The sequence below is a fragment of the Pseudomonas sp. B21-040 genome (assembly GCF_024748695.1).
Taxonomy (GTDB): Bacteria; Pseudomonadota; Gammaproteobacteria; order Pseudomonadales; family Pseudomonadaceae; genus Aquipseudomonas.
The window spans coordinates 2,474,215-2,531,885 of record NZ_CP087176.1 but is presented as its reverse complement, the minus strand read 5'-3'; the positions used below and the strand labels follow the sequence as shown (position 1 = coordinate 2,531,885).

Annotated in this window: 50 protein-coding genes (2 of these 50 only partly in view); 14 read left to right on the top strand and 36 right to left on the bottom strand. The window is 60.1% G+C overall.

Features of this window, described 5'->3' with window-relative positions; translation table 11 throughout:
- From LOY55_RS11655 to LOY55_RS11645, 3 genes are all read right to left on the bottom strand, one after another.
- A protein-coding gene (locus LOY55_RS11655) for an efflux RND transporter permease subunit (RefSeq protein ID WP_223523680.1) crosses the window boundary here: on the bottom strand, nucleotides 1-1,798 show its 5' portion. It extends 1,394 nt beyond the left edge of the window; 1,798 of the gene's 3,192 nt are visible here — the first part of the coding sequence; the start codon lies at nucleotides 1,796-1,798; its stop codon lies beyond the left edge, outside the window.
- A gap of 12 nt (nucleotides 1,799-1,810) precedes the next feature.
- Nucleotides 1,811-3,070: a multidrug efflux RND transporter periplasmic adaptor subunit MexE gene (gene mexE, locus LOY55_RS11650; RefSeq protein ID WP_223523678.1), complete on the bottom strand. Its 1,260-nt coding sequence runs from the start codon at nucleotides 3,068-3,070 to the stop codon at nucleotides 1,811-1,813.
- Nucleotides 3,071-3,212: 142 nt separating this feature from the next.
- Nucleotides 3,213-3,491 (bottom strand): LysR family transcriptional regulator, encoded by a 279-nt coding sequence (locus tag LOY55_RS11645; RefSeq protein WP_046028022.1) that lies wholly within the window; start codon nucleotides 3,489-3,491, stop codon nucleotides 3,213-3,215.
- A 170-nt stretch (nucleotides 3,492-3,661) separates the two neighbouring features.
- Between LOY55_RS11645 and LOY55_RS11640 the strand changes: the two genes are divergently transcribed.
- Nucleotides 3,662-4,255 (top strand): TetR/AcrR family transcriptional regulator, encoded by a 594-nt coding sequence (locus tag LOY55_RS11640; protein ID WP_258667993.1) that lies wholly within the window; start codon nucleotides 3,662-3,664, stop codon nucleotides 4,253-4,255.
- Between the two features lie 122 nt (nucleotides 4,256-4,377).
- On the opposite strand, the gene LOY55_RS11635 is transcribed toward LOY55_RS11640, so the two are convergent.
- The 10 genes from LOY55_RS11635 to LOY55_RS11590 all read right to left on the bottom strand — a co-directional run bounded on the left by LOY55_RS11635 (nucleotide 4,378) and on the right by LOY55_RS11590 (nucleotide 21,766).
- Nucleotides 4,378-4,704 carry a hypothetical protein gene (locus LOY55_RS11635; RefSeq protein ID WP_258667992.1) on the bottom strand — a complete coding sequence of 109 codons (327 nt, stop codon included), beginning with the start codon at nucleotides 4,702-4,704 and terminating at the stop codon, nucleotides 4,378-4,380.
- 333 nt (nucleotides 4,705-5,037) lie between these two features.
- Nucleotides 5,038-5,415, bottom strand: a complete 378-nt coding sequence (locus LOY55_RS11630; RefSeq protein ID WP_223523675.1) for a hypothetical protein — start codon at nucleotides 5,413-5,415, stop codon at nucleotides 5,038-5,040.
- Entirely contained in the window at nucleotides 5,408-10,075 is a 4,668-nt protein-coding gene (locus LOY55_RS11625) for an RHS repeat protein (RefSeq protein ID WP_258667991.1), read from the bottom strand. The genes LOY55_RS11630 and LOY55_RS11625 overlap by 8 nt, the downstream gene beginning before the upstream one ends.
- A 262-nt stretch (nucleotides 10,076-10,337) precedes the next feature.
- On the bottom strand, nucleotides 10,338-11,987 hold the full coding sequence (locus LOY55_RS11620; RefSeq protein WP_109788132.1) for a fatty acid--CoA ligase: 1,650 nt from the start codon (nucleotides 11,985-11,987) through the stop codon (nucleotides 10,338-10,340).
- A gap of 104 nt (nucleotides 11,988-12,091) precedes the next feature.
- A complete protein-coding gene (locus tag LOY55_RS11615; protein WP_046028025.1) occupies nucleotides 12,092-13,870 on the bottom strand; it encodes an acyl-CoA dehydrogenase C-terminal domain-containing protein in 1,779 nt (592 codons plus the stop codon).
- Between the two features lie 7 nt (nucleotides 13,871-13,877).
- Nucleotides 13,878-16,412: an RND family transporter gene (locus tag LOY55_RS11610; RefSeq protein ID WP_046028026.1), complete on the bottom strand. Its 2,535-nt coding sequence runs from the start codon at nucleotides 16,410-16,412 to the stop codon at nucleotides 13,878-13,880.
- Between the two features lie 31 nt (nucleotides 16,413-16,443).
- The gene (locus LOY55_RS11605) at nucleotides 16,444-17,514 is read right to left on the bottom strand and encodes a YCF48-related protein (protein ID WP_077430414.1); all 1,071 of its coding nucleotides are present in this window, start codon (nucleotides 17,512-17,514) and stop codon (nucleotides 16,444-16,446) included.
- Nucleotides 17,515-17,665: 151 nt separating this feature from the next.
- Nucleotides 17,666-19,024 (bottom strand): DUF1329 domain-containing protein, encoded by a 1,359-nt coding sequence (locus LOY55_RS11600; RefSeq protein ID WP_046028028.1) that lies wholly within the window; start codon nucleotides 19,022-19,024, stop codon nucleotides 17,666-17,668.
- Nucleotides 19,025-19,065: 41 nt separating this feature from the next.
- Complete coding sequence (locus LOY55_RS11595) at nucleotides 19,066-21,069, bottom strand: DUF1302 domain-containing protein (RefSeq protein WP_077430415.1); 2,004 nt, start codon at nucleotides 21,067-21,069, stop codon at nucleotides 19,066-19,068.
- 130 nt (nucleotides 21,070-21,199) lie between these two features.
- Complete coding sequence (locus tag LOY55_RS11590) at nucleotides 21,200-21,766, bottom strand: alpha/beta hydrolase (protein WP_046028034.1); 567 nt, start codon at nucleotides 21,764-21,766, stop codon at nucleotides 21,200-21,202.
- Between the two features lie 355 nt (nucleotides 21,767-22,121).
- On the opposite strand from LOY55_RS11590, the gene LOY55_RS11585 reads away from it, so the two are divergent.
- From LOY55_RS11585 to LOY55_RS11565, 5 genes are all read left to right on the top strand, one after another.
- Nucleotides 22,122-23,156: an AraC family transcriptional regulator gene (locus tag LOY55_RS11585; protein ID WP_077430416.1), complete on the top strand. Its 1,035-nt coding sequence runs from the start codon at nucleotides 22,122-22,124 to the stop codon at nucleotides 23,154-23,156.
- 389 nt (nucleotides 23,157-23,545) lie between these two features.
- Complete coding sequence (locus tag LOY55_RS11580) at nucleotides 23,546-23,905, top strand: DUF6124 family protein (RefSeq protein WP_109788128.1); 360 nt, start codon at nucleotides 23,546-23,548, stop codon at nucleotides 23,903-23,905.
- A 147-nt stretch (nucleotides 23,906-24,052) separates the two neighbouring features.
- Nucleotides 24,053-25,225, top strand: coding sequence for an S-type pyocin domain-containing protein (locus LOY55_RS11575; RefSeq protein ID WP_223523373.1), 1,173 nt, complete (start codon nucleotides 24,053-24,055; stop codon nucleotides 25,223-25,225).
- Between the two features lie 15 nt (nucleotides 25,226-25,240).
- Nucleotides 25,241-25,489 (top strand): pyocin S6 family toxin immunity protein, encoded by a 249-nt coding sequence (locus LOY55_RS11570; protein ID WP_109787004.1) that lies wholly within the window; start codon nucleotides 25,241-25,243, stop codon nucleotides 25,487-25,489.
- Nucleotides 25,490-25,740: 251 nt separating this feature from the next.
- Nucleotides 25,741-25,995 carry a colicin E3-like toxin immunity protein gene (locus LOY55_RS11565; protein WP_109787005.1) on the top strand — a complete coding sequence of 85 codons (255 nt, stop codon included), beginning with the start codon at nucleotides 25,741-25,743 and terminating at the stop codon, nucleotides 25,993-25,995.
- Nucleotides 25,996-26,148: 153 nt separating this feature from the next.
- Here LOY55_RS11565 and LOY55_RS11560 read toward each other — a convergent pair whose 3' ends face one another.
- The 8 genes from LOY55_RS11560 to LOY55_RS11525 form a co-directional block, all read right to left on the bottom strand.
- On the bottom strand, nucleotides 26,149-27,159 hold the full coding sequence (locus LOY55_RS11560) for a YeiH family protein (RefSeq protein WP_046028040.1): 1,011 nt from the start codon (nucleotides 27,157-27,159) through the stop codon (nucleotides 26,149-26,151).
- A complete protein-coding gene (locus LOY55_RS11555; RefSeq protein ID WP_046028042.1) occupies nucleotides 27,156-27,482 on the bottom strand; it encodes a Rieske 2Fe-2S domain-containing protein in 327 nt (108 codons plus the stop codon). The genes LOY55_RS11560 and LOY55_RS11555 overlap by 4 nt, the downstream gene beginning before the upstream one ends.
- Entirely contained in the window at nucleotides 27,479-28,144 is a 666-nt protein-coding gene (locus LOY55_RS11550) for a DsbA family oxidoreductase (protein ID WP_046028044.1), read from the bottom strand. The genes LOY55_RS11555 and LOY55_RS11550 overlap by 4 nt, the downstream gene beginning before the upstream one ends.
- Nucleotides 28,141-29,475: an MFS transporter gene (locus tag LOY55_RS11545; protein WP_077430418.1), complete on the bottom strand. Its 1,335-nt coding sequence runs from the start codon at nucleotides 29,473-29,475 to the stop codon at nucleotides 28,141-28,143. The genes LOY55_RS11550 and LOY55_RS11545 overlap by 4 nt, the downstream gene beginning before the upstream one ends.
- A gap of 91 nt (nucleotides 29,476-29,566) precedes the next feature.
- The gene (locus tag LOY55_RS11540) at nucleotides 29,567-30,619 is read right to left on the bottom strand and encodes a 3-keto-5-aminohexanoate cleavage protein (RefSeq protein ID WP_046028046.1); all 1,053 of its coding nucleotides are present in this window, start codon (nucleotides 30,617-30,619) and stop codon (nucleotides 29,567-29,569) included.
- 81 nt (nucleotides 30,620-30,700) lie between these two features.
- Complete coding sequence (locus tag LOY55_RS11535; RefSeq protein ID WP_077430419.1) at nucleotides 30,701-31,549, bottom strand: TauD/TfdA family dioxygenase; 849 nt, start codon at nucleotides 31,547-31,549, stop codon at nucleotides 30,701-30,703.
- A 13-nt stretch (nucleotides 31,550-31,562) separates the two neighbouring features.
- Nucleotides 31,563-32,543 (bottom strand): quinone oxidoreductase, encoded by a 981-nt coding sequence (locus LOY55_RS11530; RefSeq protein WP_109787006.1) that lies wholly within the window; start codon nucleotides 32,541-32,543, stop codon nucleotides 31,563-31,565.
- Nucleotides 32,544-32,685: 142 nt separating this feature from the next.
- Nucleotides 32,686-32,919 carry a DUF3079 domain-containing protein gene (locus LOY55_RS11525; protein WP_109787007.1) on the bottom strand — a complete coding sequence of 78 codons (234 nt, stop codon included), beginning with the start codon at nucleotides 32,917-32,919 and terminating at the stop codon, nucleotides 32,686-32,688.
- A 221-nt stretch (nucleotides 32,920-33,140) separates the two neighbouring features.
- Between LOY55_RS11525 and LOY55_RS11520 the strand changes: the two genes are divergently transcribed.
- The 4 genes from LOY55_RS11520 to LOY55_RS11505 are packed head-to-tail and all read left to right on the top strand — an operon-like array spanning nucleotide 33,141 to nucleotide 36,293.
- On the top strand, nucleotides 33,141-33,671 hold the full coding sequence (locus LOY55_RS11520; RefSeq protein ID WP_046028051.1) for an iron transporter: 531 nt from the start codon (nucleotides 33,141-33,143) through the stop codon (nucleotides 33,669-33,671).
- The gene (locus tag LOY55_RS11515; RefSeq protein ID WP_046028052.1) at nucleotides 33,672-34,049 is read left to right on the top strand and encodes a cupredoxin domain-containing protein; all 378 of its coding nucleotides are present in this window, start codon (nucleotides 33,672-33,674) and stop codon (nucleotides 34,047-34,049) included.
- A gap of 22 nt (nucleotides 34,050-34,071) precedes the next feature.
- The gene (locus LOY55_RS11510) at nucleotides 34,072-34,926 is read left to right on the top strand and encodes an FTR1 family protein (protein WP_223523375.1); all 855 of its coding nucleotides are present in this window, start codon (nucleotides 34,072-34,074) and stop codon (nucleotides 34,924-34,926) included.
- Nucleotides 34,914-36,293, top strand: a complete 1,380-nt coding sequence (locus tag LOY55_RS11505; RefSeq protein ID WP_223523377.1) for a 4Fe-4S binding protein — start codon at nucleotides 34,914-34,916, stop codon at nucleotides 36,291-36,293. The genes LOY55_RS11510 and LOY55_RS11505 overlap by 13 nt, the downstream gene beginning before the upstream one ends.
- Before the next feature lie 113 nt (nucleotides 36,294-36,406).
- On the opposite strand, the gene LOY55_RS11500 is transcribed toward LOY55_RS11505, so the two are convergent.
- The 11 genes from LOY55_RS11500 to LOY55_RS11450 form a co-directional block, all read right to left on the bottom strand.
- Entirely contained in the window at nucleotides 36,407-37,102 is a 696-nt protein-coding gene (locus tag LOY55_RS11500) for an anaerobic ribonucleoside-triphosphate reductase activating protein (protein ID WP_223523378.1), read from the bottom strand.
- The gene (gene nrdD / locus LOY55_RS11495) at nucleotides 37,099-37,266 is read right to left on the bottom strand and encodes an anaerobic ribonucleoside-triphosphate reductase (protein WP_046028058.1); all 168 of its coding nucleotides are present in this window, start codon (nucleotides 37,264-37,266) and stop codon (nucleotides 37,099-37,101) included. The genes LOY55_RS11500 and nrdD overlap by 4 nt, the downstream gene beginning before the upstream one ends.
- Before the next feature lie 32 nt (nucleotides 37,267-37,298).
- Nucleotides 37,299-39,311, bottom strand: a complete 2,013-nt coding sequence (locus tag LOY55_RS11490; RefSeq protein ID WP_046028059.1) for a ribonucleoside triphosphate reductase — start codon at nucleotides 39,309-39,311, stop codon at nucleotides 37,299-37,301.
- 163 nt (nucleotides 39,312-39,474) lie between these two features.
- Nucleotides 39,475-40,467 (bottom strand): GTP 3',8-cyclase MoaA, encoded by a 993-nt coding sequence (moaA, locus tag LOY55_RS11485; protein ID WP_109787011.1) that lies wholly within the window; start codon nucleotides 40,465-40,467, stop codon nucleotides 39,475-39,477.
- A gap of 22 nt (nucleotides 40,468-40,489) precedes the next feature.
- Nucleotides 40,490-41,452, bottom strand: coding sequence for a peptidylprolyl isomerase (locus tag LOY55_RS11480; protein WP_223523380.1), 963 nt, complete (start codon nucleotides 41,450-41,452; stop codon nucleotides 40,490-40,492).
- 10 nt (nucleotides 41,453-41,462) lie between these two features.
- Nucleotides 41,463-42,143, bottom strand: a complete 681-nt coding sequence (narI, locus tag LOY55_RS11475; RefSeq protein WP_046028062.1) for a respiratory nitrate reductase subunit gamma — start codon at nucleotides 42,141-42,143, stop codon at nucleotides 41,463-41,465.
- Nucleotides 42,136-42,891 carry a nitrate reductase molybdenum cofactor assembly chaperone gene (gene narJ / locus LOY55_RS11470; RefSeq protein ID WP_109787012.1) on the bottom strand — a complete coding sequence of 252 codons (756 nt, stop codon included), beginning with the start codon at nucleotides 42,889-42,891 and terminating at the stop codon, nucleotides 42,136-42,138. The genes narI and narJ overlap by 8 nt, the downstream gene beginning before the upstream one ends.
- Before the next feature lie 2 nt (nucleotides 42,892-42,893).
- The gene (gene narH / locus LOY55_RS11465) at nucleotides 42,894-44,432 is read right to left on the bottom strand and encodes a nitrate reductase subunit beta (RefSeq protein ID WP_046028064.1); all 1,539 of its coding nucleotides are present in this window, start codon (nucleotides 44,430-44,432) and stop codon (nucleotides 42,894-42,896) included.
- Between the two features lie 9 nt (nucleotides 44,433-44,441).
- A complete protein-coding gene (locus tag LOY55_RS11460) occupies nucleotides 44,442-48,209 on the bottom strand; it encodes a nitrate reductase subunit alpha (RefSeq protein WP_046028065.1) in 3,768 nt (1,255 codons plus the stop codon).
- A 69-nt stretch (nucleotides 48,210-48,278) separates the two neighbouring features.
- Nucleotides 48,279-49,676 carry a NarK family nitrate/nitrite MFS transporter gene (locus LOY55_RS11455; RefSeq protein WP_046028069.1) on the bottom strand — a complete coding sequence of 466 codons (1,398 nt, stop codon included), beginning with the start codon at nucleotides 49,674-49,676 and terminating at the stop codon, nucleotides 48,279-48,281.
- Nucleotides 49,654-50,958 (bottom strand): nitrate/nitrite transporter, encoded by a 1,305-nt coding sequence (locus LOY55_RS11450; protein ID WP_046028070.1) that lies wholly within the window; start codon nucleotides 50,956-50,958, stop codon nucleotides 49,654-49,656. Before LOY55_RS11450 ends, LOY55_RS11455 begins: the two co-directional genes overlap by 23 nt.
- Before the next feature lie 313 nt (nucleotides 50,959-51,271).
- Here LOY55_RS11450 and LOY55_RS11445 point away from each other — a divergent pair, with 313 nt between their 5' ends.
- From LOY55_RS11445 to LOY55_RS11430, 4 genes are all read left to right on the top strand, one after another.
- On the top strand, nucleotides 51,272-53,074 hold the full coding sequence (locus tag LOY55_RS11445; RefSeq protein ID WP_109787014.1) for a HAMP domain-containing protein: 1,803 nt from the start codon (nucleotides 51,272-51,274) through the stop codon (nucleotides 53,072-53,074).
- Entirely contained in the window at nucleotides 53,071-53,718 is a 648-nt protein-coding gene (gene narL, locus LOY55_RS11440; RefSeq protein WP_223523382.1) for a two-component system response regulator NarL, read from the top strand. The genes LOY55_RS11445 and narL overlap by 4 nt, the downstream gene beginning before the upstream one ends.
- Nucleotides 53,719-53,804: 86 nt before the next feature.
- Nucleotides 53,805-54,482 carry a Crp/Fnr family transcriptional regulator gene (locus tag LOY55_RS11435; RefSeq protein WP_046028074.1) on the top strand — a complete coding sequence of 226 codons (678 nt, stop codon included), beginning with the start codon at nucleotides 53,805-53,807 and terminating at the stop codon, nucleotides 54,480-54,482.
- Between the two features lie 82 nt (nucleotides 54,483-54,564).
- Nucleotides 54,565-54,963: a putative zinc-binding protein gene (locus tag LOY55_RS11430; protein ID WP_046028075.1), complete on the top strand. Its 399-nt coding sequence runs from the start codon at nucleotides 54,565-54,567 to the stop codon at nucleotides 54,961-54,963.
- A gap of 67 nt (nucleotides 54,964-55,030) precedes the next feature.
- Here the strand turns inward: LOY55_RS11430 and LOY55_RS11425 are convergent, their stop codons facing one another.
- From LOY55_RS11425 to glp, 4 genes are all read right to left on the bottom strand, one after another.
- Nucleotides 55,031-55,501, bottom strand: a complete 471-nt coding sequence (locus LOY55_RS11425; RefSeq protein WP_109787016.1) for an SCP2 domain-containing protein — start codon at nucleotides 55,499-55,501, stop codon at nucleotides 55,031-55,033.
- Nucleotides 55,495-56,385 (bottom strand): U32 family peptidase, encoded by an 891-nt coding sequence (locus LOY55_RS11420; RefSeq protein ID WP_046028078.1) that lies wholly within the window; start codon nucleotides 56,383-56,385, stop codon nucleotides 55,495-55,497. The genes LOY55_RS11425 and LOY55_RS11420 overlap by 7 nt, the downstream gene beginning before the upstream one ends.
- A gap of 10 nt (nucleotides 56,386-56,395) precedes the next feature.
- Complete coding sequence (locus tag LOY55_RS11415; RefSeq protein ID WP_077430427.1) at nucleotides 56,396-57,391, bottom strand: peptidase U32 family protein; 996 nt, start codon at nucleotides 57,389-57,391, stop codon at nucleotides 56,396-56,398.
- Between the two features lie 124 nt (nucleotides 57,392-57,515).
- On the bottom strand, nucleotides 57,516-57,671 hold the end of the coding sequence (glp, locus tag LOY55_RS11410; RefSeq protein ID WP_109787017.1) for a gephyrin-like molybdotransferase Glp. It continues 1,080 nt past the right edge of the window; only the last 156 of its 1,236 coding nucleotides appear in the window; the start codon falls outside the window, past its right edge — the gene reads right to left on this strand; its stop codon occupies nucleotides 57,516-57,518.

Sequence of the window (57,671 nt, the reverse complement as noted above, 5' to 3'; positions counted from 1 at the left end):
TCACCGACTCGGTGCGATCAAGGCTGGCCGCGTCTGGCAATTGCGCAAAGGTCACCAGGTATTTTTTATCCTGGGTCGGCACGAAACCGGTCGGGGTCGTGCTGAAGCCCAAGTACGTCATCGCGATCAGTCCGGCGTAAACCAGCAAGGCCACACTGCTGCCGCGGATGATTTTGGCCACGGCAACCACATAGCCGTGACTGGCCTTGTCGAAGAACCGGTTGAACGGTTTGAACAACCAGCCACCGAGCACACGATCCAGCATCCGGGAGAAACGGTCTTTTGGCGCGCCGTGGGCCTTGAGCAGGACCGCAGCCAATGCGGGCGACAAGGTCAGGGAGTTGAACGCCGAGATCACCGTCGAAATGGCAATGGTCAACGCGAACTGTTTATAGAACTGTCCGGTCAAGCCGGAAATAAACGCTGCCGGTACGAACACCGCGCACAACACCAAGGCCGTGGCGATGATCGGCCCCGTCACCTCGCCCATGGCTTTTTTGGTCGCCTCGATCGGTTCAAGCCCCGACTCGATGTTGCGCTCGACGTTCTCCACCACCACGATCGCATCGTCGACGACGATCCCGATGGCCAGTACCAGACCGAACAGCGACAGGGCGTTGAGCGAGAATCCGAGCAAGTGCATCACGGCGAATGTGCCGATCAACGACACCGGTACCGCGACCAGTGGAATGATCGAGGCGCGCCAGGTTTGCAGGAACAGAACCACCACCAGCACCACGAGGATCAGTGCTTCAAACAGGGTATGAACCACGGCTTCAATCGAGCTGCGCACGAAGATGGTCGGGTCGTAGACGATCTCGTAGTCCATGCCTTCCGGGAAGTTTTTCTTCAACTCGGCCATCTTCGCCCGCACCTGGTCGGAGATGTCGATGGCATTGGAGCCCGGGCGCTGGAAGATCGGCATCGCCACCGCTTCCTGGTTGTTGAGGAAGGCGCGCAACGCGTATTGGTTGGAACCAAGCTCGACCCGGGCGATGTCTTTGAGGCGAGTAATTTCACCGTTACTGCCCGCGCGGACGATGACGTTTTCGAACTCTTCTTCGGTGACCAACCGACCCTGAGAGTTGATCGACATCTGGAAACTTGTGGCATTGGGCGCGGGCGGTGACCCCAGTTGCCCGGCCGCGACCTGACGGTTCTGCTCGCGTACCGCGTTGACCACATCGATAGCGGTGAGATTGCGCGACGAGGTTTTCTGAGGGTCAAGCCAGATTCGCAGCGAGTAGTCGCCGATACCGAACATCTTCACGTCACCAATACCCTCCAGGCGCGCCAGCTCATCCTTGACGTTGAGGATCGCGTAATTGGACAGGTAGAGCATGTCGTAGCGCTTGTCCGGCGAGACCAGATGCACCAGCAAAGTCAGCTCGGGAGAAGCCTTGTCGACCGTGATACCGATGCGTGTGACTTCCTCGGGCAGCTTGGGTTCGGTGCGGGTCACACGGTTTTGTACCTGGACCTGAGCATTGTCCAGGTCAGTGCCCAGTGCGAACGTCACAGTGAGCGTCAGTCTGCCGTCAGCGGTGGACTGCGAGGACATGTACAGCATGTTCTCGACGCCGGTGATGGCTTGTTCGAGCGGCGCCGCAACGGTTTCACCGATGACCTTGGGGTTGGCCCCCGGGTAGTTGGCATGCACGACCACCGTCGGCGGCACCACTTCGGGGTATTCGCTGATCGGTAGCTGGAACAGCGAGATCACCCCGGCGATCAGGATCAGCAGCGACAGCACCGCCGCGAAGATCGGCCGCGTGATAAAGAACTGAGAGAATTTCATGGCGGTGTTCTCTTATCCGCGAGGTGAAACGGACGCATCCGTTTTCACCAGCGCCGGTGATTTGTCTGAGATCGAGGACGGAGCGGCAGGTTGATTGCCCGCCTCGATGGCCTGACGTTGACGGTTCAGGGTCGCGACGGTTTCCGCATCGGCCATCGGCGCATCCTGCGGGGCGACCACAGCGCCAGGGCGAACCCGTTGCAGGCCGTTGATGACGATGCGGTCCTCTTTCTGCAAGCCGCTGCGCACGATGCGCAAACCTTCGAGCTTCGGCCCAAGATCGACGCTGCGGTACACGGCCTTGTTGTCCTGATCGATCACCAGCACGAACTTCTTGCCCAGGTCGGTGCCCACCGCTTCGTCCTTGATCAGCAGGCCGGCATAGGCAGCGCTACCCACCAGTTTCAACCGGGCATACAACCCGGGGGTGTATTGGCCGTCAGCATTGTCGAACACCGCGCGACCACGAATGGTGCCGGTCTTGGGATTGACCCGGTTGTCGACGAAGCTCATTTGTCCGAGGTGGCTGTTGCCCTCCTCGTTGGACAGGCCCATGTATACGGGGGTGGTTTGACTGCGTTGCCCTTGGCGCGAGAGCTGGCTGTATTTGAGGAACAGGCGTTCGTCTGCATCGAAATAGGCATAGACCTTGTCGGTGGAGACCACGCTGGTCAGGGGTGTGGTGTCGGCGGTCACGATGTTGCCAGCGGTGATTTCCGCACGGCTGACACGGCCGGAAATCGGGGCGGTGACGCGGGTGAAACTGAGGTTCAGGCGTGCAAGGTCCAACTGCGCCTGAATGGCATCGACACCGGCCTTGGCTTCTTGCGCGGTGGTGGTGCGGGTGTCAGCCAGCTCGGCGGAAATGGCGTTGCTGCTCAACAGACGCTGACCACGCTGCGCTTCATTACCGGTGCGAACCAGCGTGGCGCGAGCCTGTTGCAGCTGCGCTTCGATACGATGGACTTCGTGTTCGAACGGACGCGGGTCAATCTGGAACAGCAAATCGCCTTTCTTCACCAGCACACCGTCGGTAAAGGCAACACGTTCGATCTGACCGGAAACCCGTGGGCGGACCTCAACGGTTTCCGGTGCTTCCAGCCGGGCAGTCACTTCATCCCATTCAGTGATGGGTTGCTCAAGCACTTTGGCGACGGTGACGTGCGGCGCTCCCGGAGCCTGAGCGGCGTTGGGTGTTCGATCACACGCGGTGAGGACCGTCAGAGCCAACACAGCAAGGGGATAACGCAAAGGTTTCAGTGACTGTTCCATGGGGGGTGTCCGCCAGACGGTTTAGGAATTTCCGGATTCTCGACCTCGCGCGAGGTATCGACGAATTGAACGGAGTGAAGTTGGGTATCAACTTAAATGATGGTCGTCATGTTTAAAGGCAAAAAAAGAGACTTACCCCGGTTCAAGCCTTGTTATTCGCCAGCGCATGACACACAGAATCCAGCGCTGGCCCCAGCGTCTGCGCCGCACACAACGCCCGCGCGGTGGGCACCATGGTGCGTCCGTGGCGCTCAAACAATGGGTCGTTGAACAGCCTTCGCAATCGCACCAGGGATCCGCTGACCGCCGGTTGTCCGAGCGACAGTTTCTTCGCGGCACGGCTGACACTGCGCTCCTGCATGAGCGCTTCGAAAACCACCAGCAGATTCAAATCGATACTGCGAAGATCATTACGTTGCATAGATCAGCCCACGTAGAGTGTTGTGGCATGAGCCACCGGCTCGGGAGTCGCCAGACATTCGCCGACACCGACAAAGCCATTGCGGCGATCTTATATGACGAACATAATAAATAACAACATCTCAGCGACACGTGGCCTTGGCAAGGCCCGTTCGGCGACAGGAGCCGTTCATGAAAGTCACGAAAGACCAGGCAGCAGCCAACAAAGAGGCGATCCTCACTGCCGCGTCCCGCTTGTACCGGGAAAAAGGCATCGACGGGATCGGCATCGGCGAACTGTCGCGTTCAGTCGGCCTGACCCACTGCGGCTTCTACGGACAGTTTCCAGGGGGCAAGGAACAGCTGGCTTCAGAAGCCGTCAGCCGCACGTTCGAGTCCAACATCCAGGATTGGCAAAACGCTAAATCCATCCCGGCGCTGATTGAGGGCTACCTGACGCAAAGCCACATGGACAACTGGACCGAAGGCTGCCCCATCCCCGCACTGGCCGCTGACGTCGCCCGAACCGGCGGCACGGTCAGCAGCTCGTTCACCAAAGGTGTTGAGCGCTTGATCGAAACGCTGATGGTGCTTGTCGAAGGCGAAAACAATGAGGAGAAGTACAAGGAATCGCTGCGAATCCTGGCATCGATAGCCGGCGCAATGCTCATTGCCAGGGCCCTGGATAAACCTGAGTTGTCGCAGCAGTTTTTGCAGTCGGTTGTTAGTGCTTGGTCTGCCCCTGCGCCAGAAAAAGAGGATTCATTGCTTGCAGGGCATCGCTGAATTTTCCGACGCCATCGCGAGCAGGCTCGCTCCCACATTGGAATGCGATCAACTGTGGGAGCGAGCCTGCTCGCGAAGAGGCCAGATCAGGCAGCCCGATTGTTGAGCCTGATCCTCAATTTCTAAACCTCAGAGGTCCGTGCCCGCAATCGCCGCCCCACTACATCCAGCACATCACAGCCATCGCGCAATGGAATGGCGCAGAGCAACGCGAAGTCGCTGAGGATGAAGGATTCGCACTCAACCGAACCTCGCATCGAAATGTTCTCCAGCACCTGCGTGACGGCGCGAATTCGATAGTTGGCGGCTTCGTGTAAAACATCGAGCGGCGCGTGGGTATCGACGAACAGCGTGGGCATGTCGGTGCAGTTGCCGGTGAGGGCCATGAAGCGGTTGTCGGGGTGGGGGATTGGTTTTTCGTAGGGTGGGTCGGGTGTCAGAGTTTTCATCGATTTAAGTCCTAACGTATGGATAGAAGCCGCCAAAAATCACTTCCACGCAATAGGTGGCGGCTGTACGCAGGTGTGGAAGACCGGGACGTTAGGCACCCGGCGCACTCGAAAGCGCCCCGCGCACAGCCACCATAAAACACAGACGATAAAACACGCCGAACTGGTGGCGCGTGACGCGCCTAACGATAGAAGGGCTTCCACACCCTGTCACTGAATTTGCAGCGACAGGTGAAAGACTATCGATGAGGGCCGACCTGCACCAGTTCATGGAAATCGATACGAGTTGAAGGAAACTTCCGACGAGCTTGCCCAGAAATTTCGCAATTGCCATCAGAAAGACACGTCTATTCGATCCACCTGAATTTTTACAAATTGTCCGTTCAGATGAGGATGGTCGTAGTGAATGTCCTGATCCGAAAAATCAACGAAAGATCGAAACACGCTCCCATCCAAATACCCATAAAGCGCGCATGAAAATCCGTTACCTATCATTTCTATGAGTGTAGGGAGTGGCTCCTCTGCCGCAGCGACAACATCGTTGTCGGGAAGTACCAACTCGAACTCCACTTGATAGGTCTCACCCACTTCAATCTTTGATGGGCAATAGCTTGCGAAGCATTTAACTTCTAAACCTTTCACGAGTAATAAGACCTCCTCCTCAACCACTCGGCCTATTGCCAGCACCATCGCTTCATATTTCTTAGTCATTCGCCGGCCTCACTACTTTATCGCGAGCATCACCATTTATAGTTTTCCAGAATTCCTTTCCACTTTTTGTGTGTAACGTCGTAATTTCCTGCTTATCGTTTGTGCCGACAAAAGCGAATTTTGCCTCGCCTTTTCGATTATTACCTATCAACTGTAAATACCCCGCTCGAATTTCGCCTTTGTATACGTACTCCACACGGGTGCCATGATTCACAACGTCACGGGCTATAAGTAAATATTCTTCCTTGCTCATAGCCTTAAATTCTGCGCCATGCTTTTCATAGTGCCCAATCAGCTTTTCTTCATCAGCAAAGTTTTGAGGGCGTGTTTTTGGCTTAGGTAACTTGGACTCACCCTCATCAACCCTAGCGCCAGTCGTATCATCCGGCGCCTCACACCCAGATTTATTCGGTGGCGGGCAGTTCCCGCTCAACCCCAACGGATCAACCCATCCCGTCGGATTCGGCGTGTACTGGTACTGGTTCAGCCCACCCGCCAACTTGATCGGGTCCGGCGTCAGGTACCGTCCAACATCCGGATCATAGTACCGATGCCGGTTGTAGTGCAGGCCGCTCTCGGCGTCGAAGTATTGCCCCTGAAACCGTAGCGGCTGCTCAAGCTGCTCGCCTCCGCCGAACGCCAGGCGCGTGACTTTGCCGTAGGCGTTGTACTTCGCCGACCAGACGATTTCGCCGCCAAAATCGGTCAGTTCCTGCGGCGTGCCGAGGTGGTCGAGTTGGTAGTAGAACGGGCAGGCCTTGTGTGGGCCTTTGCCGTCGAGCATCGCCAGCGGGCGGAAGCTGCCGGGTTCGTAGACGTAGCTGCGGTAGTGTTCGCGGCTGCTTTCGGCGATGAGGTTATCGCCTTGCCAGAAGAATTCGGTGGTGTGGCCGTCGACGGTTTTGGCGATGCGGCGGCCGAAGGCGTCATAGCGGTAGCTGGCGGTGCGACGGTCCGGGGTGGTGACGCCGATCAAGCGGTGTTGGCAGTCGTAGCGGTATTCCGTGACGAGTTTTTGCCCGGTGCCGCGGCGTTCGCGGATCAGGTTGCCGAAGGCGTCGTAATCGTAGTGGCGGTCGCCTTGCAGGAGCAGGCGATTGCCCTGCACTTTGGCGGCGCCGGGTCGGTCCTGCATCAGCAGGTTGCCGGCCGGGTCGTGGGCGAAGCTTTCCGGTGGGTCGTCGCGAGTGTGGCGCACGCCCGTCAGGCGGTTGAGCGGGTCGTATTGGTAATTGCGCTGGCCGTGGCGGGTGTCGGCAATGCTGTCGAGATTGCCGTTGGCGCTGTAGGCAAAATCGCGTCGATACAGCGATTTCTGCCGTTGGCTGACAGCGTGAGCCTGCAAACGACCCTGATCGTCGTAGGCATATTCGCTGAGCAACTGGCCTTGCTGGCGACGCTGCTCGCGACCGAAGGCAAACTGATGGCTGGTGAGCCGCGTGTCGTTGAGGTCGACGGCGGTCAGCGTACCGCCCTTGGCGTGGTGGTAGTCGAGTTTGCTGTTGTCCGGCAGGCGCAGGCGCGTGAGCAGGCCGCAGGCGTCGTAGGCATAACGCAGCGTGCCCCAGCCCTGATGTTCGGTGATCAGCCGGTCCTGTCGGTCGTACTCGAATTCCAGCGGGTGGTCGTGGCCGTCGTCGACGCTAATCAGCCGGCCGAGGCTGTCATAGCGGTACTCGACCTTGAGGCCGTCGGGCAGTGTTTTCACCAGCAATCGGCCGGCCGAATCCCGCTCGTAAGCGGTGATTAGCTGCGAACCGTCAGCGCCGAACTCGCTTTTCTCCAGCAGGTGGCCATTGAGGTCGTAGGCGTACGCCGTGCGTTGGCCGTCGAAGCCGGTTTCCTGTCGGATCAGGCCGCTGGGCGTGTAGTCCAGCTGATATTTTTCACCGGATTCGTTCTCGATTTCCGTGAGTAACAGCTGCGCGTTGTCGTAGCGATATTTCAGCTGAGTGCCATCGGCGTTGAGACGGCGGCTGACCAGGTGCAGATCGTCGACGTACTCGTAACGCGTGACGCGCCCCAGTTCGTCGCGTTCGGCGGTGACTTTTCCGTAGGCGTTGTAGCTATAGGCGCGACTGGCGCCTGTCGGCAGGGTCGTCTGGATCAGTCGACCGACGGCGTCCCATTGGTACTTCGTGACGGCGCCATGTTCGTCCTGACGGGTAAGCTGCCGCCCCAAGGCATCGTAGGAAAAGCGCCGTTGACCACCGTCCGGCAAGGTCTCTTCGAGCAATTGCCCCAAGGCATTCCAGACGAATACATGGCGGCTGGTGTCCGGGTAGCGGATCGACAGCAAACGTCCTTGGGCATCGTAGTGGTAATGGGTGGTTTGGCCATCGGGGTCGGTCGCTTCAGTGACGTCGCCCTGAGCGTTACGGTGGTACTTCCAAATGGCTTGGCCGCGATAGCGCGCATGCAGGAAACCGTTGCGGTACTCGTAGGCCGTTGGCTCGTCTTCTGGCGGAATCAGCGCCACCAGGCGTCCGACTTCGTCATAGCGGTATTCGGTGACGGCGCCGAGCGCATCCTGCTCGGCGATCAGCCGCCCTTGCTCGTCGTAGGCCTTGAGCTGTTCGCCACCGTCCAGGTCGACCTTGCGCACCAGCCGCGCACGCTCGTCGTGGACGTAAACTTCTTCGCTGCCATCGATGTTGTGGACGGTGACGCTACCGGCGTCATCCCAGACATAGCGCGCGTCCATCTGCGCGAACGAGGCCCAGTGGCGGATGCAGCGTGCCGCCTTGCCGGAGCGCTCCCACTCCCAGAAAAAACTCGCCCCGCCGGCCAGTTGCCGCTGGAGGATGACGTGCTGGTCGTCGTAGTCGTAGCGCTCGCTTTCGTCGGCGGCGTTGGTCGCTTCGATAAGCTGTGCGCGTTCGTCGTAGGTGTAACTGACCAATGTTTGCTCGGTCTGCCAGGACGCTTCGAGGGTCTGCGTCGGGGCAAACACCTGATAGTCGACGGCGACCAGATGATTGCGTTCATAACGCAACAGCAAGGCGCGACCGGCGCCGTTGTCGAGGCGCTGAATGCGCGCCTGGCGGTCGCGGGTGATGCGCAAGCGGTTGGCGTAGGCGTCACTGATCGCCGTGAGTTGGCCGTGGTGAAAATGGTAAAAGCGCGTGTCGTCGCCGGCCTGGGCGAGGATCAGTTCTTGCGGTTCAGTACCGAGGTAAATCGCCGCACGCGACAGGCTGTTGTGGATGGCCGGACGCTCGCTGCTCGGCAGTGGGAAAGCGCTGCGACGGTTTTCGTGGTCAATCCAGATGACGCTGTCGCCATCGATTTCCAGTCGATGGGATAAGGAATGACTCCAGCCGAAACCGAGGCCGCAATCGAGCTCGGCGGCGCTGGTGCGATAGAGCCGGGTGAAGTCGAACGGCAGGAGGCCGTCCAGCGAACCGTCGGTGAGGGTCAGCAGTTCTTCGCCAGTGACCATCGACACCGGGCATTTGTTGGTGGCGGTTTTGTTGGCAGAATCGGCTGAGTCGCCGTTGGGGTTTTTCGCCTGATCCGGGGCGTTGTCGTGATGTTCGTTTTGCTTGAGGGTGGTGTTGCGTTTGGCATCCCAGCGCAACAACACTCCACCTTTTTTCAGCCCCCCAGCAACACCGCGTGCGGCGACGGCTTTGTACTGGTCGACGTACTTCATGAAGCGGTTGAGGATGTTGAAGGTGGCCTCGATGAAACGGATCGCGAAACCGGCCAACACCATCCCGTACTTGAGCCCGCGAGATGCTAAATAGGCTTTGGCGATGGGTATACCTATCACCGTACAGGCCAACGCCAAAGCAATCAGAATATCGATCAACACCGAGACGATGACGTGGCTGGCCAGCTCTGCCGCCTTACCTGCCACTTCACTGGGTGGTAACGCCGACAACCACAGACTGGCAGCGCGAAACAGCAGACAAAGCGCCGCTTCATCACTGGCCAGCAGCATGGCTTTTTCCATCGCTGCAGGAGATTGCTTCGCCAGATCGATGAGGTGCTGCGCACCGCTGCCAAGCTTTTCAAGGTGAGCGCCTGGATTTTTGAGGATGTCAAAGACAAGGCTCAGGCCATCCCAAACCCCCATGACCGCGGCCCATCCTCCCGCCAGCAATCCATTCCCGGCAGCCGCAAAAGTCGACTGCGACCACTGCGGCTTAAACCCTTCCCATTCTTTGCGTAACCAGCCCCCCAGTTCTGCGGTCAGACCGTCGTAAGAAGAGAAAAGATCATCGACTTGCTGCGGTGTTACTTCGTCGTTGACGTGGATGCGATAGAACTTGCCCGCTTCCCCCGTGAAAGTCCCTTTGCCATTTTCATCGAGCTTGACCGGTGTGATCTTGCCGCCATCCATGGCAATTACATCGACCTGAATATTCCCCACGGGAACGTCATAAACCGATTCAAACTTGCTCTCGATTTCTAGCTTTCCGCCCTTCTGGCATTGCACGACGGTAGAGAAAAACTCGTCGTCGCCACTGCTCACCGTGGTGATGGTGGTGCCGAATCGGACGATCCGTTCCATACCCATCAGCGAAGGCAAATCAGCAATGTGACTGGCTTGGTCTGCCGCTTGACCATACCAGCGTTTCAGCTGTTCACGGTAGAGAGACAAGGTGTCCGGAAAACGGTCGAGCTCCTGCTCGATGCGGGCGATGTGCGCCATCAACGCACCGAACGGTATGAAGTGGAGTGGAAAATCGGGTCGAACATCAGCAATCCCTCGCGCAGAAAATGGGCGCGCGAGACTTTGCCGGGGATCAAACCGGAAAGAAGTCAGGGAAGTAGGCAATGGCCGTAGGGCAAATCTCTAATTCGCCCTCACAAAACGCCAGACAGGCACAAACAAAAACGTGGCGTGAGGTTGCCCTCACGCCACGTTCATTTACTACCCCGGGAAGTCCGCGTCCAGCCAACTCCCGGTGGCCTCAACCTTCAGCCAATGCGTGTTCGCGAATGAGCTTCTTGTTGATTTTCCCCACACTGGTCTTGGGGATTTCAGCCACGAACTTGAACTGCTTGGGGATCGCCCATTTGTTGATGCGGCCACTCTCGACAAAGCCTTGAAGATGCGCTTCAAGGATTTTACGATCCAGATACTGCCCCGGTTCGCACACCACCAGCGCCATGGGCCGTTCGCCCCACTGTTCATCGACAATGCCGACGACCGCGACGGACATCACCGCCTCGTGCTCGCTGATCAGGCTCTCCAGCTCCAGGGAGCTGATCCACTCGCCCCCGGTCTTGATCACATCCTTGATTCGGTCTTTGATTTCCACCCCGCCCAACGGGTCGATGGAAGCCATGTCGCCGGTGTGCAGCCAACCGCCCTGCCACAGCTCGGCGCCCTTTTCGGGCTCATGCAAATAGCCTTGGGTCAGCCAGGGCGCGCGGACCACGATTTCCCCAAGGGACTCGCCGTCATGGACAACGTCGTTGCCACTGGCATCGATGATTTTCAGGTCGACCATCGGCACCGGTGTCCCGGTCTTGATGCGGATGGCCAGTTGCTCCTCGGTGGATTGCGCAAGGTCGTCTTCACGCAGGTAAGTCAGGCACAGCAGTGGGCAGGTTTCCGACATGCCGTAACCGCAGTGCACCGCAATCCCTTTGGCGCTCGCCTCGCTGGCAATCCCCAGGGTCAACGCGCTGCCGCCCAGGAGCATTTTCCAACCGTCGAAACGGGTCTGTTTGGCCGCCTCGCAGTTCAGGATCATTTGCAAAATGGTCGGTACGCAGTGGGAGAACGTGACCTTTTCTTCGCGGAAGAGTTTGACCAGGCTGTTGGGTTCGTAGCGGCCGGGATAGACCTGCTTGATGCCCATCAGTGTCGCGACATACGGCACACCCCACGCATGCACGTGAAACATCGGTGTGATGGGCATGTACACGTCATCGGAACGCAGCAGCGGCTGGCCTTGATAAACGCCCAGCGTGGCGACGGCATTCAACGTGTGCAGGACCAATTGGCGGTGGGTGAAATACACCCCTTTCGGGTCGCCGGTGGTGCCGGTGGTGTAGAACAGCGTCGCCACCGAGTTCTCGTCAAAATCGGGGAAGTCGTACTGGTCTGAGGCCTGGGACAGCAGGTGCTCATACTCGCCCAACACCGGTAATGAGGTATCGGTCGCCGAATCGTCCGTCAATTGCACGTAGCGTTTGACGGTGGTGAGTTTGTCCTGGATCGGCTCCAGCAACGGCAGGAAATCATCATGCACCAGCACCACATCATCTTCGGCGTGGTTCATGGTGAAGAGCACCTGGTCCGGCGAAAGACGGATGTTCACCGTGTGCAGCACCGCGCCGATCATCGGCACGGCGAAGAAGCACTCCAGGTAGCGATGGCTGTCCCAGTCGAGCAATGCCACGGTGTCGCCAGCCTTGACGCCGGCCGCCGTCAGGGCATTGGCCAGCCGGCGGATACGCTTGTTGAGCGTCTGGTAGCTGTAGCGCAGTTTGTCGGCATACACGATTTCCCGGCCCGGCTCGTAGCGCACACCGGACAGCAAGAGCTGTTTGATCAGCAAGGGATAGGCATAGGCGCCGTCGGCGGGCGGGATTATTTTTGTCGCCATCATGGTTGGGGGTTCCTGGTCCTTTTTAGCGTTGGCTCAATGCCCCGTGATGCACACGGTTGCATTCGACTTCCGGCGCTAGGCCGGAAGTCGCGGGGGCATGGCGATCAGAACTGCTCTGCATCCAGTTCGTAGAGGCATTCGCTGCCGGCCTGGGCCGACGCGCTCAACGAATGGATGCGCGGCAACAACCGGGCGAAGTAGAAACGCGCGGTGCCGAGCTTGCTCGCGTAGAAGTCGTCCTCGGAAGGCGCGCTCAGGGCGGCCTTGGCCATCAGCGCCCACATGTAGGCGTAGGCGGTGTAGCCGAACACATGCAGGTACTCGACCGAGGCTGCACCGATTTCGTTCGGGTTGTTTTTCGCCCGGTCCAGCAACCACTCGGTCAATTCGTCGAGGGTGTCCAGCGCGGCGTTCAACGGTTTGGTGAACTCGCCAAGGTCAGCACTGGCGTTGGCGGTGAAGTCGCGAATTTCAGAAGCGAACAGACGATAGAGCGCCCCGCCGCTGGCGACGATCTTGCGCCCGGCCAGGTCCAGCGACTGGATGCCGTTGGTGCCTTCGTAGATTTGCGTGATGCGCACGTCGCGCACCAGTTGCTCCTGGCCCCACTCGCGAATGTAGCCGTGGCCGCCGAAGACTTGCTGACCGTGAATCGTGGTCTCCAGGCCCATGTCGGTGAGAAACGCCTTGGCCACCGGCGTCAGCAACGCCACCAATTCTTCAGCACGCTTGCGGGTCGTTTCGTCTTCGCTGTACTTGGCGGTGTCCAGTTGCATGGCCACGTACGTCGAGAATGCACGACCGCCTTCGTTCAAGGCTTTCATGGTCAGCAGCATGCGGCGCACGTCCGGGTGGACGATGATCGGGTCGGCGGATTTGTCTTTGCATTGCGCGCCGGTCGGCGCACGACTTTGCAGGCGGTCACGGGCATAGGCGACGGCGTTCTGATACGAGCGCTCACCCTGTGCCAGGCCCTGGATACCCACACCCAGGCGTTCGTAATTCATCATGGTGAACATCGCAGCCAGGCCTTTGTTCGGCGCGTCGACGATCCAGCCTTTCGCGCCGTCAAAGTTCATGACGCAGGTAGCGGAGGCCTTGATGCCCATCTTGTGCTCGATGGAGCCGCAGGACAGGGCGTTTTTTTCGCCCAGTGAACCGTCGGCATTGACCAATACTTTCGGCACCAGGAACAGGGAAATGCCTTTAGGCCCCGCCGGTGCATCCGGCAGGCGGGCCAGGACCAGATGGATGATGTTTTCCGTCAGGTCGTGGTCGCCACCGGTGATGAAAATCTTGCTGCCGCTGATCGCATAGCTGCCGTCGGCCTGAGGTTCGGCCTTGGTGCGGATCAAGCCCAGATCGGTGCCGGCATGGGCCTCGGTCAGGCACATCGAACCGGTCCAGGTGCCGGCGTACATGTTCGGCAGGTACGTCGCTTTCAGTTCTTCACTGGCGTGGGCCTTGATCGACAGGCACGCGCCGGCGGTCAACATCGGGTACAGGCCGAACGACAGGCTGGCCGCGTTGACCATCTCTTCGACCTGCGCGGAAATGGCCTTGGGCATGCCCATGCCACCGTAGTGCGGATCACCGCCGACACCGACCCAACCGCCCTCGGCGAATGCCTGGTACGCCTGCGCAAAACCGTCCGGTGCGCTGACCGAGCCGTTGTTCCAGGTGCAACCCTGTTCGTCGCTGGCACGGTTCAAGGGTGCAATGACTTCGCCGCTGATTTTGCCGGCCTCTTCGAGGATCGCGGCAGCGGTTTCTTCATCGATCACTTCAGCCAGGCCAGGCAAACTGGCCCACAGCCGGGACACCTGAAAAACCTCGTTGAGTACGAAGCGCATGTCGCGCAGAGGAGCGTTGTAGTCAGACATCTTTAACTTACTCGGAAGTGGTCACGGCATGGGGCATGCCAGGACGTTGAGCGGTATCGCAGGTATCGGTTTGTGCTGGGGTTTCGTCGGTAACGTCACCCCGTTCCAGCGCCCGATTGCGCAACAGGAAGTACGACAGGGCCGGAATCAGGATCAGCGCGCCGAGCATGTTCCACAGAAACATGAAGGTCAGCAGGATGCCCATGTCAGCCTGGAACTTGATCGGCGACCAGACCCAGCACACCACGCCTGCCGCCAGGGTGATGCCGACCAGGCCGACCACCCGGCCCGTGAACGACACGGCGTTGCGGTAGGACTGGGACAGCGACAGACCCTGGCGCTGGAAATGCAACTGCACACTGAGCAGATACAACGCGTAGTCCACGCCGATCCCCACCCCCAACGCGATCACGGGCAAAGTCGCCACTTTCACGCCGATGCCCATGGCCACCATCAAGGCTTCACAAAGAATCGAAGTCAGGACCAGAGGCAACAGCGCCACCAGCGTCGCGCGCCAGCTGCGGAAGGTGATCAGGCAGAACAACGTCACCGCTGCGTAGACGTAAAGCAGCATGGTGTGGTTGGCCTCGCGCACCACGATGTTGGTCGCCGCTTCGATACCGGCGCTGCCGGCAGCCAGCAGGAACTGACGATCATCGGTGCTGTTTTCCTTGGCAAACTTGTCCGCAATGGCGACCACGGCATCCAGGGTTTCGGCCTTGTGGTCCTTGAGGTAAGCAATCACCGGCATCAGCGAGCAATCGGTGTTGAACAACTCAGGAGAGTTGACCGAGGCTTGTTGCGCGGCGTAGTTCAGAACGTCCTGGTTACGCTGGATGTTGTTGAGCTTGGGGTTGCCCTCGTAGGTCCCGGCCGTGATTTGACGCACGGCGTTGACCAGCGACGTGGTCGCCTGCACGCCCGGATTCTGTTGCAGTTCCCAGGCCAGGCGATCGGCAAGCACCAGCGTCTTGTAGTTCAGGCAGCCTTCCGGTGCAGTCTTGATCATCACCGCAAACAGGTCGCTGGACAGAGCGTAGTGCTGGGTGATGTAAGCGTTGTCACGGTTATAACGCGAGTCGGCACGCAACTCCGGCGCACCACTTTCCAGGTCGCCGATCTTCAGGTGCTGGCTGACCATGAAACCGCCGACGCCCATCAGCAACGCGACCAGCACAGCACCTGTCGCCCACTTGGCGGTGGTGAAGCGGTCGAGCATATCCCACAAGCGACCGAAGCCTTTGTGGCGGTCGGCGCGGGTGTCGATTTTCAGGGCACGTTCGGCGGCCTTGGCGCCGACGCCGACATAGGACAATGCAACCGGCATCAGCAGCAGCGAGGTAAAGATCAACACCGCGACACCAATACTCGCGGTAATGGCCAGGTCCTGGATCACCGGAATGTCGATCAGCATCAACACGGCAAAGCCCACGGCGTCGGCCAGCAGCGCAGTAACGCCGGCGATGAACAGACGGCGAAAGGTGTAGCGCGCGGCGATCAGTTTATGGGTGCCGCGAGCGATGTCCTGCATGATGCCGTTCATCTTCTGCGCCGCGTGGGACACACCGATGGCGAAGATCAGGAACGGCACCAGCACCGAGTACGGGTCGATGGCGTAGCCCAGCCAGGCGACGATGCCCAGTTGCCAGACCACCGCGATCAACGAGCAGCCGACCACCAGCAGGGTGCTGCGTACGCAACGGGTGTAGGCGTAGATGATGATCAGCGAGGTCACGACAGCCAGGCCGAAGAACATCATCACCTGAATCAGGCCATCGATCAGGTCGCCCATCAACTTGGCGAAACCGATCACCCGAACCTTGTAGTGACCCTTGCCTTCAACGCCGGACTTGCGCGCTGCGCTGTCACCGGCGTACTCGATCTTGTCGCGCAACTGCTCTTCGAGCATCTGCGAAAACGCGTGATAGTTGATGCGCTGGCCACCAGCCGCTGCCTTGTCCATCAGCGGCACAATCAGCATGCTCGATTTGAAGTCGCTGGCCACCAGGCTGCCGACGATACCGGCACGGGAAATGTTCTGGCGCAGTTGCTCGATTTCTTCAGGTTTGCCCTGGTAGGTATCGGGCATCACCGGGCCACCCTGGAAACCTTCCTCGGTGACTTCGGTCCAGCGTACCGCCGGGCTCCACAACGACTTCATCCAGGCCCGCTCGACGCCCTCGGTGAGGAACAATTGATCATTGACCTGCTTGAGCACGTCCAGGTAACCGGGATCGAAAATATCGCCTTGGGTGTTTTCCACCACCACGCGCACCGAGTTACCCAGGCCACGCAGCGACTGGCGGTTTTCCAGGAAGTTCTGGATGTACGGCTGGCTTTGCGGAATCATTTTTTCGAAGCTGGGACGCAGCTCCAGGCGTGTCGCGGCCATGTAGCCCAGCACCACGGTGGCCAGCGCCATCATCAGCATGAACAGCGGGCGGTAGTTGAACACCAGCCGTTCGAGCAGATTGCCGGATTTACGGTCGAAATCGCGCACGTCGCGGATCACCGGCATGGCGTCTTGTTTGATATTGCCCATGTCTGGGTTCTCGCTTTAAAGGTTCAAGGTCTTATTCGACGAACAGTGCCCGGGCACCACGGCTACCCGCGACCACCAGTGAGCCGTCGTTGGCCTGGGTGGCGCCGGCTATCGGCGTCGGTACGGGGCGCTGAACCAGATGCAATTGCGCGCCAGTGCCCTGGCTGACCAGCATCTGCCCGCCCAAGGTGAACAGGCGGTAATCGCCATGGAGATCGATGAGGCCGGCGGTGACGCTGATGTGCAGGCCGCTGTCCAGCGCGGTCCAACTCTGGCCGCCATCGGTGCTGCGCAACACGTTGCCGCGCAATCCGTAGACGACCACTTCCCCCGGCTTGCCAATCACGCCGAAGAAACTGCCTTGATAAGGGGTTTGTACGGCGGCGAAACGCTGGCCGACGTCATCCCATTTGAGCAACAGACCTTGCTCGCCGGCGATATACAAAGCGTCGCCAGTCGAAGCGATGGCATTGAGGTGAAAGCCTTGCGGGTTGTCGGTGCGATCCTGGAACGGGGTCCAGGTCTGGCCACCGTCTTCGGTACGCAGAATCAGGTTGAACACGCCGACCACATAGCCGACCTGTTCGTTGGCAAACCAGACGTCGAGCAAAGGTTTGTCGGCGCCCTGCTCTGCCAGTCGCTGGCCTTCGGCAGCCAGCCGCGACCATTCTTCGTTACCCGGTTCGGCGCTGGCCAATGCATCGTAATGCTTGACCAGCAACTCACCGATCTGGCGTCCATCCAGTTGTTTGGTCCAGGTCACGCCAGCATCACTGCTGTGCAACACCACGCCGTCATTTCCGACCGCCCAGCCTTCCCTGGCAGATGGAAAATTGACCGCACTGAGATCGGCACTCACTGGCACGGCTGCTTGCTGCCAGTGTTTACCGCTGTCATCGGAATAGAGAATGTGTCCACGCTGCCCGACGGCAACCAAACGGTCGCCCGCACGGGTCATGCCGGACAACGGACTGCTGACCGCCAAGGCACTGACTCTGGCAGGCAGGTCCAGCACATCGATATAGCCGGCCGCCTGGGTGGCGCCCTGTGACAAGACAAGCAGGGCGCCGAACGCCAGCTGCAGGTACTTTTTCGAACACATACCGCGTCCTCTTGGGAAAACCGCGTCAGGGCCTGCAACCATGCAGCCCGACGTTAAGAACTGGCGCCGCGCTGATCAGCGAGCACCAACCGTCGCGCGGTCACACGGCTTTGTGAGCCGTGGACCGCATGAACGTTTTGTCGCGGTTTGCTTAGCGAATGCCGGCGCCCGCCAGGGATTCCGACGACCACTGAGCCTTGGAGAGCGGTTCGATGTACTTGATGCCGCCGTAAGGGCCGACCACACCGTTGATGTTGTAGGAACCGCCCACCAGGTCATAGATCATGAACGGGGTGGAGTCTGGAACCTGCTTGTCATAGCTTTGGCTGAGGAAGGCAAACGAACCACGGTAGAGCTGACCACGGGCGTCATATTGGTCCGAGGCCAGAGCTGTCCAGCTGTCTTCGTCGAGGTAGAAGCGACGCTTCTGGTAGATGTGACGGGCACCGGCCTTGAGGTTGCCTTCCACGACCCATACGCGGTGTTTTTCCCAGCGCACAAAATCAGGTGCCAGGTGATTCGGGGTGGTCAGCGACTTCGGATCCTGGACGTAGGTCAGCTTGTAGGTGTTGTAAGGCACGATCATTTCCTGCTTGCCCACCAACTTCCAGTCGTAGCGGTCCAGCGCGCCGTTGAACACAAACACGTCGTCGTAGGTGCCTGCGCCTGCGGTGCCTGGGTTAGGCGTGTCGTAAGCCAGGTTCGGCGCGAGCTTGACCCGACGCTGGCCAGGCAAGTACTGCCAGGCGCGACGCGGTTGTTGCAACGGGTTGGCGGCGTCCTTGAGCATCACTGCTTCGCCGGCACGACGCGCCGGGCCGGTGTACTGCAGCTTCATCTGGTAGTACACGTCAGCGCTGCTGATCGGCTGCGAGAGGTTTTCATAGATCGGGTAGGAGATGTTCGCTTGCCCGGTGGTCGCCAGGCTCGCCACGCCAGCCGAGTCGACGTTCCAGGAGTCGTACTTGGAGCTGATGCTGACGCCTTGGTAGCGCAACAGGAAGTTCCACATCGCTTCGTTGCCCGACTGCGGAATCGGGAACGGAATGCCCGGCAACACGTTGTCGATGGCCAGGCCACCTTCAAGGGACTTGGCGCCAGTGGCGTTTTTCACGCCGTTGTCCAGGATGGCCTGAGGCAACGAGACGGTACGGTGAGTCGGGTACACGTCAACATGGAAGGTAGGGAAACGCTTGGCCAGTTCCGCCGTGGTTGCGGTGAGCATGCCCTTGTACTGATCGACGTTCTTGCCGTCGATGACCAGCAGCGGCTTTTCGCTGGCAAAAGGATCCGGACGCATGCTGTCACCGGATTTGAAGCTGGCCGGCGGCGTGGTCAGACCACCGTTGTAGGCGGGGATGGAACCATCGGCATTACCGGCTTTTTCAGCACCGACCAGGGTCAGGTTGCTGCCCAGTTTGGCGGCGTCCTGGGCCGATACGGCGGCGTGTGCCTGAGCAGCGATGACCATCGCCAGCGAGGCAGCCAATAGGGTTTGTACAAATTTCATATTGTTATTCTCCTGCTTGCATTGAGCAAATCAGTGGTGAATCAAAAGGTGGTTTTCATCGTCAGGTAAACAGCACCACGGTCTTCAGTCGTGGCACCGCCACCCGAGAAGGACGAATAGCCACCGGCGTAGCACGCATAGTTTTCGTTACCGCTAAAAGCGTTTGGAGTAGAGCCATCGCCACCCGTCGGGCCGGTGCTCACGCCACTTTTATTGCACTTCTCGGTCTGGCCGAAGGAGTCCACGTATTTCAGGTCGACAAAGTATTTGTTGTACACAACGGCACCCACGCCGACGGCATAGTTGCCGGTGTCCTTGGCACCGCCACCGGACACCGGTGACACGCCGTCAAGACCCACGTTGACGGACATCGGAGCGTTGAGGTCGACGCCTGGGAACACTTGGTACCAGGTCGGGGTGAAGTTGACGGCCAGGCCCCAGTTGTCACGGGTCGGCGCGTCGATGCCGCGATAGGTGCCCTTGCCCTTGTAGAGTGCTTCGTTCTTGTCATCGAGGCTCAACAGGTTGCTGTAATACAGTTCAGCAAGCACTGTTGCCTGATCGAACACCGGTGTTTTCGGCAGGGTCATCAGACCGTTGAGCGTCCAGTGCAAGGTGTCGCCGGTGGCGCTCATGCTGTCGCCGCGGCTCGGGGTGTCATAAACCACACCCGTGGCATCCGTACGCGCCGGCAACAGGCCCAGGCCTTTGCCCAGACCCAGCGGGCTGGCGGTGCTGACAATCGCCGGGATACTGGCCAACGGCATGTTGTGACGGATGTTCAGGTCCGAACCCACGCTCACCCCGCCCACGTCCTTGGACAGGCTCAGGCCGGCGATCTTGATGTTGTCGGCATAGGCCAGTTGATAGGTGGCAGTGTTCAGCGAGTTGAGGGTGTTGACCACCGCAGGCACTTGCCCGGTCGGGCGGGTGCCGTTGGGGTTGGCCGAGGTAATGCCTCTGGCATCCAGCCACGCTTGCGGCAGGATTTCCGACGTTTCGCGGTAGTAAACGCCGAGCGTGCCATCCAGCCAGGCTGGCGACCACTTGGCCATTACGCCCCAGTCGCCGCTGTCGTGCGGTGTCAGGTCATGACCGCGACGCACGTTGGTCAAGCCGTTGCACGGCGCCAGGCCGCAACCCAATGGGCTGCCAGGTACCACGGCGTTGGTGTTGCCGAGCAGGAACGACTGCGCACCGAAGCCGACCAAGTCGGAACCACCGTAATAGGTGCCCGCTTCCGGCAGACGCGCAGCATCCCAATTCAGGAAATACTGGGCGCCCACGGTCAACTCGGGATTGACGGTGAACGACATCGACAACTGGTTACGCGGCACGAACAGCTCTTTGGCTTCAGTACCCGGCGATGCGGCCAGCTTGGCCAGATCGAGGCCGGACTGGCCGTAGCTGACCGAATGCACCGGGTTGAGAATGGTCTCGCCCCAGAACACGTTGTGCTGGCCAGCCTTGGCGCTGAACATCGACTCCTCGCCCACTTCGGTGCTGTAGAACACGAAGGCATCGAGGATTTCGCCGGACGGACCGGTGTAGTAGCGCTGGGCGTAGTTGCTCAGGTGCGGGCTGCCATTACCGACGTTGTCGTTGGTGACACCGGCCAGGCGTGGATCGTTGGCGACCAGACCGGAGCGTGCATCATTGCCGTTGACGAACGGGTTGGAGTTGGAACCGGTGTTCTCATACGCCTTGTCGTACCAGCTGGCGGCGCTGACACGAAAGCCCATGGCGTTCTTGTACACCACGTCCATCTCGGTCAACAGATCGACACGGTTGGTGATGTTGGTACCCGCCTTGCGGAAATTGTAGTCACCGTCGTTGTTGTTCGGCGTCCCCAGCATGCGCTTGTCGGCGCTTTCGGTACGCACACCGTAGTTGTACTTCACGGTGTTATCCAAACGAGCGGCCCAGTCCGGATTACCTGTATCAAATTCAAACGCGTGGGCGGTCGGCATTGTCGCGGCCAGAATGGCCGAGGCCAGCAAGGTGTATCGCGAAACTGTGAACCCGTGACTCTTATTGTTGTGCATTGCGTTGTCTCCGCCATTTTTGTATTTGTTTTAAGCACACTCGCCCTCACGCACCCCCTTGTTCCAGGGAGTTGCGCTTTCCAGGAGTGAGGGCATTTGCCGGTTGGCTTAACGCCAGTCGGCTCCTGAACTAGCGATCCAGCTCGAGGACGAGTGCTTCGGCTTGTGGCCAGTGGCCAAATCCTGCGGCCGGATTAAGATGACCCACGGCACCGAGATTTCGCAGTTCGGCGCCCCAGCCCTGAGCCATATCACTAACGGCTTCCAGGCTGGCGAGGTAATCATTGGTGCTGCCGACCACCAGACTTGGGAACGGCAACGGACCTTTGGGCAGCGGATCCCAACCATGGGCCCGCAGTGATTCAGAGGAAGGATAGCCTTGCGGCCAGATTGCGTTGAGATCCGGAGGTGCAGCCAGCAGCGCACCTTTGATCGGGCGACTGTGCTTGGCGGCCCAGTGCGCGACCATCAGGACACCGGCACTGTGGGCGACCAGAATCACCGGCCCTTCGATTTGCTCCAGTTCGTGCTGGATTGCACGGACCCGTGCGGCACAGTCGAGCTTGTCGGTTTCAAGCGGCGGGACACTGCGTACTTTGCAGAGTTTGGCCTCAAGCAATGTTTGCCAATGCTCGGCCACATGCTCACGCAGGCCAGGCACGATCAAAACGGTTGCGACAGTTTGCAGTTTGTCCACATCAGCACCTACGCTTTCTCGATGACTCGACTGACTCAGTGGTCAGAAGCTTTTTGTAGTGCTGACATTAAAGAGCGCCCACCCCCGGCGCTTTTCATTGGACGTCAGTCGCTTTTCTTTTCATGACAGATTTTGGGGGGTCGACGTGAGGTGCCCGCTGGTCGAAAACTGCAACGAGATTGCCCAAGACCACTGTAATCAATACGTGAGAAGGGTTTACCTCGATGTGATGAGGGCGATTAGAGGTGTCACCGGCTGTACATCAGCGCCAACACCACAACTTTTCATTTGATGATGTGCTGGATATAGTCGCCTCGCTCATTCCAACGCTACCGGCCCAGGGAAGACTTTTCGCATGACAAAGCTTGTTCGCGCTGCCGTCTTGACCAACTACCTGGAGGTCACTCAATACCTGGGGTTCAACCCCCGTGACGTACTGGCTGCCAATGGTTTGAGCAGGGCCCAACTGCTGGCGCCGGAGCATCGCATCCCCATCGATTCCGCCGTGGGTCTGCTGGAGGATTCGGCCGTCGCCAGTGGCTGCCAGAGCTTCGGCCTGAGCATGGCCGAGTCGCGTCAACTCTCGGACTTCGGGGTGGTCAGCTTGCTGCTCACACACCAGCGCACGCTGCGTGAAGCCTTGCAGGTCGTGGTGCATTACCGTCACTTGATGAACGACTCGCTGGCCATCTTCATTGAAGAGGCCGGCAAGTTGGTGATCATTCGCGAAGAGGTGGTCACCGACACACTCCGACCGTCCCGGCAAGCCAACGAGCTGGCGATCGGCGTGATGTTCCGTTTGTGCTCGGCGCTGCTAGGCGCGCATTGGCACCCCTACAGTGTCAACTTCACGCACCAGCCTCCAGACAACCTGCAACTGCATCGCCGTCTGTTCGGCTGCACGCTGGAGTTCGGCAGTGAGTTCAACGGCATTGTCTGCCCCAATGCCAGCCTGGATGCGACCAACCCCCATGCCGACCCGGCCATGGCCCGTTACGCCCAGGGTTACCTCGACTCTTTGCTGAGCACTGAAGGGCAATCGTTGCTGTTCGAGGTGCGCAAGGCCATTTACCTGCTGCTGCCGATGGGGCGCGCCACCATCGAACAGATCGCCCAGACCCAGGGCATGAACGTACGCACGCTGCAACGTCGCCTCAAGGATGACGGCTGCGCCTTCAACGACCTGATCAACGACGTGCGCCGCGACCTGGTGCTGCGTTACCTGGAGAACCCGAACTATTCGCTGGGGCGCATCGCCGACATGCTCGGCTATTCCATGGCGAGTTCCTTCACACGCTGGTTCATCACCCAGTTCGGCATGCCCCCCGCCGCCTGGCGCGCACAAAAGCCAACCCCTTCAAAGCCTGTCTCGGGTCCCGACGAATCCTGAGCCAGCCGAACCTTCGATTTTTGAGGTATTAAACATCGCCCGAAAGGGCTTGTTTAAAACCCGTCCAGGTTACGTCCTGAAAGCCACAAGACCTTGCGCCGTTACCTACGGCTACGCCAGAATCCGCCGGCTTGTGCGCCTTGAGGCCGCTCGGTAACTTGATTCATGTCACTGCCCATCAGTGATCGGGTTTAGTCGCCCGTTGATGTCAAGAACGCACAATGCCTCTATCAGCCAGGTCTCCCATGCCTGCACTCGATGGCGGCTGTGCGCAGGGCGCTTCGGCGCGCCGATTTCTTGGCTCATCGGTCGACTAACCTGTGCACAGCTGCCTCCCTTTCGTTTAGTCGCGAGCTGGTTGCAGCCTCTCTCATATGAGGTTCGAGCCAATGTTCAAAGTAACGCCCAATCCGCCAGACACCGATCCGGCATCCCCGTACGAACCCGATTCAAAAAAACTCAACGACGCCGCCGAGCGCGCCCTCAACTTCCACTTCCCATCGAATGCCGACATCAAAGCCACTGCGCGTAAACCCAGCAAACTGTTTGCCGTGGACCCAGAGGCCACAGCCGAAACCCTGGCGGTTTTTTTGGTCGAGACGCTGGCCTCGGTGGATGTGATGGTCCATCACTTGGTGGATCATCTGGAGGGCGAGTCGCGCCACGCCCTGCTGGGTATTTCCAACAGCATCATGGTGGCGGAGATCACGGCGATCCGGGTGCTGGATCACATTGATCCGTCCCCTTAACGCCAAAGGCGCCGTGCTGAAATCCTGAGATAGCGAACAGTCCTGTCGACATTCAGGACTCGTCCTACAGCCACCATCAACCTCCTTCGTTAACGTCGCACAGCTCCTTTTTCGGGAGCTGTCGACGGACGAACGCAAGGAAGATCAGTGGCTGGCAACAAGGAAGTTCCCAGGGTTAAAAACCCACCCTCCGGTGACGGTCATCACGTCACCCACCGCTTCATGACCACCACCGAACTGGCCGAGCGCGAGGCGCGACAAAGCGCTTACGACGCCATGCTCGCTCGGCAGCAGGCTTTTGAAGATCGTTTTCAAGGCTCGACGAAAAAGGATGAAACCGTTCGTGCCGGATGCGTGTTCGCCAAGTCCTGCAACTTGCCGGACGCCATCATCGACTACTCGAATCCCTCAGGCGTCGTCCCCACCGACAGCCTCAAGGATTACGGTGAAATCGCCTGGCTTGGCGCTCGTGACGTAGACGACACAGGGCTACTGAATCTCGAAACCATCAGTGGCAGTACCCTCTCGCTCGGCATCGGCCGGCTCGCCCTTGGCGCCCCCACTCTTGCTACTCCGGTCCTGGGCCTTGGCGCTGCCGGGGCCGCGACATTGGCCGGTGTTGTTGCCTTGTTCTGGACACCTAGCCTGGGTGACAGCGCGCTGTATACCGAAGACCAACTGCGCGCCCTGAAACAGGCCAGAACCCGCGTTCGATTGCAGGTCGAGCAACAGGCTGATGGCAGTCTCAAGGGCTACGGGTTCTACACCGGGAAAAATCGCGATTGGGAAATGGTGGATGTCGTGCAGTTCACAGCGCGCGGCAGTCAGCAGGTGGCGGATCTCGGGGACGGTGTTGAGCTGATCTGGACACCGGCTGTGGATGGTTCAGACATCCTTGGCATTCCTGCGCTGGAGGCCGCACCGCAAGCGCCGCACATTTGGGTGTATCCGCCTACGCCGGCGGCGGACAGCATTATCGTCAACCCGGTGTATCCGCCTGAGTACAAGGACTTCATTCTTGTGTTTCCGGTGGGGTCGGGGGTGAAGCCGTTATACGTGGTGGTGGCAAGGCCTATCAGTGGTGACCACAGCTATCATCCTCCACCAAAAACTCTACCGGCATTCCCCGACGCGAATCCGGTTCGGACTAAAGGAAATCGAAAACGCTGGGAAAGTAAGAAGCGCATTTATGAGTGGGATTACCAACATGGCGCCGTCGAAGTGTACAACTGGGCAGGGGATCACTTAGGGGAATTTGATGCAAAAACTGGCAAACAGACCGGAAAAGCAAAACCTGAAAGACGGACATCAACGAAGTAATGACGAGGGACAAAAATGACATTTATCGCAATCAGCGGATTTTTCCCCGAGTCGAATCCCGACAATTCATTGCAATATGAAAAGGATGTGCCGCAAGCCTTAGAGGATGCCGTGTTGAACGTCATGGGCTGGTCAACCTTGTGGGATGTACCTATGGGTGAGTACACACTCTCTCCCGATCAAGCCAGTGTGATTATGGGCTTGGTGGGTGACCCCTTAAGAAAAGACCTGATGTATTACATGGGACTCTGTAGCAACGACTAACAATATCGAATTTGGGATATTTGACCACACCAGGCACTAAAAACCCCGACCAGTCACCTGTCGGGGTTCTTGATCGGTCCCACTCTCCGTGTGGAATGCCGCCGTGGACGCTTCGCTTTCCGTCCACGACTCCAAGCCTAAGTTCTACGCAACGGTGACGCGGAGCGTCACTGGATGCATTCCCACGCAGGAGCGTGGGAACGATCAGAAATCTGAACGAAATATTCCTAAAAAATACTTGTGAGACGACGATGGGATTAAAACTAAGGCTGGAATGGTTTGACAAGCAAACGGAAAGTTTTGAGGGCGAAGAGTTCTCTGATGATCTGGGCGATGATGAATCAGTACTTGATGCTCTCGGAATCCCCCTGGAGAACAACATTAACAACGGAGGTTTTAATGTTGATAGACAATGGGTCGCCATTATCCAACCTTACTTTCGCCACACCATTGAAATCACCGATTCTGACTACCAAATCTCTTTTGACTACCGAGAAAATTGGTAGTCGAACAAGTACGCTGGTCCGTTCAACGAAAAAAACGGCGACTGCTGTACAGTCGCCGCCAAAAGCCGATGTTTGTGACACCGACCGAGAACCGCAAAGCGCTGAGGAGTCAAACGCAATGCGGCCCTGCCATAAAACGGATTCAGACCGGGCTCAGAACCCCCAGCGCAGCAACAGCAGCACCAGGACAACGAGGAACACCGTCTCCCCTATCATCAGGAGGATGGGCTTGATGCCGACGGCGGCCAGTTCCTTGAGCTGAGTCTTCATGCCCAGGGCACTGATGGACACCACCAGGCACCAGCGCGACAGTTCATTGACCGTGCCTTGCACGGCTGGGACCACCCAGCCTGTGCTGTTGATGCAAGCCAGCAGCAGAAAACCGACGGCGAACCACGGCAGCAGAGGCGGTCGCTTGCCTCCGGTTTCGACGCCCTGCATGCGCGTTACCATGGCCGCACAGACGATCACCGGCAGGAGCATCGCAACCCGCATCAGCTTGACCACCGTGGCCGTATCGCCCGTTTCGGTCGACATGCTGTAACCGGCACCGACCACCTGGGCCACATCGTGGATGGTGGCGCCGAGGAAAATACCCGCCATTTGCGGTGACAATGAAAACCAGTTGGCAATCATTGGATAAACAATCATTGCCATGGTCGACAGGGCCGACACACCAATGACGGTAAACAGTGTGGCGCGTTCCTTCTGCGGATGATTGGGCAAAGCCGCCGCCAGCGCCAACGCAGCCGAAGCGCCGCAAATCGCCGTCGCGCCACCGGTGAGCATGCCGAACAAACGCTGGAATCCCAGCAGCTTGGCCGCGATCACCGAAACGCCAATGGTCACCACCACCAGAGTCACCACCAGCGCTACAGGCTTCCAGCCCAGCCCGGCAATCTGCTCAAGGGTAATGCGCATACCCAGCAGGGCCACGCCGATGCGCAACACGGTGCGCGCGGTAAATTCGATACCCGCTTTGCACACGCCTTCACCGGCGAGGAAATTCAGCGCCATGCCCAGCAGCAAGGCAAACAGCATCACCGGTGCACCGTAGTGCTCGGACAAAAACGAAGCGGCTGCCGCCACGATCAGACTAACGATAAACCCCGGGGCCAGTTCGCGTGTTCGGCTATGGATACGGGTGAGAGCGATGGCGCTCATGGCGCGGACTCCTCAGAAACGATGACGATAAAAGCCTGGCCGTCGATGACTTCGACCGGGTAGTTGTTGACCTTGAGCGCGGTGGAATTAAGCAGGTAGCCACTGCGCAGATCGAAGCGCAGGCCATGGGCACAGCATTGGATCACCCGGCCATCGAGACGCCCGCCACACAGCGAGGCGCCCTGATGCGGGCAACTGTCATCGATGGCAAACAACTCGCCCTCGACGTTGAATAACGCCAGGCTTTTGCTATCGAATTCGAACAGCGCACGACCACCCGCCTGCGGCAGTTTTCCCGCAGGTACGGGGACACGAATGGTCATGACGGTGACCGCTCGCGCTGGCTTTCGTGCAAGGCGTCGATCATGGCGCCAAGCAGCGCCTCGGGCGGCTGCGCGCCGACCATGGTTATCCGGCGGTCGAACTGAAAGCTCGGCACACCGCTGGAGCCCCCCACTTCATTACCGACAAAGGGACCGGATTCGTCTTGCAGGTAATTCTTTACCGCGTCAGCGTCGTAACCACACGACTGGGCGATAGCGATCAAGGTCTCGCGGCAACCCAGGTCTTCGCCGTTCTGGAAGTACGCGGCGAACAGACGTTCAAGCAACAGATCGCGCTGGGCCCTGCTCCCCCGTGTGTTGGCATGCGCCAGCAGACGATGGGCATCTGCCGTGTTGGGCATCGTGGCAATGCGACCCAAATCGATCGCCACCCCTACCGAGTTCGCGGCCTGTTTCACCTGGGCCTGACGCATTGCTACGGCTTCGGCACTGCCCAGACGGTTGAGGTAGAACTGTGCGAACGGCTCACCCTGTACCGGCAGATGAGGCAGCAACTGCACCCCATGCCACACGGTGGTAATCAGCACGTCGGGGTGCTGCAAGCGCAGCAACTCCTGTGCGCGTTCCAGTTGGCGCTTTCCGATCAAACACCATGGGCAGATGAAATCGAAAAACACATCTATACGTAAACGACCACTCACACCTTCACCTCTAACACCGCTTTGTTACTCACTGAATCGTTGACCTGCTCACCCGCCAACCGGGCAATGTCTTTTTGGTAATGGCACTTGGCAAAAAAGAACACGGCCGCTGCCGCGATGCTCACCAGCGGCACCAACTGGAACGCCCCCTGCAAGCCAATCATGTCGGACACCTTGCCGGTGATGAACGGCCCCGGCGCCAGGCCGAGCAAGTTGTTGGCCAGGGTGAGCGTGGCAAACGCTGTACCGTGGACCGAGTAATGGGTCAGGTTGGCAACCATTGCACCGGCAGGCCCGGTCGTACCGGCAGCAATCAACATGCCCAGGCAAATCAACAGCAATTGCGCAGGCCCCGGCGGCAAGGCGAATGCCGCGGACAACAGCAGGCAACTGCCCAGGCAATAGGCGATGGCCAGCGCGACCTTGCGCTCCGCCGACTGGCGGCACATGCGATCGCTGAGCATGCCGCACAGGATCATCCCGGCGCCGCTGCACAGGACAATAATTGCCGCCATGCCGCCAGCCTTGTCGGTCGGCATGTCGTAGTAACGGTTGAGGTAGCTGGGCATCCATACGATCACGGTGCCGCCGACGAACAGCTGCAAGCCACTGCCGATGTAAGCCGCAATCACCGAAGGGCTGGAACACAACGTGCGCAGAGGACGCTTGACCACCGCGCTGACTTTTTTGCCGGCTTGTACGGCACGCTGGGGGGCGATGCGCGCTTCCTTGACGATGATCGGGTAAAGCACCGCCAGCAGCAGACCAAACAAGGCCATGCCGGCAAACGACCAGCGCCAGCCCAGCTTGGCCGCAATAGCGCCGCCCAAAGCCATGCCCAACACCGAACCGAACATACCGCCCGCCATAAAGGCACTGGCCAGCGTTGCGCGCATGTGTTTCGGAAACACCGAAATCACCACGGCAATACCGACGCTGCCATAGGCGGCCTCACCTACACCCACCATGAAGCGGGCGATAAACATTTGCTGGTAGTCCTGCGCCAACGCGCAACCCAGCGTGGCGATACTCCACAACAGCGCCATCAGCGCCAGACTTTTAACGCGTCCGAAGCGGTCAGCCATCAACGACAAAGGAAAGGTCAGCAGGCCGACCATCAAGGCAACAATGCCGCTGAGCAAACCGAGCTGGCCGTCAGTCAAGGCCCACTCGCCCTTGAGCATCGGGAATACTGCGTTCAGCACTTGGCGTGACATGTAATCGGAAATCAACAAGCCGAACGTCAGTGCGAAGACGATCCAGGCATATTTGCGCGCAACGCCGACACCACTGGTGTCGTCATCGCCATCGGCGATTGGGTGAAAGGCCATGCAGCCTCCTCGAAACTTTCTATTATTTTTGTTATCGAGCGTATTTCACTGCAGCGAGCGGGAGGCCAAGGCCCCCCGCTCCCGCTGTCGGTCAGCCGCGTTGCGGCACACCTTTTTGCCCAGCCTTGCGGTTGGGGGCCATGCCGTTGGCCAACAGGGTTTCTTCGATAGTGTCGTACTTCACGCCGATGCGATAAATCTCACGGGCTTCTTTGCCGGTAGCGATTTCGCGACCCAGCTCATGAGCGATGCGCACGGTTTGCTTGATCTGTGCGACCGAACCAAAACGCTCGCCCTTGTGATCAATGATAGTGTCTTCGTTGCCAACGCGCGGATGCATGCCCATGGCCATCGCCATGGTATTGAACGGCAGCACGTTCTTGAGCAGCGACTCGGACGTCAGGGTGCAGCCGTCCGGTACGCGGTGGATGAAGTTGAAGAAGTTGAACGGATTAGGACCGTCGAAACCGCCGCCGATGCCGATCCAGGTCAGGTTCAATGGACCTTTGTAAAGGCCCTTGCGCACCAGACGCTGCAGAGTTTCCAGAGCGTGCATGCCGGTCAGCTGGAAGTGCGGCTGGATGTCATTGTCCATCAGACGCTTAAGGTGCTCGATAACCCAGGCTGGGCCGGCCGGCACGGTCATTTCGCTGTAGGCAGCCTGATAGGCAGGGTTGGCCAGGGAAGTACCTTCCAGGTATTCCGGGTACAGCAATTCCATGATGTTCATCTGGGTGGTGTTGATCGCCACCGTGACCTGATCCGGTTTTGGCGTCAGCTCGGCCAGCATGTGACGGGTATCGTCAGACAGCCATTTGGCGGCTTCGCCATCGCTTTCAGGGGCGAACGAAATCGAACCGCCGACCTGGATGATCATGTCCGGCACCGCTTCGCGTACGCCGGCAATCAATTCGTTGAACTTGGACAGACGCTTGGAGCCCTTGCCGTCCAGTTCACGCACGTGCAGGTGCAGAACCGTGGCACCGGCTTCATAGCACTCGACCGCTTTCTGGACTTGTTCGTCCATGGTCAGCGGGATGTCTTCCGGGAAGTCTTCCGGCATCCACTCAGGGCCGTACGGGGCCACGGTGATGACCACTTTTTCCATGTTTTCCGGGTGCAGCGAATCGTCGAGAAATTGCATGAGTAACTCCAGTTTTTATGATTGTCCGCCTGCCGGTCATGCCTGGCAGGCGTGTCTACAAATATGAATGTGGGTCTTCGATCAGAACGTCTTGTCACCGATAATCCCGGCGCGTTCCATCTTGCGATGGCACGGCGGGTAATCCATGACGGCGTAATGCTGGGTACTGCGGTTGTCCCAGATGGCGATGCTGTTCGGCTTCCAGCGCCAGCGCACTTGATACTCAGGGATGTACGCCTGGCTGATCAGGTAGCGCAGCAGCTCGCCGGCGCCAGGGTTGGCGTCCTGGCCAAAGCGCACCCTCTCAGGGGTGTGGTAGTTGCTGAAGTGAGTGGTGAAGGCGTTGACGAACAGCACCTTCTCCCCGGTTTCCGGGTGAGTGCGCACCACCGGGTGCTCGGCATCCGGGTACATCGCCTTGAGCGCCAGACGCTTTTCGATCGGCATGGCCGCACCAAAGCTCGCCTCGATGCTGTGCCGGGCACGCAGGTCGGCGATCTTCAGCTTCACGTCTTCCGGCAAGTTCTCATAGGCCACGACCATGTTGGCCCACATGGTGTCGCCGCCTACCGGCGGGCACTCCACGCAGCGCAGCACGCAACCCAGCGGCGGTGCCTCGCGCCAGGTGGCGTCGGTGTGCCAGGCGTTTTCGTAGCGGTCCATTGGCTGGTCCGGATTTTTGTAGATGCGCACCAGCCCCGGATGATCCGGGTCGCTGCCGGCCACCGGGTGATCTTCCAGCTCGCCGAAACGACGGGCGAAGGCCACGTGTTCGGCACGGCTGATGTCCTGATCGCGCAGGAACACCACCCGATGCTTCAGCAACTGGGCACGAATCTCGGCAAAAAGACCGTCGTCGTGCACCGCGTCAGCGAGGTTGACGCCGATCAGTTCGGCGCCGATGTTGCAGCTCAATTGTTCGACTTTCATGGCTGGCAACTCCTTAAATGACGAAAATCGAAGAGCCGGTGGTCTTGCGTGACTCCAGGTCGCGATGGGCCTGGACGGCATCTTGCAAGGCGTAGTGCTGGTTGATCTCGATCTTGATCCGACCGCTGCCAACGTGGTCGAACAATTCGCCGGCCAGCTCGGCTTTTTCCGCCGGGTCGGCGATGTAGTCGGCCAGGGCCGGGCGCGTCATGTACAGCGAGCCTTTCATCGCCAGCAGCGCTGGATTGAACGGCGGAATCGGACCGGATGCAGTACCGACACACACCATCAGGCCACGACGCTTGAGCGAGTCCAGCGAGCCCTCGAAGGTGTTCTTGCCAACGCTGTCGAACACCACGTTGACGCCCACGCCGTCGGTCAATTCACGAACGCGTGCAGCGACGTCTTCATGGCTGTAATTGATCACATGGTCGCAACCGTGGGCCTTGGCGATTTCGCCTTTGACGTCGGTGGACACAGTGCCAATGACATTCAGGCCGAGCAGCTTGGCCCACTGCGAAACGATCAGGCCGACACCGCCAGCGGCGGCGTGCAGCAAAATGCTGTCACCGGGTTTGAAGTCGTAGATGCGGCGCATCAGGTACGACGACGTCAGGCCGCGCATGGTCATGGCGGCGGCTGTTTCGAAGCTGATGGTTTCCGGCAACTTGATCAGCGGTGCAGCCGCGATCAGGCGCTCGGTGCTGTAAGCCCCCAAGGTGTTGAGAAAACCGGTGTACGTGACGCGATCCCCGACTTGAACGTTGGTCACGCCTTCCCCGACGGCCTGGACCACACCGGAAGCTTCAACACCCATGCCGTTGGGCATAGGAATCGGGTAGGTGCCGTTGCGGAAGTAGGTGTCGGCATAGTTCAGGCCAACGGCTACATGACGGAGACGAACCTGGCCTGGACCAGGATCGCCGACTTCGACCTCTTCATAACGAAGGACTTCGGGACCACCGGTTTCGTAAAAGCGAACGGCTTTGGCCATGATTTCTTATTCTCCAATCTGCAATGTTGGCTTGTGCGTCGAATTGCGCTGATTGGACTGTAGGATGACGCCTGATGAACCGCTTCTCATCAGACGACAATGGCTTTTCATTTCATGACAGAGGGGTCGGTGGGGGTTTCGACTATTGCGGGTTTTCAGGCGCGATGGGCTCTGGGTCCACCGCCTTGTCGGTGACGATGGGCAGCTCAATGCCCCAATCGCCATGCAGATACCAATCGTCACCGATCATCTCGGCCGGATGCATCGTGCGGTCAGCACCATTGCCGCAGGCCAGAGCGGTCGCCGCACAATAACGGTCGCACCCCCAGCAAATACGTTCGGGATGTTTTGGGCTGATGGGAAAGGGCTTGGCCATGGCGGTACCCGCATGATCGAAGGGTAGGTATGTAACCTACCGCGCCCGGCCTCAACCGCCCTTGATGCAGGTCAATTACGCTCAGTCACCCTGCCCTTTTTACTCGTGCGTGCGCTGGCATCGCCCGGACTATTGCTACGAAAATTGACCATAATCATTATTATTCTCACTCAGGTTTTTTAGACTCGGGCTCTCACTTCTCAGCCCTTCTGGAAACCCTCATGCGTACCTCCCTCGCGCTGTCCTTTTCCCTGCTGTTGCTCGCCCCCCAAGCCCACGCCAAGGAATACCCGATTGGCGAACCCCAGCTGTGCCCGGGGCTGGAAGTCGGCGCGGTGTACTTGCAACCGATCGAAATGGCGCCTGCCGGCATGATGCGCGCGACCGCTGATTCCGACATCCACCTGGAAGCCGATATCCGCGCCACGGCCGACAATCGCCAGGGCTTTCAGGAAGGCAGTTTCGTGCCCTACCTGAACGTGGCTTTCAGTCTGCAAAAACAGGGCAGCGAGCCACCGATCACTGGCGATTTTCACGCCATGGTCGCCAACGACGGCCCGCACTATGGTGACAATGTGAAGTTGCAAGGCCCTGGCAAATACCGGCTGACCTTTACCCTTCTGCCTCCCGGCGGCCATGGCTCCCTGGGTCGTCATACCGACAAGGAAACCGGCGTCGAACCCTGGTTCGAACAGTGTGCGCTGCACTACGAATTCATCTATGCCGGGATCGGAAAAAAAGGTGGTTATTGAATGAGCCGCCACACACACCAGAAGCCTGAACCGAGGCGCCCGGGCCCGGTTCATCGACGCCTGGCCGGGTTGATTCTGGCCTGCTCGGTCATGCCGCTCATGGCTCAGGCCCAACTACCCAGCATCGAGTTGAGCCTGCGTGACGGGCACTTCATCCCCGCCCTGCTGGAAGTGCCGGCCGGACAACGTTTCAAGATCATCCTGAAGAACATCGGCGAAGGTCCGGCGGAGTTCGAAAGCACGCCACTGCGGGTCGAGAAGGTGCTGTCACCGGGGGTGACGACGTTCGTTGTCATTCACCCCCTCAAGCCCGGCAGTTACCCGTTCTTCGACGACTTCAATCCGCAGTTGCCCGAAGGCGCCATCCTCGCGAAATAGTTGGCTCAACCACGGAGTGTCCATGAATCAATCAATGTTCATCGTCTGGCGTGAAAGTGTCGAAGCGCTACTGGTGATCGGCATCCTCCAGGCCTGGGCCAGCCAGCAAATACAAGCCCGTCGCCTGACCCGCTACGTGTGGGCGGGCGTCACCCTGGGGTTGATGCTCTCGGGCCTGCTGGCGTTGCTGATTCTGTTTGCCGGTGACGCCATGAGCGGTTCTGCCAACGAGTGGTTCCAGGCTTCGCTGGCGCTGGTGGCCAGTGCGCTGATGGTGCAAATGGTCGGCTGGATGCACCGCAACGCACGCACGCTCAAGGCAGACCTGCACCATCGGGCCGACAGCCAACTGGCCCGTCAGGGAGGCGTGGGGCTGATGCTCCTGGCCATGCTCGCCGTCAGCCGCGAAGGCAGCGAAACCGTGGTTTTTCTGTACGGTGCCGGTGCCCGCCTGCAAGGTCCGGCGCTGGGTCTGTTTGCCGTCGGCGCAGGCGCCGGGCTGGCGCTGTCGGGGCTCACCATCGGGTTGCTGCACAGCACGCGTCGACTCATTTCGTGGCGACGGTACTTTGCCGTCAGCGAAGTCGTTTTGCTGCTGCTCGGTGCAGCGTTACTGGTCAGCGGCACCGAGCGAATCGGCGGCCAGTTGCAGGCCATGGATTTGCCGGACTGGGCCTATGGGCTGATCGGCGAAGCGCTGTGGGACAGTCGCTCAGTGCTCAATGACAGCCGTGGCCTGGGCAGTTTCCTGGCCAGCCTGACCGGTTACCGCGCAGCCCCCAGCGGCCTGACGGTGCTGGTGTTGAGCGGTTATTGGCTGGCGGTCGGCAGCTGGTTGCATCAACGCACCGCGAAGGCCGTCCCATGCCCGGGCTGAGTCGGCACAGTCGCTGGTTGCAGCGCCTGGGCGATGGCATGCGGCGCCACGCCAAGGTGATTCGCGCGGTGCAGTGGCTGGTTGTTGTGTTCTATGCGGTACTGCTGGTGCTGCCGGCGCTATTGCCGACACCGGACAGCCACGCCCGGATCATCAACAACCTGACCCTGCTCGCACAGTTTTTGTTCTGGGGTCTCTGGTGGCCGTTCGTGCTGCTGTCGATGGTGCTGTTCGGCCGGGTTTGGTGCGGTGTGTTGTGCCCGGAAGGTTCATTGAGCGAGTGGGCCAGCCAGTACGGCAAAGGCTTGGGCGTGCCGCGCTGGGTGCGCTGGGGCGGCTGGCCAACCCTGGCGTTCTGCCTGACCACCCTCTACGGGCAACTGATCAGCGTGTATGACTACGCCCAGGCCGCCCTGCTGATTTTGGGTGGTTCAACGGTCGCCGCCGTCGGTGTCGGCCTGCTGTTTGCCAGGGGCAAACGAGTCTGGTGTCGTTACCTGTGCCCGGTCAGCGGCGTCTTTTCCCTGCTTGCGCGCCTGGCCCCGGTGCACTTTCAAGTCGATGAACAGCGCTGGAAAGACAACGCCGGCCCTCGCCTTCCCCCACCCAATTGCGCGCCCTTGCTGGACATCCGCCGCCTGCAAGGCGCCAGCGACTGTCATGCCTGCGGACGTTGCAGCGGGCAACGTGACGCAGTGCAATTGATCGCCCGTTCCAGCCATCATGAAATCCTCCACGCGACGGCACGCACCCTGTCGCCGTGGGATGCGCGTTTGTTGCTGTTCGGCGTGATCGGGCTGGCGATGGGGGCGTTTCAATGGACCGTCAGCCCCTGGTTCATCGCCCTCAAGCAGTCCCTCGCGCAATGGCTGATCGGGCACGACCTGCTCTGGCCCTTGCAGGACAACGCACCCTGGTGGCTGTTGACCCACTACCCCGCACTCAATGACAGTTTCAGCTGGCTCGACGGTTTCAGCATCGTTCTGTACCTGACGGCCAGCGCATTGGTGTTGGGGGGTGGTTTGCTGATCCTGCTGCGGGCGGCGGCCCGTCTGGCCGGTGACCCGGCGCTGTACTTGCCCTTGAGCCTGACACTCACCCCCTTGGGCGCGGCCGGACTGTTTCTCGGGCTGTCGGCGACCACCGTGAAGTTGTTGCGCTATGAAGGCTTGCTGCTGGAATGGGTACAACCGGCCAGGGCCTGTTTACTGCTGGGCGCCATCGGCTGGTGTCTGTTCCTGGGCTGGAAACGCATGGCCCGCCAGGGCATTACCCTGCCTCGACGCGGCGGCGCAGGTGTTTGCCTGCTGCTGGCAAACGCATGGGTGGGGTTTGGCTGGTGGTTGCAATTCTGGGGCTGGAACTGAGGCCCCTCCAGATCGTTCCCACGCTCTGCGTGGGAATGCAGCCCGTGACGCTCCGCGTCACTGGACGCAGAGCGTCCCTTGAGGCATTCCCACGCAGAGCGTGGGAACGATCACTAACCGCGCAACACGAATTCTGGAAACAGCTCACGCAGGGCCGCCCACAATTCAACCTGATCAAACTGCAATGAAACACTCGACAGGCGCGGATCGAGCATTCGTTCGGTCCGGACCAATTGCACGGCAAAACGCTTGACCCCGCGCTCGCTCAAACGTCGGGCGAGGGTCAACAGCCGGGTGGGAGAGAGCAAGTGCCAATGCACCGTGGTGCGACACTCATAGTCGACGCCACTGGCCAGCAGATGCTCCAGACTTTTCCAGTTGGCCACGCCACTGCCCCGGACACCGGTGACCGCCAGGCAATCCTCGGCCAGCGCCTTGACGTCAAAACCGACCCAATCGGCACAGGCCACGGCCCTGGCAAACGCGTCCGGCTTGATCCCGGCACTGTGCAGGCCGATACGAAAACCCATCGCGCGCACGGTATCCATGGCCGCCAGCAATCCATCCTGCAACGTGGGTTCGCCACCGCTGAACACCACGGCATCGAGCAGGTCCTCACGGCGCTGCAGAAACGCCAACACCCGGCTCCAATCCACCTCCTCGCTGCCGCGAGGCGGGATCAATTGCGGGTTATGGCAGTAACGACAACGCCAGGCACAACCCTGGCAGAACAATACGCAGGCCAGCATGCCCGGATAGTCGAGCGTGGTCAGGGGCACCATGCCCCCGACCCTGAGCGTTCGACTCATTGGCGATCGGCCGAGGCCGCGCATTCGGTGAAGTGGACTCGCTCGCGGTGCTCGGACTGTTTACCCGGATTGAACGCCGAGACCGGGCGGTGATAGCCCATCACACGGGTCCAGACTTCACAACGTTGACGTTGGGCTTGGGGCAATGTGTGCAGTGCATTCATGGTGTAGCTCCTTGCGGTTGAGTGAAACGAAATCAATGGGTCGTGCTCAAGTGTTGCTTGCGCAACAAGGCTTCGTCGCATTTGGGGCAGAACTCGTGTTCGCCATCGAGGTAGCCGTGGACCGGGCAAATGGAGAACGTCGGGGTCACCGTCAGGTACGGCAGGCGGAAGCGCCCGAGCGCTTTACGCACCAATTGCTTACAGGCCTTGGCCGAGGAAATCCGCTCGGCCATGTACAAGTGCAACACCGTGCCGCCGGTGTATTTGCATTGCAGTTCATCCTGCAACTCCAGGGCTTCGAAGGGGTCGTCGGTAAAGCCCGCCGGCAGTTGCGAGGAGTTGGTGTAATACGGCGCCTCGCGGCTGCCGGCCTGGAGAATGTCGGGGTAACGCTTGAGGTCTTCCTTGGCAAAACGGTAAGTGGTGCCTTCGGCCGGGGTCGCTTCGAGGTTGTAGAGATGGCCGGTTTCTTCCTGGAAACGCACCAGGGTCGCGCGCACATGGTCCAGCAGTTGCAAGGCAAACGTGCGCCCCTGTTCGGTGTGCATACCCTGCTCATCACCGCTGAAGTTGCGCAGCATTTCATGCAGGCCATTAAGGCCGATGGTGGAAAAGTGATTGCGCAGGGTTCCCAGGTAGCGCTTGGTGTAAGGGTACAAACCGGCGTCCATATGGTGCTGGATCACCTTGCGCTTGACCTCCAGGCTCTCCATCGCCAGCTCCATCAACCTGTCCAGCCGCTGCAGCAAAGCGCTGGCGTTGCCTTTGAACAGGTAACCCAGGCGTGCGCAATTGATGGTCACCACGCCCAGCGATCCGGTTTGCTCGGCCGAGCCGAACAAGCCACCGCCGCGCTTGAGCAACTCGCGGACATCCAGTTGCAAACGACAACACATCGATCGCACTTGATTGGGCTGCATGTCCGAATTGAGGAAGTTCTGGAAATACGGCAGCCCGTAACGGGCGGTCATCTCGAACAGTCGGTCAGCGTTTTCGCTGTCCCAGGGAAAATCATGGGTGATGTTGTAGGTCGGGATCGGAAAGGTGAACACCCTTCCCTTGGCGTCACCCGCCTGCATCACCTCGATGTAGGCGCGGTTGAGCAAGTCCATTTCCACCTGCAGGTCACCGTAGGCAAAGGGCATTTCTTCGCCGCCGATCACCGGGATCTGCTCGCGCAAATCTTCCGGGCACACCCAGTCAAACGTCAGGTTGGTAAAGGGCGTCTGGGTGCCCCAGCGCGAGGGCACGTTCAGGTTGTAGATGAACTCCTGAATCGCCTGTCGCACTTGTTGAAAGCTCAACCCGTCCTTGCGCACGTAGGGCGCCAGGTAGGTGTCGAACGAACTGAACGCCTGGGCGCCGGCCCATTCGTTTTGCAGGGTGCCCAGGAAATTCACCATCTGCCCCAAGGCACTGCTCAAGTGCTTCGGCGGACCGGCTTCGACCCGCCCGGGCACGCCATTAAGGCCTTCGTGCAACAGCGTGCGCAGCGACCAGCCCGCGCAGTAACCGGCCAGCATATCGAGGTCGTGCACATGCAGATCCGCCTCGCGGTGGGCCTGGCCGATGGCCTCGTTGTACACCTCGTCCAGCCAGTAATTGGCGGTGACCTTGCCCGACACATTGAGCACCAGCCCACCCAGTGAATACCCCTGGTTGGCGTTGGCTTGCACCCGCCAATCCTCACGGTCCAGGTACTCGTTCATCGAAGTCGCCACCTCGACCATCGTCTTGCGGTCGCGGCGCAGACGGCCGTGCTGCTCGCGATAGACGATGTAGGCGCGCATGGCGAAGAAAAAACCGGCGTCCATCAACACCCGTTCAACCCGATCCTGGATCTGCTCGACATGCAGTCGAGCCTGTCCTTCCAGCTGGGCCAGTACCGCCTTGAGCAGCCCCTCGGCTTCGACCTCGGTGTATTCGCCCGTGGCCTTGCCCGCGGCAATCAACGCCTGGCGGATCTTGTCCGCATCGAAGGCAACCAGACTGCCATCGCGTTTGTGCAGCCGGTTGCGTCCTACACTGATCAGCGTGCTATGCATTGGAACTCCAGACACTACATATAGGTTTTAATTGGCTTGAAAACACAATATGCAGTGCAGGCTACGGACAATGGACGTTCCTGCAATTGACCGACATCAAGAATCACCGGCAAAAAAAATCGCCCGAAGGCGATTGATTAAAACCGTTGCCTGGCGGTTCGTTTCACCCTCCGCTCATGTTCATGAATCGCACCAACTGCACCGTCCCTTCGGGGTTGAAATCGTGACGCAGCGGCTTGTGGCGCAAGGCCTGTTGCACCGCGTTGATCAAGGGCTGATCGTCCAGCGGATAGCGGCGCAACAAGCCGCGCAAATCCAGCGCATCGTCCTGTCCAAGGCACAGCAGCAGCCGCCCTTCAACGGTCATTCGCACCCGGTTGCAGGTGCCACAGAAGTTGTGGCTGTTGGGCGAGATAAAACCGATCCGGGTGTCGGGATGCTGTGCCAGGCGCACATACCGCGCCGGGCCACCGCTGTTTTCCGTGCTGTCGAGCAGCGGATGACGGCTGGCAATCAGCGCCCGGACCTCGTCGCTGGAACAGAACGACTCGCCCCGGGCACGGCCGACATCGCCCAACGGCATTTCCTCGATGAAACTGATATCGATGTGCTGATCAATGGCGTATTGCACCAGTGGCAGCACTTCATCGAAGTTGCGTCCTTTCATCACCACGCAGTTGAGCTTGACCCGCTCGAACCCCGCACCACAGGCCGCCTCAATGCCAGCAAGGACCTGATCGAGATCGCCGTTGCGGGTGATCGCGAGAAACTTTTGCGGGTCCAGGCTATCGAGGCTGATGTTCATCCGCTTGACGCCGGCCTCTACCAGCGGCCGGGCCAGACGTTGCAGTTGTGAACCATTGCTGGTCATCACCAGCTCGCGCAAACCCGGCAAGGCGGCAATGTGGCGGCAGAGGTCGACGATGCCGGGGCGAATCAACGGTTCGCCCCCTGTCAGGCGGATCTTGCGCACACCCAGGCCGACGAACAGCGTCGCCAGGCGCTGCAACTCCTCCAGGGTGAGCACCTGCTGGCGCGGCAGAAACGTCATGTTTTTAGCCATGCAATACACACAGCGAAAATCACAACGGTCCGTCACCGACATCCGCAAATAGTCGATCTGCCGTCCAAACCCATCCTGCATCAGCGTGCCCATCACATTCCCCTTGATCACACACTCACTGCACCAGCGGCGAGTCGGCGCCCTGTAAGTGAATACCGCGAATATCTGCCGCACCGATCAGGGTTTGCAGGTACTGCACCAGCGCCTTTTGCCAGACACCCTGTTGCAACTGGGTGCGGATCGCCGTCGAGACCACTTCATAGGGCAAGGCCTTGCCTTCGATCCGCTGATCGACGCTGACGACGTGCCAGCCAAACCGGCTTTCCAACGGCTTGCTGGCCAAACCCGGGGCCAGGGTGAACAACTGCCGCTCCAGTTCCGGCACCGTCTGGCCTTTGCTGATCTGCCCCAGCGACCCGCCCTGGGCTTTCGACGGGCAGGCCGAGTACTTCTGCGCCAGCTCGGCGAAACTGCCCGGCAAATCCGCCAGGCGTTGCAGCAGGAGTTCAGCCTGAACGTGCGCCAGGCTGCGCGCCTCGGCATCGTCCGGCGCGCATTCGAGCAGGATGTGCCGCACCGCCAGCAACGGTGCACTGTGAAAGCGGGCACGGTTGCTGTCGTAGTAACGCTGACAGGTGGCCTCGTCACACTCGGGCACCTGCACCTCGCGCTCAAGCAACAAACGCGTGGCGGCCTCCTCTTCGTTTTCGCCAGCACCCAACTCCAGTGACAAGTCGAGCTCGGCGATGCGCTGCTGCAGCAATTCGCGGATCACCAGTGCCCGGGCGGCGTGGTACACCGCCTCTTCACGGCTGGGCGCCGGATGATATTGCAGCTCCCGGGCCATGGCCTCCGGGGTGATCGACACCTCGTTGACGCTGATGATCGGCCATTCCTGTTCACTGCTGGCGATCAGTTGCGCGGGGGCTTCGTCAGCCTGCGCGGGTTCTGGGTGTGGTGGCTCAAACATCACCGCCCCACCCACCTCGATTTCGGGCATCACCGGTTCCGCGGGGCGGGAAGAACCACAACCTCCGCTGCCACCGTTACCGCCGCCACATCCACATCCACCTGACATGATTGCCTCCTCAGATTTTCTGCCGAACGATTTGATAGCGACGTCCCAGGTACCAGACCGGCGCACTGATGATGTGTACCAGACGGGTGAACGGGAACAGCACGAACAGGGTCAGGCCGAGCAGCACGTGCAGCTTGTAGACCAGGCCAACCGGTGCCATCGCCGTCGCGGCTTCCACCGGACGCAAGAGCACGGTGTTCTGTGCCCAGTCCGCGAGCATCACCATCACCGAGCCGTCCATGTGTTCAGTGGACGCCACGATGGTCAGCAAGCCGAGCACCAACTGCGCCAGCAGCACCAGCAACACCAGGATGTCCGAGGTGCTGGACGTGGCGCGCACGCGCGGGTCGCTCAGGCGCCGTTTCACCAGCATCAGCAAACCGACCAGGCACAACAGGCCGAAAAAGCCGCCGGAGACCATCGCCAGCAATTGCTTGTGCTCGGTGCTGATCACATGGTGATAGACCGACGCCGGGGTCAGCAGGCCGACGAAGTGTCCGGCCAGCACAAACAGCACACCGATGTGGAAAAAATTGCTCGCCACGCGCATCCCGCGATTGTTCAGCATCTGGCTGGAGCCAGCCTTCCAGGTGTACTGCGAAAGATCGAAGCGTGCCCAACTGCCCAGCAGACAGATCGCCAGCGCGACATAGGGATAAACCCCGAACAACAACAGGTTCCACTTAGACATTGCGTACCTCCGCGGCGGGCACGCTGGCCACGCCTTCATGCTGAAAATCGACCCAGTGCAGCGGTACCGCGCTTTCTTCCCGGGCCTTGCCCGGCGCACTTGGCTGCGAGCCACAACGGTCTTGCTGTTCGGCCTGGAGGAAGTCCACCGCCTCCTCTTCCCACACCTTGTCCAGCGCCTCCAGCGAGTCATCCCTGGATTCGGCGGCGACCTGCGCACGCAATTGCGCGACCGCCTCCTGCGGTTCGGCGCCGGCAATTTGCAGCAGTGCCCGGAAGCAACTGGCGTACGCGCTTTCGCGCTCCTCCAGACGGGCCGCCAGCAACGCCAACAGGTGCGAAACATCGGCCAACCCTTCGCGGGCTTCGAGGTCGTCACGGGTGGACAGGAACTCCAGGTACAGCGGGATATAGTCCGGCAGCTCTTTGACGCCGATGGCAAAACCGGCGGCTTCGTACTGCGCCATCATGTCGACCATCGCCTGGCCACGGTCGCGGGACTCACCGTGGACATGCTCGAACAGCAGCAGTGACAGCGAGCGACCGCGACCGAACAAGGCACCGTAGTGCTCCTGTCCGTCCATGAGGTCGTTGCCGCAAATCAGCTCCATCAATTCGAACAACGCCCCCCGTTGCCGAGGGCTGATTTCCCGTGACTGGTGGATGGCCTGCTCGAGTTCATCGCGACCGAAAACCAGGCTTTGGGTCGGGTAATCGAGCAGCAACGAAATAACCTTGAGAATGCGCATGCTCATTCCTCCCACAACTGCACGGTTTTCAGGATGTCGCGGCGGTTGGCCTTCTTCGCCCCGAACATGTTGGTGTCGGAACTGCCGCTGCAACCGCTGCCGAAACTGAAGCCGCAACCGGAACGCTCGGCGAACGCGTCGCTCATGGCGTCTTCCCGGTGTGCGCTAGGCACCACAAAACGGTCTTCATAGTTGGCGATCGCCAGGTAGCGGTACATCTCCTCGACCTGATTCACGCTCAGCCCGACATCCTTGAGCACTTGCAGGTCTTGAACCCCGTCCACCTGTTCGGAGCGCTTGTAGGCACGCATCGCCAGCATGCGTTTGAGCGCACGCTTGACCGGTTTGACATCACCGGCAGTCAGCATGTTGGCCAGGTAACGCAGGGGAATGCGCAGGCTGTCGACATCCGGGATGACGCCGTTCATGCCCACGGTGCCGGCGGCCGCCGCGTTCTGGATCGGCGACAGTGGCGGTACATACCAGACCATTGGCAGGGTGCGGTATTCAGGGTGCAATGGCAGCGCGAGCTTCCAGTCCACGGCCATTTTGTAGACCGGCGAACGCTGCGCCGAGTCGATCACCGACTGCGGCACACCGTCGGCCAGCGCCTGGCGAATCACGGCCGGGTCGTTAGGGTCGAGGAAGATCTCCAGCTGCTTCTCGTAGAGGTCCTGCTCATTGGCGGTGCTGGCCACTTCGCTGATGCGGTCGGCGTCATACAACAGCACACCGAGGTAACGGATGCGCCCGACACAGGTTTCCGCGCAGACCGTCGGCATCCCGGCTTCAATACGCGGGTAGCAGAAAATGCACTTCTCGGACTTGCCGCTTTTCCAGTTGAAATAGATCTTCTTGTACGGGCAGCCACTGATGCACATCCGCCAGCCGCGGCACTTCTCCTGGTCGATCAGGACAATCCCGTCTTCCTCACGCTTGTAGATCGCCCCGCTCGGGCAGGACGCCGCGCACGCCGGGTTCAAGCAGTGCTCACACAGGCGCGGCAAATACATCATGAAGGTGTTTTCGTATTCGCCGTAAATGTCCGCCTGGATCTTGTCGAAGTTCTTGTCCTTGCGCCGCTTGGCAAACTCGGTGCCGAGGATTTCCTCCCAGTTCGGGCCCCACTCGATTTTCTCCATGCGCTTGCCGGAAACCAGCGAACGCGGGCGTGCGGTGGGCTGGTGCTCACCCAGCGGCGCGGTGTGCAAGTGCTGATAATCGAAGTCGAAGGGTTCGTAATAGTCGTCGAGACTCGGCAGGTCCGGGTTGGCAAAAATATTCGCCAACACGCGGAATTTGCCGCCGATGCGCGGGTTGATCGTGCCGTTGGCATTGCGAACCCAGCCGCCCTTCCACTTGTCCTGGTTTTCCCATTCTTTCGGGTAGCCGATGCCGGGTTTGCTTTCAACGTTGTTGAACCAGGCGTATTCCATGCCTTCACGGCTGGTCCAGACGTTCTTGCAGGTGATCGAGCACGTGTGGCACCCGATGCATTTGTCGAGGTTCAGCACCATGCCGATTTGTGAACGAATTTTCATGACAACTCCTCAATCCATCTCGGTCGGCAGGGGACGCGGCAGATCATCGCCGGTCGAACCATCGAGCCAGTCGACTTTGGCCATCTTGCGCACCACGACGAACTCGTCGCGGTTGCAACCGACCGTGCCGTAATAGTTGAAACCGTAGGCTTGCTGGGCATAGCCGCCGATCATGTGGGTCGGCTTGAGCACCACCCGGGTGACCGAGTTGTGATGGCCGCCACGGGTCTTGGTGGTTTCCGAACCCGGCACGTTCACGATCCGTTCCTGGGCGTGGTACATCATCACCATGCCTTCCTTGACCCGCTGACTGACCACCGCCCGGGCCGTCAGGGCACCGTTGACGTTGAAGCATTCGATCCAGTCGTTGTCCTCGATACCGGCGCGTTTTGCGTCGATTTCCGAGAGCCAGACAATCGGTCCGCCACGGCTCAGCGTGAGCATCAGCAGGTTGTCGCTGTAGGTGCTGTGGATGCCCCATTTCTGGTGCGGCGTGATCCAGTTCAGGACGATTTCGGTTTCGCCATTGCTGCGCTTGCCCTTCACCCCTTCGATGGTCCGCGTGTTGACGGGTGGGCGGTAACTCATCAGTTGCTCGCCGAACGCCTGCATCCACGGGTGATCCTGGTAGAACTGCTGGCGGCCGGTGATGGTGCGCCATGGAATCGCTTCATGAACGTTGGTGTAGCCGGCGTTATAGCTGACGTGATCGTCTTCCAGGCCTGACCAGGTCGGGCTGGAAATGATCTTGCGTGGCTGCGCCTGAATATCGCGGAAGCGAATCGCCTCGTGCGCCTTGGGCAGTGCCAGGTGGCTGTGGTCGATGCCGGTGAATTCCGACAGTGCGGCCCACGCCTTGACGGCAACATGGCCATTGGTTTCAGGGGCCAGGGACAGAATCACCTCGGCCGCATCGATGGCTGTTTCAATTTTCGGCCGCCCTTGGCTGATCCCGGGCTCGCGTTCGCGGTAATTGAGTTCGCCCAGGAATTTCACTTCTTCCTCGGTGTTCCAGTTGATGCCCTTGCCGCCGTTGCCATGCTTCTCCAGCAAAGGCCCCAAGGAGGTGAACTGCTTGTAGATGTTCGGGTAGTCGCGCTCCACCACTTGCAGGTTCGGTGCGTTTTTGCCGGGTTGCGGCGCCACGCCCTCACTTTTCCAGTCCGTACCGCCGAAAGGCTGGGCCAGTTCGCCGACGCTGTCATGCATCAACGGCACGGTGACCAGGTCCTGCTCGACACCCAGGTGACCGACCGCCATCTCGGAAAACGACTTGGCGATGCCCTTGTAGATTTCCCAGTCGGAACGCGATTCCCAGGCCGGGTCAATGGCCGCCGACAACGGGTGAATGAAGGGGTGCATGTCCGAGGTGTTCATGTCGTCTTTTTCGTACCACGTGGCCGTCGGCAACACGATGTCGGAATAGACGCAGGTCGAAGACATGCGGAAGTCCAGCGTGGTGACCAGGTCGAGCTTGCCGATGGCGCCCTCGTCTACCCACTCGGCTTCGGTCGGTTTGCAGTCGCCGACCTTGCCGATGTCCTCGTTCATCACCCCGTTCTTGGTGCCCAGCAAGTACTTGAGCATGTACTCATGGCCCTTGCCCGACGACCCCAACAGGTTGGAGCGCCAGATGAACATGTTGCGCGGGAAGTTGACCGGGCTGTCGGGCTGTTCGCAGGAAAAACGCAGCGAACCTTCGTGCAACGACTTGACCACGTAGTCTTTGGGCGCCATGCCGGCCGCAGCAGCGTCACGGCAAATGTGCAGCGGGTTGGTGTTCAATTGTGGCGCGCTCGGCAACCAGCCAGCACGTTCGGCGCGGATGTTGTAGTCCAGCGCATGCTCGGGGAACTGGCTCTTGTCTGCCAGCGGCGAGAGCACGTCGTGCATGCTCATCTTCTCGTGGCGCCACTGGGAACTGTGGGCGTAGAAGAAGCTGGTGCCGTTCATCTGGCGTGGCGGACGGCTCCAGTCCAGGCCGAACGCCAGGGGCAGCCAGCCGCATTGCGGACGGAGTTTTTCCTGGCCCACGTAGTGCGCCCAGCCACCACCGGTCTGGCCGACGCAACCGCAGAGCATGAGCATGTTGATCAGCCCGCGGTAGTTCATGTCCATGTGGTACCAGTGGTTCATCGCCGCACCGACGATGATCATCGAGCGACCACGGGTCTTGTCGGCGTTGTCGGCAAACTCACGGGCAATCTGGATCGCCTTCTCACGGCTCACGCCAGTGATCTGCTCTTGCCAGGCCGGGGTGCCGGGCACATTGGCGTCGTTGTAGTCCTTGGCCACGTTGGCGCCGCCCAGGCCGCGATCGATGGCCAGGTTGGCGGCCGACAGGTCGAACACGGTGGCCACTTTGGCTTGGCTGCCATCCGCCAGGGTCAGGCTGCGCACCGGCACACGACGGTACTGCACGGCATCGCCGGCGACGTGCTGGAAGTATTCCTGGGATTCACCGGCGAAGTACGGGAACGCCACTTCCGTGACCTCACCACCGATCAGGCTCAGGGTCAGATCGACTTCACGGCCCTCGCCGCCTTCACGGGCCTGGATGTTCCACTTGCCCTGCTCGCCCCAGCGATAACCGATCGAGCCTAGCGGCGAGACCAGTTCGCCGCTGGCGTCGAGGGCGATGGTTTTCCATTCCGGGTTGTTTTCCTGGCCGAGGTTGTCGGTCAGGTCCGAGGCCCGCAAGAAGCGATCCGGTTGATAGCCGGCGCCCGGCGCGACACCGAGCATCGGTTTGAGCAGCACCAGCACCGGCAGGTCGGTGAAGCGTTTGGCGTAATCGGTGAAATAGGCGCTCGGCTTGTCCAGGTGGAATTCTTTGAAGATCACATGGTTGAACGCTTGAGCCAGTGCCGCGTCGGTGCCCTGCTTGGGGTTGAGCCACAGGTCGGTGAGCTTGGCCACTTCCGAATAGTCGGGGGTGATGGCCACGGTCTTGGTGCCCTTGTAGCGAACTTCGGTGAAGAAATGCGCGTCGGGGGTACGGGTCTGCGGAACGTTGGAGCCCCAGGCAATGATGTAGTTGGAGTTGTACCAGTCAGCCGATTCCGGCACGTCGGTCTGCTCGCCCCAGACCATCGGCGAGGCCGGTGGCAAGTCGCAGTACCAGTCGTAGAAACTCAGGCAGGCGCCACCGATCAGCGACAGGTAACGGGCGCCTGCGGCGTAGCTGACCATCGACATGGCCGGAATCGGCGAGAAGCCCACCACACGGTCAGGACCGTATTGCTTGATGGTGTAGACGTTGGCCGCGGCAATGATCTCGTTGACTTCCTCCCAGCTGGAACGGATGAAGCCACCCATGCCGCGCTTGCTCTTGTAGGAGTCGGCCTTGGCCTTGTTCTCGACAATGCTGGCCCAGGCTTCGACCGGCGCCAGCTTCAGACGCGCCTCGCGCCACAACTTGAGCAGTGGCTTGCGGATTTTCGGGTACTTGAGCCGGTTGGCGCTGTAGATGTACCAGCTGTAACTGGCCCCGCGCGGACAGCCGCGTGGCTCATGATTGGGCAGGTCGTTGCGGGTACGCGGGTAATCGGTCTGCTGGGTTTCCCAAGTGATCAGGCCGTTCTTCACGTAAATCTTCCACGAGCACGAACCGGTGCAGTTCACCCCGTGGGTGGAGCGCACGATCTTGTCGTACTGCCAGCGCGAGCGGTAGACATTCTCCCAGTCGCGGGACTCCTTGCGGGTCTCCCCGTGCCCCTCGGAAAACTCGCTTTGCTTGCGATTGAAAAACCGCAGTTGATCCAACAAATGACTCATGGTGCTTTCCTCTCAGGCTTGCTGCGGGGTTCTATGCCCCGCCCGTGCAAGGTTTGGATTCGGTTTCTGTCAGCAGGGCGTCGCAGCACCTTTTCGGGCGTACCACCACCAGGTCACCACAATGCAACTCAGGTAAAAGCCGACGAACATGTAGAAGGCCATCTCCGGGCCGCCGGTCTGGGCCATGGATGTGCCGAAGGATTTGGGAATGAAGAACGCCCCGAAGGCGCCCATGGCCGAGCTGAAGCCCAGGACGGCGGCCGACTCTTTGCCAGCATTTTTCAGGGCCTGTTCACGGACCTCCGGCGCCTTCCCGGCAGCCGCTTTTTCATGCAGGGTGCGGAAGATCACCGGGATCATGCGGAACGTGGAGCCGTTGCCCACGCCAGTGGTGATGAACAGCAGCATGAACATGCCGAGGTAGCCGTAGAAGTTGCCGCCGGTGCCGTTCTGCGGCAGGAAGTGCAGGACGCCGAAGACCATCACAATCATCAGCACGAAGTTCCACAGGGTGACCCGCGCACCGCCGAGCTTGTCCGCCAGCCAACCGCCCAATGGCCGCACCAGTGCGCCTACCAACGGGCCGAGGAAGGCAAATTTCAGCGCAACTACTTCGGGAAACGCGGTCTTGATCAGCAACGGAAAGGCTGCGGAGAAACCAATGAACGAACCGAAAGTGGCCAGGTACAACCAGCACATCAGCCAGTTGTGCTTGCGCTTGAAAATCACTGCCTGCTCGCTGAACGAGGCCCGTGCGCTGGACAAATCGTTCATGCAGAACCAGGCCAGCAAGGTCACCGCAATGATGAAGGGCACCCAGATGAAGCCCGCGTTCTGCAGCCACAGCTGACTGCCGTCTTCGAGTGTTTGCGGCTGGCCGCCGAGGACGCCGAACACCCCGAAGGTGATCACCAGCGGCACACTGAACTGCATGACCGAAACCCCCAGGTTGCCCAGGCCGGCGTTCAGGCCCAGGGCCGTGCCCTGCTGGGATTTAGGGTAGAAAAAGCTGATGTTGGACATGCTCGACGCGAAGTTGCCGCCGCCGAAACCGCACAGCAATGCAATCCACACAAACACGCTGTAAGACGTGCTCGGGTCCTGCACGGCAAACCCCATCCACAACGCCGGCAGCACCAGCGAAGCCGTGCTCAGGGCGGTCCAGCGGCGGCCGCCGAAAATCGGCACCATGAACGAGTAGAAAATCCGCAGGGTCGCACCGGACAACCCCGGCAACGCGGCCAGCCAGAACAACTGGTCAGTGGTGAAACTGAAACCGATGGCGTTCAGGCGCACGATCACCGTGCTCCAGACCATCCACACGGCAAACGCCAGCAGCAGTGCGGGAATGGAAATCCACAGGTTGCGCGTCGCCGTCTGTTTACCGCTACGGCCCCAGAACTCGGGATCTTCCGGGCGCCAGTCATGAATGACCGGCCCCTTGTCAGGCTTTTGCAGTACGGACATGGTTGTCTCCTTGAGCAATGCTGGAAATCTGAGTCGCGTTTGCCACGAGCGGCTTGCCGAGCAGCGGGCGGCGGCGTATTTCGCTGAAGTACATCCAGGCCAGGGACACCCAGACCACGCCGTACAACAACATGAAGCAGGAGGAGCGCACGCCGGTCAGGTCCATCAGCGCGCCGAACAGAATGGGCAGGACAAAGCCGCCCAAACCACCGGCCAGGCCGACGATGCCGGACACCGCGCCCATGTTTTTCGGGTAGTCGTTGGCGATGTATTTGAAGACCGAGGCCTTGCCGAACGCGAAGGCGATGCCCATGACGAACAGCAGCACGGTGAACAGCGCGGGATTGAGGCCGATGTGGAAATCCAGCGGGCCGTTGACGGTTTGCACTTGCAGTTGGGTCTGCGGATAGGACAGCAGGAACAGGCAGATCCAGCTCACCCACAACACCCACCAGGTCACGCTTTGCGCGCCCCAACGATCGGACATCCAGCCACCGACGGCGCGCAGCACGCCGCCCGGCAAGGAGAAGCAGGCGGCCAACAGCGCAGCGCTTTGCAGGCTGAAACCGTATTCCTGCACGTAGTAGCGCGTCATCCACAGCGCCAGGGCGACATAGCCACCGAAGACGATCGAGTAGTACTGGCAATAGCGCCACACCGCCGGGTCTTTCAGTGCGCCAAGCTGCTGGCGAAGACTCGCGCCCGAGGCACTGCGATGCTGCTTGTTGTCTGAACTGAGGAACCAGAACAGCAGCGCAGTGATAAACAGAATTGCGCTGAAGACTTTCGGCACCAGTTGCCAGCTACCGGCGGCAATCAGTGCCGGGGCGAGAAACTTGGTGACGGCGGCCCCGGCATTCCCCGCGCCGAAGATGCCCATGGCAAAGCCTTGGTTGTCCTGGTCGAACCACTTGGCGACGTAGGCAATACCGACGGAAAACGAGCCCCCGGCCAGGCCGACGAACAGGCCCAGGACCAGGAACTGCCAGTACGCCGTGGCATGGCTGATCAGGTACAGCGGCAACACGCAGGACAGCATCAGCAGGAAAAACACGATGCGCCCGCCGAAGCGGTCGGTCAAAAGGCCCAGTGGCAAGCGTGCCAGCGAGCCGGTCAGCACCGGGGTGGCGGCCAACAGGCCGAACTGGGTTTCGTTGAGCTGGAGCAACTCCTTGATGGGCACGCCGAGCACGGCAAACATCATCCACACCATGAAGCACACGGTGAAAGCCAGCGTGCTCATGCCCAGCACCAGGCCTTGTCGTACACGCGGTTGAGTCATCTCGCTCTCCAGTCAATTAGCCATGACGGCAGACTAGAGAGGCCAACCCCGCAAAAACTTGATCCGGATCAACGAAGCCCCGAGGCCCACAAGCCTATGCTTGCGCAGCCTACCTCCAAGGAGGTAGTGCGCAAAAACCTGTAAACCCTTTGTTTATCAGCATCTTGCCGTTTCACTTCAACGGCGTTGCTGGCACCGATCGGTCGACAACTCTTTAGAGGTAGTGCGCCGGGTTCGGCGGCAAAACCGTCAACTGTTGTTCCCTGGAGTTCTGCATGGCCGGTTTTCACGTGTTTACCCAAGGCCTGCGCGAATGATCCGCTGGTTGCGCAGTTCCCTGCCCGCGCGCGCAGGGCTCGCGGTCATCCTGATTGCCGTGCTCGCCCTCGCCAGCTCGCTGAGCGCCGGTCTGATCGCCTGGTTCAGCCAGGGCGACGCGGCGGCGATCAACACCGCAGGCTCGGTGCGCATGGAGACCTATCACCTGAGCTGGAAGCTGGCGTCGGGGGCCGACACCGAAGAACTCGCCCGCGTTGCCCAGAGCTTGCAACAGCGCCTCACCAGCCAGTCCCTCAAGACCGTGCTGGACGACGGCGCCAATCCCGACTTGCAACGCAGCTACCAGCAGCTCCAGCAAACCTGGAACGAAGACTTGCATCCGGCGTTGATCCGCGGCGATGCGACGACATTTCAGGCCGGCGCCCAGCCCTTCGTTGAACAACTGAACCGGTTCGTCAGCCTGTTGCAGCGCCAAAGCGAGCAAAAGCAAACCTGGCAGCAGGTGATACAGGGGGCGGCCCTGTTCACCACCATGATCATCCTGCTGATTGGCCTGTACGAACTGCAATACAGCGTGGTGACCCCGCTGGGGGAATTGGTCGAGGCCACCCAACGCTTTCGCCGAGGCGACTTCAAGGCCCGGGTCAATCATCAGTCTCAAGACGAGCTGGGACAGTTGGCCATGAGCTTCAATGCCATGGCCGAAACCATCGAGGAGTCTCATCGCACCCTGGAAACACAGGTCCTGCAAAAGACCCTGAACCTGCAACAGGCCAACGCCGCCCTGGAATTGCTGTATCAAAGCAGTCGCAGCCTGGCCACACGCCTGGCCAACGCCGAGGGCCTGGACGAATTGATCCGGCGCTTCCAGACGCGCCTGCCCGGGTTGCGCCTGTCGCTGTGCCTGCAAGGCCAATTGCAGGCCCCGGCCCAGCAATTGCTCGCCCTGCATGGCGCCAGCAACCGGGAGGTCTGCGCCAGCAGCAATTGCGCCACGTGCCAGAAGCATCTTCAACCCCACCCGATCACGTTGAGCATAAGCAATCAGGGCAGCGAACTGGGCGAACTCAAGGCCCACTTCATCGATGGGCACGCCCCGCAAGCCTGGGAAACCCAACTGATCCAGGCCCTGGCCAACCTGATCGGCACCTCGCTCTCGCTCAAGCGTCAACGCGAGCAGGACCATCGCCTGTTGTTGCTCGAAGAGCGCACCATCATTGCCCGCGAGTTGCACGATTCTCTGGCCCAGGCCCTGTCGTACATGAAGCTGCAAGTCAGCCGCATGCAGACCCTGATGCGTCGCGGCGAGCCCGTGGCAACCTTGGAAAACGTCACCGCGGAACTGCGCGAAGGGCTGAACAATGCCTACCGCCAGTTACGCGAATTGCTGACCACCTTCCGCTTGCAGATTCACGACGCCGGCCTGATTCCGGAACTCAAGGAAACCGCCGAGGAGTTTTCCCGCCGGGGCGAGTTCCAGGTACACCTGCAGGTCGACAGCTTGGCGTTCGAAATGTCCGCCAGTGAGCAGATCCACATCCTCCAGATCACACGCGAGGCACTCTCCAATTGCCTGCGCCATGCCCACGCGCAAAACGCCTGGCTGCAACTGCGCCAGGACGGCGAGATCGTGCGGCTGTCGATCGAGGACGATGGCCGGGGCTTCAGCGACAGTTGCGATCAGCGCGAGCACCACGGCCTGACCATCATGAATGAACGTGCCCGCAGCTTGCACGGGCAGTTGCAGATCGTTTCCAGGGAGCCTCAGGGCACCCTCGTCCAGATGGAATTCCGACCGGAGTTTCTCGGACAACCCACAAAAGGTAGCGTCACATGAACCCGTCCCCGCAATACCGGATCCTGTTGGTCGACGACCATCCCATGATGCGTCGCGGCATCCGCCAGATACTCGAACTTGAAGATGATTTCCTGATTGTCGGCGAAGCCGGCCACGGCGAGGAAGCCCTGGCCATGATCGAGCCGCTGCAACCTGACCTGTTGCTGCTCGATAACAACATGCCGCAAATGAATGGCATTGAAACCCTGCGACGCTTGCGGGCCATGCACTGCACCGCCAAGGTGCTGCTGTTTACCGTATCCGATGCCGAAGACGATATTCGCGATGCGTTGCGCCTGGACGCCGATGGCTACCTGCTCAAGGACATGGAGCCCGAACTGCTGATTCAGTACATCCGCGATGCCCTGGACGGCGCGCTGGTCGTCAGCCCAGGCCTGACCCGGGTCATGGCCCAGGCGCTGCGCTCACCTCCGCGCCAGGCCGAGGTCGAGCTGACCGAACGCGAGCGTCAGGTGCTCAAGACCATCGCCAGCGGCTTGAGCAACAAAGTGATCGGCCACAAGCTGGGCATCACCGAAGGCACGGTCAAGGTTCATGTGAAGAACCTGCTGCACAAACTGGGGCTGCGCTCGCGCGTCGAGGCTGCTGTGTGGGCGATGGAGCATCTGCGCAACACAGGCTGAGCACCATTCCCCTTTGGAGGTAGTCCGGTGGAGGCATAGGCCATGGGGCCAGCACGCTTTACCATGACCGGTAGCGGAGGTACGCCATGCTGACTCACCCTTCCACCGTTTTAATGTTGCGTCGTCATCACCTGTTCAAGCAATTGCCGGACAAGGTGTTTGAAGAAGTCTGTGGCCTGGCCACGCTCAAACGCCTGAGTTGTCACAGCACGCTCCTGCACCAAGGGGATCCGGCCAAGCGCTTTTTCCTGCTGATCAGCGGCCAGATCAAGCTCTATCGGATCACTGGAGAAGGCCAGGAAAACCTGGTGGAAATCATCCAGCCCGGGCAAACCTTTGCCGAGGCCCTGCTGTTCAGCCAGATCCGTTTTTACCCGGTGAGCGCCACGGCCCTGAAGGACTGCGTGCTGGTCAGCATCGAGGGCAGCCATTATCGCAACGCCCTGGAAGATCAGCCGAAAGTCTGCCTGGCGATCCTGGCGAGCATGAGCATTCACTTGCATCAGCGCCTCAAGGACATCGACACCCTGACCCTGACCAACGCCAGCCGGCGTGTGATCAATTTTCTGTTCCAGGAGCGCGACCCGGTCAACGGCCAGATCGTGCTGCAAGTCTCCAAACGCCTGGTGGCCTCGAAGCTGGGCATCCAGCCGGAAACCTTCTCGCGCATTTTGCATCGACTGGTGGAGAGCGGCCTGATCGCCATGGAGCGCCGCAACATCCGCATCCTCGCGGAAGACGAACTGGCGACTTATCACCCGTAACTGAACCGGTGGACTTGACCCTCATCAAGGCGCAAGGCGTACAGCCTTGCACACTGACCGGGTCCACCTGCGGAGAACCTTCATGCCCTCACCCACCCTGCCTCTGGTTTACTCCTGCTCAGGCTGCTCCAACGTTGCCCAACTGGCCAACACCCTGGCGGTGCGCCTGGATCGCCAGGGGCTCGCCGAAATGTCCTGCATTGCCGGGGTCGGTGGGCATGTCAGCGCGCTGGTCAACAAGGCACGCTCGGGACGCCGGATCCTGGCACTGGACGGCTGCCCCTTGCAGTGCGTCGAAAACTGTTTGAAGCAACATGGCCTGCACGCCGACGTGCACCTGATTCTCAGCCACTACGGGCTGCGCAAACGCTATGCCGAGGACTGCACCGAAGCGCAGTGTGATGAGTTGTTTGAAGGGATCAAACAGTTGATAGCCAGTGATGCCCGGCCGCTTGAAAACCGGCAAACCGAAACCCACTGAAAAGGCCTGCCGGGCAAAACAAAACCCGTGTCGGAGCGAGCAGGCTCGCTCCGTTGATGGGTGTCGGTCAGCCTGCCGCCAACCCCTTCCCCGCCCGCTCCAGATTGCGCCACAGCCAGGCAGGCAATACGTCCGGGTCGAGGCTGTCGATCAGGTTCTTCAGGGTCAATCCCAATTCGGTATCCCCCTCGATGACCAGGCGTCGACGGAAAAACAGGGTGTCCGGGTCCTCCTGCCGACTGGCCAGCAACAGAAACTCACGCCAGTTGCCACTGATGGTCACATCGGCCTCGGCCCGCTCGGCAATCTGTAGCCCGTCACGCGATCGACTCAAGTACCAGCAAAGCCCGAGGTCCGGGATGCGCAAGCACAGCCAGCGACCGCGCAACAGGTCGAACTCACCGTCACGCAACGGCTCGGCGAGGCAGCGGTTGAGCGCCTGTTGCAACGCCAGGCGCTGCACCACAAAGGGCACCCGACGAACCAGTGGAAGCACTCGATCGGCACCGTACAACAGCCATTTTTTTCGCTTCAGCACAGGCCAGCCTCCTCAACACGCAACATCCCGGCCTGGCCATGCCAATAGCCATTGCAGCCATCGACAAACAGCGGTGGCGCCTCGCCCTGACGCACCCGTTGCCAGGCCTCAATCACCTCGACCATGCCCTGGGCCCGAGGGCTCAAGCGCACGATGTCCGCGCCGCTGGCCACCAGCCCCGGGTAATCGGCCAGCAGATTAGTCACCTCGGCCGACATCGTCTGAATACCGTTGAGGGTGAACAACGCCTGCCCGGCCTGACTGCTCAGCGCCAACCCATCGGGGTAGTTGATGCAACAGAACTGGCAGTCATCCTTGGGCCGGTTTTCTGCCCGGGCGGTAAAGCAGCGAGCGGAATAGGCCAGGGGTAAATGCCCATAGGCAAAGACTTCCACTTGCGGCACTTCACGGCCCAGCTCGCGCACCTGTTCAAGCACTGCGCGAATCAGCGCTGCCGAACACTCCACCGGCGGCACCCAACGGACCATGCCGCTGTCTTGCAGTTGCGTCAGGGCATGACCGTTGTACAGATTCAGCGCCGGCCCGCCCACAAACGGCAACTTGCGTTCGGCCAGCAGTTGCACCGCGCCCATGTCATTGGCTTCCACCAGCAACTCGCCGTTGTCGCACAGGCGACGCAGGCTGGAGAGTTCTGACGCGGCTTCGATCAGGGTCAGGCTGGACAGCACCAGTTGCGCCTGGCTACACGCCTGCAACTCGCGACCCAGGCCCAGCCATTGATCCAGGGAGAATGCCCGACGCTTCGAGCACACGGTTTCTCCCAGGTAAATCACATCCAGGGGCAGGCTCGACATCTCGGCGTAAAATTGCCCCAATTGTTCCTTGTCCCAGTAATACAGGACCGGTCCCAGGCTCAGCTTCATGTTCAGCCCCTTATTGCCATGATCGATGGTAGGCACCCAGTGTGGTCTGGCTGCCTTCGGACAAACCGGCCAGCACCTGGCGCCATTGGTCTTTGACCTTGAAGCTCTTGGGTGACGCGCGATGGGTGTCGAGGGCCGCGCGCCAGACCCGGGTGACTTGCTCGACATACGCCGGGCTACGCTGGCGGCCTTCGATCTTGACCGCTTCAACCCCGATGGCCGCGAGCTCCGGAAGCAGGTCCAGGGTGTCGAGGCTGGTGGGTTCCTCCAGCGCATGGAAGCGCTTGCCGTTGACCAGAAAACGTCCCTTGCACAAAGTCGGATAGCCGGCGGATTCGTCAGGGGTGTAGCGGTCGATCAGCACGTCATTGAGCCGTGCGCTCAGGCCTTCGGCATCTTCGCTCCAGCGTACGGCCTTGGCCGGCGAACAGACGCCGCACAAATTGGGAGACTCACCGGTAATGTAGGAAGACAGATGGCAGCGCCCCTCGGCCATGATGCACAAACTGCCGAAGCCGAAGACTTCGATGGGCACCGGACTGTTGGCCGCGACCTGACGCACCTGGGCCAACGACAGCACCCGTGGCAGCACCGCACGACGAATGTTGTAGCGCTGCGCATAAAACGCCAGCGCCGCGGCATGGGTCGCGGAACCCTGGACCGACAGGTGCAAGGTCAGTTGCGGGTGGCGCTCGCAGGCATACGCCAGGACCCCAGGGTCAGCAGCGATCAGCGCATCCACGCCAAAATCGGCGGCACGATCCACCGCGCGCTGCCAGCGCTCCCAGCCCTTGGGCTGCGGGTAAGTATTGACCGCGACATAGAGTTTGCGTTGATGCTGGCGGATGTGTTCGACCGCCGCATCGAACTGCTTGTCATCCATGTTCAATCCGGCGAAATGGCGGGCGTTGGTGTCATCACGAAAACCGACATAGACGGCGTCGGCGCCTTGGCGCACCGCCGCTTTGAGCGCAGGCAGGTTGCCTGCCGGGCAGACCAGTTGCATGGGGAATCCTCATCTAGGAACACGTCCGGACCCGCGCCCTGTCTTTCGGACAGGCCCGCAGTGTCGAGTGCGCCGCCAGTCTAGCGAGACCGGCGGCGACGGCCTTGACGGCAATCAATTGCCCTCAATGCATCAGGTCGGCGAAAGACAGGAACGCCACGTTGTCGTGCTTGTGCACCCGATGCTCGCGCTCCACGATGGCCAGGCCATCGGCCCAGCAGGCCGCCGTCAACATGGCCGAGCTCTGCTGCGGATGCAGTTCCACGCGCAATTGCCCGTC

Coding starts and splice junctions, on each gene's coding strand:
- mexE (WP_223523678.1), bottom strand. CDS start 3,070: ATGGAACAGTCACTGAAACCTTTGCGTTATCCCCTTGCTGTGTTGGCT.
- LOY55_RS11645 (WP_046028022.1), bottom strand. CDS start 3,491: ATGCAACGTAATGATCTTCGCAGTATCGATTTGAATCTGCTGGTGGTT.
- LOY55_RS11640 (WP_258667993.1), top strand. CDS start 3,662: ATGAAAGTCACGAAAGACCAGGCAGCAGCCAACAAAGAGGCGATCCTC.
- LOY55_RS11635 (WP_258667992.1), bottom strand. CDS start 4,704: ATGAAAACTCTGACACCCGACCCACCCTACGAAAAACCAATCCCCCAC.
- LOY55_RS11630 (WP_223523675.1), bottom strand. CDS start 5,415: ATGACTAAGAAATATGAAGCGATGGTGCTGGCAATAGGCCGAGTGGTT.
- LOY55_RS11625 (WP_258667991.1), bottom strand. CDS start 10,075: ATGGCGCACATCGCCCGCATCGAGCAGGAGCTCGACCGTTTTCCGGAC.
- LOY55_RS11620 (WP_109788132.1), bottom strand. CDS start 11,987: ATGATGGCGACAAAAATAATCCCGCCCGCCGACGGCGCCTATGCCTAT.
- LOY55_RS11615 (WP_046028025.1), bottom strand. CDS start 13,870: ATGTCTGACTACAACGCTCCTCTGCGCGACATGCGCTTCGTACTCAAC.
- LOY55_RS11610 (WP_046028026.1), bottom strand. CDS start 16,412: ATGGGCAATATCAAACAAGACGCCATGCCGGTGATCCGCGACGTGCGC.
- LOY55_RS11605 (WP_077430414.1), bottom strand. CDS start 17,514: ATGTGTTCGAAAAAGTACCTGCAGCTGGCGTTCGGCGCCCTGCTTGTC.
- LOY55_RS11600 (WP_046028028.1), bottom strand. CDS start 19,024: ATGAAATTTGTACAAACCCTATTGGCTGCCTCGCTGGCGATGGTCATC.
- LOY55_RS11595 (WP_077430415.1), bottom strand. CDS start 21,069: ATGCACAACAATAAGAGTCACGGGTTCACAGTTTCGCGATACACCTTG.
- LOY55_RS11585 (WP_077430416.1), top strand. CDS start 22,122: ATGACAAAGCTTGTTCGCGCTGCCGTCTTGACCAACTACCTGGAGGTC.
- LOY55_RS11580 (WP_109788128.1), top strand. CDS start 23,546: ATGTTCAAAGTAACGCCCAATCCGCCAGACACCGATCCGGCATCCCCG.
- LOY55_RS11570 (WP_109787004.1), top strand. CDS start 25,241: ATGACATTTATCGCAATCAGCGGATTTTTCCCCGAGTCGAATCCCGAC.
- LOY55_RS11565 (WP_109787005.1), top strand. CDS start 25,741: ATGGGATTAAAACTAAGGCTGGAATGGTTTGACAAGCAAACGGAAAGT.
- LOY55_RS11560 (WP_046028040.1), bottom strand. CDS start 27,159: ATGAGCGCCATCGCTCTCACCCGTATCCATAGCCGAACACGCGAACTG.
- LOY55_RS11555 (WP_046028042.1), bottom strand. CDS start 27,482: ATGACCATTCGTGTCCCCGTACCTGCGGGAAAACTGCCGCAGGCGGGT.
- LOY55_RS11545 (WP_077430418.1), bottom strand. CDS start 29,475: ATGGCCTTTCACCCAATCGCCGATGGCGATGACGACACCAGTGGTGTC.
- LOY55_RS11540 (WP_046028046.1), bottom strand. CDS start 30,619: ATGCAATTTCTCGACGATTCGCTGCACCCGGAAAACATGGAAAAAGTG.
- LOY55_RS11535 (WP_077430419.1), bottom strand. CDS start 31,549: ATGAAAGTCGAACAATTGAGCTGCAACATCGGCGCCGAACTGATCGGC.
- LOY55_RS11530 (WP_109787006.1), bottom strand. CDS start 32,543: ATGGCCAAAGCCGTTCGCTTTTACGAAACCGGTGGTCCCGAAGTCCTT.
- LOY55_RS11525 (WP_109787007.1), bottom strand. CDS start 32,919: ATGGCCAAGCCCTTTCCCATCAGCCCAAAACATCCCGAACGTATTTGC.
- LOY55_RS11520 (WP_046028051.1), top strand. CDS start 33,141: ATGCGTACCTCCCTCGCGCTGTCCTTTTCCCTGCTGTTGCTCGCCCCC.
- LOY55_RS11515 (WP_046028052.1), top strand. CDS start 33,672: ATGAGCCGCCACACACACCAGAAGCCTGAACCGAGGCGCCCGGGCCCG.
- LOY55_RS11510 (WP_223523375.1), top strand. CDS start 34,072: ATGAATCAATCAATGTTCATCGTCTGGCGTGAAAGTGTCGAAGCGCTA.
- LOY55_RS11505 (WP_223523377.1), top strand. CDS start 34,914: ATGCCCGGGCTGAGTCGGCACAGTCGCTGGTTGCAGCGCCTGGGCGAT.
- LOY55_RS11500 (WP_223523378.1), bottom strand. CDS start 37,102: ATGAGTCGAACGCTCAGGGTCGGGGGCATGGTGCCCCTGACCACGCTC.
- nrdD (WP_046028058.1), bottom strand. CDS start 37,266: ATGAATGCACTGCACACATTGCCCCAAGCCCAACGTCAACGTTGTGAA.
- LOY55_RS11490 (WP_046028059.1), bottom strand. CDS start 39,311: ATGCATAGCACGCTGATCAGTGTAGGACGCAACCGGCTGCACAAACGC.
- moaA (WP_109787011.1), bottom strand. CDS start 40,467: ATGGGCACGCTGATGCAGGATGGGTTTGGACGGCAGATCGACTATTTG.
- LOY55_RS11480 (WP_223523380.1), bottom strand. CDS start 41,452: ATGTCAGGTGGATGTGGATGTGGCGGCGGTAACGGTGGCAGCGGAGGT.
- narI (WP_046028062.1), bottom strand. CDS start 42,143: ATGTCTAAGTGGAACCTGTTGTTGTTCGGGGTTTATCCCTATGTCGCG.
- narJ (WP_109787012.1), bottom strand. CDS start 42,891: ATGCGCATTCTCAAGGTTATTTCGTTGCTGCTCGATTACCCGACCCAA.
- narH (WP_046028064.1), bottom strand. CDS start 44,432: ATGAAAATTCGTTCACAAATCGGCATGGTGCTGAACCTCGACAAATGC.
- LOY55_RS11460 (WP_046028065.1), bottom strand. CDS start 48,209: ATGAGTCATTTGTTGGATCAACTGCGGTTTTTCAATCGCAAGCAAAGC.
- LOY55_RS11455 (WP_046028069.1), bottom strand. CDS start 49,676: ATGTCCGTACTGCAAAAGCCTGACAAGGGGCCGGTCATTCATGACTGG.
- LOY55_RS11450 (WP_046028070.1), bottom strand. CDS start 50,958: ATGACTCAACCGCGTGTACGACAAGGCCTGGTGCTGGGCATGAGCACG.
- LOY55_RS11445 (WP_109787014.1), top strand. CDS start 51,272: ATGATCCGCTGGTTGCGCAGTTCCCTGCCCGCGCGCGCAGGGCTCGCG.
- narL (WP_223523382.1), top strand. CDS start 53,071: ATGAACCCGTCCCCGCAATACCGGATCCTGTTGGTCGACGACCATCCC.
- LOY55_RS11435 (WP_046028074.1), top strand. CDS start 53,805: ATGCTGACTCACCCTTCCACCGTTTTAATGTTGCGTCGTCATCACCTG.
- LOY55_RS11430 (WP_046028075.1), top strand. CDS start 54,565: ATGCCCTCACCCACCCTGCCTCTGGTTTACTCCTGCTCAGGCTGCTCC.
- LOY55_RS11420 (WP_046028078.1), bottom strand. CDS start 56,385: ATGAAGCTGAGCCTGGGACCGGTCCTGTATTACTGGGACAAGGAACAA.
- LOY55_RS11415 (WP_077430427.1), bottom strand. CDS start 57,391: ATGCAACTGGTCTGCCCGGCAGGCAACCTGCCTGCGCTCAAAGCGGCG.